Source organism: Paenibacillus sp. lzh-N1, from assembly GCF_002872435.1.
In the GTDB taxonomy this organism is placed as follows: domain Bacteria; phylum Bacillota; class Bacilli; order Paenibacillales; family Paenibacillaceae; genus Paenibacillus; species Paenibacillus polymyxa_C.
Window position 1 is genome coordinate 2923014 of the sequence record NZ_CP025696.1, and the last position, 57671, is coordinate 2980684.

Annotated in this window: 55 protein-coding genes (1 of these 55 only partly in view); 36 read left to right on the forward strand and 19 right to left on the reverse strand. The window is 47.2% G+C overall.

Going from position 1 to position 57671, the window contains the following annotated elements; genetic code table 11:
* The 11 genes from C0638_RS13300 to C0638_RS13350 form a co-directional block, all read left to right on the forward strand.
* Window positions 1-300: the 3' portion of an alpha-helical endospore appendage domain-containing protein gene (locus tag C0638_RS13300; RefSeq protein ID WP_013372833.1), read on the forward strand. Its footprint begins 33 nt before the window's first position; only the last 300 of its 333 coding nucleotides appear in the window; the start codon falls outside the window, past its left edge; the stop codon is at window positions 298-300.
* Window positions 300-650 carry a hypothetical protein gene (locus C0638_RS13305; RefSeq protein WP_013372832.1) on the forward strand — a complete coding sequence of 117 codons (351 nt, stop codon included), beginning with the start codon at window positions 300-302 and terminating at the stop codon, window positions 648-650. The genes C0638_RS13300 and C0638_RS13305 overlap by 1 nt, the downstream gene beginning before the upstream one ends.
* The gene (locus C0638_RS13310) at window positions 598-957 is read left to right on the forward strand and encodes a FliH/SctL family protein (protein ID WP_155617182.1); all 360 of its coding nucleotides are present in this window, start codon (window positions 598-600) and stop codon (window positions 955-957) included. Before C0638_RS13305 ends, C0638_RS13310 begins: the two co-directional genes overlap by 53 nt.
* Before the next feature lie 182 nt (window positions 958-1139).
* Window positions 1140-2231, forward strand: a complete 1092-nt coding sequence (locus C0638_RS13315) for a CgeB family protein (RefSeq protein ID WP_058711995.1) — start codon at window positions 1140-1142, stop codon at window positions 2229-2231.
* 33 nt (window positions 2232-2264) lie between these two features.
* Complete coding sequence (locus C0638_RS13320; protein ID WP_040102962.1) at window positions 2265-3398, forward strand: CgeB family protein; 1134 nt, start codon at window positions 2265-2267, stop codon at window positions 3396-3398.
* A 56-nt stretch (window positions 3399-3454) separates the two neighbouring features.
* A complete protein-coding gene (locus C0638_RS13325) occupies window positions 3455-5104 on the forward strand; it encodes a glycosyltransferase (protein ID WP_040102963.1) in 1650 nt (549 codons plus the stop codon).
* Between the two features lie 121 nt (window positions 5105-5225).
* Entirely contained in the window at window positions 5226-6317 is a 1092-nt protein-coding gene (wecB, locus tag C0638_RS13330) for a non-hydrolyzing UDP-N-acetylglucosamine 2-epimerase (protein ID WP_040102964.1), read from the forward strand.
* Window positions 6310-7296, forward strand: coding sequence for a polysaccharide biosynthesis protein (locus tag C0638_RS13335; protein ID WP_013372825.1), 987 nt, complete (start codon window positions 6310-6312; stop codon window positions 7294-7296). The genes wecB and C0638_RS13335 overlap by 8 nt, the downstream gene beginning before the upstream one ends.
* Window positions 7293-8147 carry a dTDP-4-dehydrorhamnose reductase family protein gene (locus C0638_RS13340; RefSeq protein WP_040102965.1) on the forward strand — a complete coding sequence of 285 codons (855 nt, stop codon included), beginning with the start codon at window positions 7293-7295 and terminating at the stop codon, window positions 8145-8147. Before C0638_RS13335 ends, C0638_RS13340 begins: the two co-directional genes overlap by 4 nt.
* Window positions 8108-9136 (forward strand): NAD-dependent epimerase/dehydratase family protein, encoded by a 1029-nt coding sequence (locus C0638_RS13345; RefSeq protein WP_058711996.1) that lies wholly within the window; start codon window positions 8108-8110, stop codon window positions 9134-9136. Before C0638_RS13340 ends, C0638_RS13345 begins: the two co-directional genes overlap by 40 nt.
* Entirely contained in the window at window positions 9133-9852 is a 720-nt protein-coding gene (locus tag C0638_RS13350; protein ID WP_058711997.1) for a glycosyltransferase, read from the forward strand. Before C0638_RS13345 ends, C0638_RS13350 begins: the two co-directional genes overlap by 4 nt.
* A gap of 148 nt (window positions 9853-10000) precedes the next feature.
* On the opposite strand, the gene C0638_RS13355 is transcribed toward C0638_RS13350, so the two are convergent.
* From C0638_RS13355 to C0638_RS13370, 4 genes are all read right to left on the reverse strand, one after another.
* A complete protein-coding gene (locus C0638_RS13355) occupies window positions 10001-10390 on the reverse strand; it encodes a hypothetical protein (RefSeq protein WP_040102968.1) in 390 nt (129 codons plus the stop codon).
* A gap of 211 nt (window positions 10391-10601) precedes the next feature.
* Window positions 10602-11996: a glycosyltransferase family 2 protein gene (locus C0638_RS13360; RefSeq protein WP_040102969.1), complete on the reverse strand. Its 1395-nt coding sequence runs from the start codon at window positions 11994-11996 to the stop codon at window positions 10602-10604.
* 12 nt (window positions 11997-12008) lie between these two features.
* Window positions 12009-12725 carry a glycosyltransferase family 2 protein gene (locus tag C0638_RS13365; RefSeq protein ID WP_040102970.1) on the reverse strand — a complete coding sequence of 239 codons (717 nt, stop codon included), beginning with the start codon at window positions 12723-12725 and terminating at the stop codon, window positions 12009-12011.
* Window positions 12726-12936: 211 nt separating this feature from the next.
* The gene (locus C0638_RS13370) at window positions 12937-14139 is read right to left on the reverse strand and encodes a glycosyltransferase family 4 protein (RefSeq protein WP_040102971.1); all 1203 of its coding nucleotides are present in this window, start codon (window positions 14137-14139) and stop codon (window positions 12937-12939) included.
* A 362-nt stretch (window positions 14140-14501) separates the two neighbouring features.
* Between C0638_RS13370 and C0638_RS13375 the strand changes: the two genes are divergently transcribed.
* Window positions 14502-15431 (forward strand): NAD-dependent epimerase/dehydratase family protein, encoded by a 930-nt coding sequence (locus tag C0638_RS13375; protein WP_040102972.1) that lies wholly within the window; start codon window positions 14502-14504, stop codon window positions 15429-15431.
* A 69-nt stretch (window positions 15432-15500) separates the two neighbouring features.
* On the opposite strand, the gene C0638_RS13380 is transcribed toward C0638_RS13375, so the two are convergent.
* The 5 genes from C0638_RS13380 to C0638_RS13400 all read right to left on the reverse strand — a co-directional run bounded on the left by C0638_RS13380 (window position 15501) and on the right by C0638_RS13400 (window position 21173).
* Window positions 15501-15827: a PTS sugar transporter subunit IIB gene (locus C0638_RS13380; RefSeq protein WP_040102973.1), complete on the reverse strand. Its 327-nt coding sequence runs from the start codon at window positions 15825-15827 to the stop codon at window positions 15501-15503.
* A gap of 30 nt (window positions 15828-15857) precedes the next feature.
* Window positions 15858-17294: a glycoside hydrolase family 1 protein gene (locus tag C0638_RS13385; RefSeq protein WP_040102974.1), complete on the reverse strand. Its 1437-nt coding sequence runs from the start codon at window positions 17292-17294 to the stop codon at window positions 15858-15860.
* Between the two features lie 72 nt (window positions 17295-17366).
* Complete coding sequence (locus C0638_RS13390; RefSeq protein WP_025675311.1) at window positions 17367-18662, reverse strand: PTS sugar transporter subunit IIC; 1296 nt, start codon at window positions 18660-18662, stop codon at window positions 17367-17369.
* 16 nt (window positions 18663-18678) lie between these two features.
* Entirely contained in the window at window positions 18679-19047 is a 369-nt protein-coding gene (locus C0638_RS13395; RefSeq protein ID WP_013372812.1) for a PTS lactose/cellobiose transporter subunit IIA, read from the reverse strand.
* 200 nt (window positions 19048-19247) lie between these two features.
* Window positions 19248-21173: a BglG family transcription antiterminator gene (locus tag C0638_RS13400; protein WP_082689672.1), complete on the reverse strand. Its 1926-nt coding sequence runs from the start codon at window positions 21171-21173 to the stop codon at window positions 19248-19250.
* A 158-nt stretch (window positions 21174-21331) separates the two neighbouring features.
* Here C0638_RS13400 and C0638_RS13405 point away from each other — a divergent pair, with 158 nt between their 5' ends.
* Together C0638_RS13405 and C0638_RS13410 are read left to right on the forward strand one after the other, a co-directional pair.
* Complete coding sequence (locus tag C0638_RS13405; protein WP_013372810.1) at window positions 21332-21730, forward strand: Rrf2 family transcriptional regulator; 399 nt, start codon at window positions 21332-21334, stop codon at window positions 21728-21730.
* A 110-nt stretch (window positions 21731-21840) separates the two neighbouring features.
* On the forward strand, window positions 21841-22749 hold the full coding sequence (locus C0638_RS13410) for an NAD(P)/FAD-dependent oxidoreductase (protein WP_102163550.1): 909 nt from the start codon (window positions 21841-21843) through the stop codon (window positions 22747-22749).
* Between the two features lie 74 nt (window positions 22750-22823).
* Here the strand turns inward: C0638_RS13410 and C0638_RS13415 are convergent, their stop codons facing one another.
* Window positions 22824-23855, reverse strand: a complete 1032-nt coding sequence (locus C0638_RS13415) for a LacI family DNA-binding transcriptional regulator (RefSeq protein ID WP_058712000.1) — start codon at window positions 23853-23855, stop codon at window positions 22824-22826.
* Window positions 23856-24070: 215 nt separating this feature from the next.
* On the opposite strand from C0638_RS13415, the gene C0638_RS13420 reads away from it, so the two are divergent.
* Complete coding sequence (locus tag C0638_RS13420; RefSeq protein ID WP_058712486.1) at window positions 24071-25351, forward strand: glycoside hydrolase family 140 protein; 1281 nt, start codon at window positions 24071-24073, stop codon at window positions 25349-25351.
* 75 nt (window positions 25352-25426) lie between these two features.
* Window positions 25427-27280 (forward strand): beta-glucoside-specific PTS transporter subunit IIABC, encoded by a 1854-nt coding sequence (locus C0638_RS13425; protein WP_058712485.1) that lies wholly within the window; start codon window positions 25427-25429, stop codon window positions 27278-27280.
* Between the two features lie 123 nt (window positions 27281-27403).
* Here the strand turns inward: C0638_RS13425 and C0638_RS13430 are convergent, their stop codons facing one another.
* A complete protein-coding gene (locus C0638_RS13430; protein ID WP_040102980.1) occupies window positions 27404-28498 on the reverse strand; it encodes a glycosyltransferase family 4 protein in 1095 nt (364 codons plus the stop codon).
* A 726-nt stretch (window positions 28499-29224) separates the two neighbouring features.
* Between C0638_RS13430 and C0638_RS13440 the strand changes: the two genes are divergently transcribed.
* From C0638_RS13440 to C0638_RS13455, 4 genes are read left to right on the forward strand one after another with little or no spacing between them, the layout of a single operon-like run.
* Window positions 29225-30337 (forward strand): ABC transporter ATP-binding protein, encoded by a 1113-nt coding sequence (locus tag C0638_RS13440; protein ID WP_058712483.1) that lies wholly within the window; start codon window positions 29225-29227, stop codon window positions 30335-30337.
* A complete protein-coding gene (locus C0638_RS13445; protein ID WP_013372800.1) occupies window positions 30334-31056 on the forward strand; it encodes an ABC transporter permease in 723 nt (240 codons plus the stop codon). Before C0638_RS13440 ends, C0638_RS13445 begins: the two co-directional genes overlap by 4 nt.
* 5 nt (window positions 31057-31061) lie before the next feature.
* Window positions 31062-32453: a GldG family protein gene (locus C0638_RS13450; protein ID WP_025675296.1), complete on the forward strand. Its 1392-nt coding sequence runs from the start codon at window positions 31062-31064 to the stop codon at window positions 32451-32453.
* The gene (locus tag C0638_RS13455; protein ID WP_040102981.1) at window positions 32450-33388 is read left to right on the forward strand and encodes a DUF4340 domain-containing protein; all 939 of its coding nucleotides are present in this window, start codon (window positions 32450-32452) and stop codon (window positions 33386-33388) included. Before C0638_RS13450 ends, C0638_RS13455 begins: the two co-directional genes overlap by 4 nt.
* 74 nt (window positions 33389-33462) lie before the next feature.
* Here the strand turns inward: C0638_RS13455 and C0638_RS13460 are convergent, their stop codons facing one another.
* A complete protein-coding gene (locus tag C0638_RS13460) occupies window positions 33463-33666 on the reverse strand; it encodes a hypothetical protein (RefSeq protein WP_013372797.1) in 204 nt (67 codons plus the stop codon).
* Window positions 33667-33853: 187 nt separating this feature from the next.
* Here C0638_RS13460 and C0638_RS13465 point away from each other — a divergent pair, with 187 nt between their 5' ends.
* The 3 genes from C0638_RS13465 (at window position 33854) to C0638_RS13475 (ending at window position 35117) form a co-directional block, all read left to right on the forward strand.
* The gene (locus C0638_RS13465) at window positions 33854-34216 is read left to right on the forward strand and encodes a hypothetical protein (protein WP_040102982.1); all 363 of its coding nucleotides are present in this window, start codon (window positions 33854-33856) and stop codon (window positions 34214-34216) included.
* A 23-nt stretch (window positions 34217-34239) separates the two neighbouring features.
* On the forward strand, window positions 34240-34380 hold the full coding sequence (locus C0638_RS25695) for a hypothetical protein (protein ID WP_230493740.1): 141 nt from the start codon (window positions 34240-34242) through the stop codon (window positions 34378-34380).
* Between the two features lie 71 nt (window positions 34381-34451).
* Window positions 34452-35117 (forward strand): hypothetical protein, encoded by a 666-nt coding sequence (locus C0638_RS13475; RefSeq protein ID WP_058712481.1) that lies wholly within the window; start codon window positions 34452-34454, stop codon window positions 35115-35117.
* Window positions 35118-35234: 117 nt separating this feature from the next.
* Here C0638_RS13475 and C0638_RS13480 read toward each other — a convergent pair whose 3' ends face one another.
* The gene (locus tag C0638_RS13480; protein ID WP_058712480.1) at window positions 35235-36815 is read right to left on the reverse strand and encodes an esterase/lipase family protein; all 1581 of its coding nucleotides are present in this window, start codon (window positions 36813-36815) and stop codon (window positions 35235-35237) included.
* Between the two features lie 194 nt (window positions 36816-37009).
* On the opposite strand from C0638_RS13480, the gene C0638_RS13485 reads away from it, so the two are divergent.
* Entirely contained in the window at window positions 37010-37993 is a 984-nt protein-coding gene (locus C0638_RS13485; RefSeq protein WP_013372792.1) for a YhcN/YlaJ family sporulation lipoprotein, read from the forward strand.
* Between the two features lie 95 nt (window positions 37994-38088).
* Here C0638_RS13485 and nagA read toward each other — a convergent pair whose 3' ends face one another.
* From nagA to C0638_RS13500, 3 genes are read right to left on the reverse strand one after another with little or no spacing between them, the layout of a single operon-like run.
* Window positions 38089-39315 (reverse strand): N-acetylglucosamine-6-phosphate deacetylase, encoded by a 1227-nt coding sequence (gene nagA, locus C0638_RS13490; RefSeq protein WP_058712479.1) that lies wholly within the window; start codon window positions 39313-39315, stop codon window positions 38089-38091.
* Window positions 39312-40040 (reverse strand): glucosamine-6-phosphate deaminase, encoded by a 729-nt coding sequence (nagB, locus tag C0638_RS13495; RefSeq protein ID WP_058712478.1) that lies wholly within the window; start codon window positions 40038-40040, stop codon window positions 39312-39314. The genes nagA and nagB overlap by 4 nt, the downstream gene beginning before the upstream one ends.
* Window positions 40041-40042: 2 nt before the next feature.
* Window positions 40043-40909: a MurR/RpiR family transcriptional regulator gene (locus tag C0638_RS13500; RefSeq protein WP_058712477.1), complete on the reverse strand. Its 867-nt coding sequence runs from the start codon at window positions 40907-40909 to the stop codon at window positions 40043-40045.
* Between the two features lie 363 nt (window positions 40910-41272).
* On the opposite strand from C0638_RS13500, the gene C0638_RS13505 reads away from it, so the two are divergent.
* The 12 genes from C0638_RS13505 to C0638_RS13560 all read left to right on the forward strand — a co-directional run bounded on the left by C0638_RS13505 (window position 41273) and on the right by C0638_RS13560 (window position 53437).
* Window positions 41273-41551, forward strand: coding sequence for an acyl carrier protein (locus C0638_RS13505; RefSeq protein ID WP_013372788.1), 279 nt, complete (start codon window positions 41273-41275; stop codon window positions 41549-41551).
* 46 nt (window positions 41552-41597) lie between these two features.
* Window positions 41598-42791 carry a radical SAM/SPASM domain-containing protein gene (locus C0638_RS13510; RefSeq protein WP_013372787.1) on the forward strand — a complete coding sequence of 398 codons (1194 nt, stop codon included), beginning with the start codon at window positions 41598-41600 and terminating at the stop codon, window positions 42789-42791.
* Window positions 42792-42858: 67 nt separating this feature from the next.
* Window positions 42859-44235, forward strand: a complete 1377-nt coding sequence (locus tag C0638_RS13515; RefSeq protein ID WP_058710300.1) for a preATP grasp domain-containing protein — start codon at window positions 42859-42861, stop codon at window positions 44233-44235.
* Between the two features lie 17 nt (window positions 44236-44252).
* Window positions 44253-44498 (forward strand): acyl carrier protein, encoded by a 246-nt coding sequence (locus C0638_RS13520; RefSeq protein WP_016818498.1) that lies wholly within the window; start codon window positions 44253-44255, stop codon window positions 44496-44498.
* Complete coding sequence (locus tag C0638_RS13525; protein WP_199771155.1) at window positions 44491-45567, forward strand: hypothetical protein; 1077 nt, start codon at window positions 44491-44493, stop codon at window positions 45565-45567. The genes C0638_RS13520 and C0638_RS13525 overlap by 8 nt, the downstream gene beginning before the upstream one ends.
* A gap of 70 nt (window positions 45568-45637) precedes the next feature.
* Window positions 45638-46630, forward strand: coding sequence for an ABC transporter ATP-binding protein (locus C0638_RS13530; protein ID WP_058710302.1), 993 nt, complete (start codon window positions 45638-45640; stop codon window positions 46628-46630).
* On the forward strand, window positions 46620-47426 hold the full coding sequence (locus tag C0638_RS13535) for an ABC transporter permease (protein WP_058710303.1): 807 nt from the start codon (window positions 46620-46622) through the stop codon (window positions 47424-47426). Before C0638_RS13530 ends, C0638_RS13535 begins: the two co-directional genes overlap by 11 nt.
* A gap of 1 nt (window position 47427) precedes the next feature.
* A complete protein-coding gene (locus tag C0638_RS13540) occupies window positions 47428-48240 on the forward strand; it encodes an ABC transporter permease (RefSeq protein WP_058710304.1) in 813 nt (270 codons plus the stop codon).
* A gap of 49 nt (window positions 48241-48289) precedes the next feature.
* Window positions 48290-49822, forward strand: a complete 1533-nt coding sequence (locus C0638_RS13545; RefSeq protein WP_058710305.1) for a hypothetical protein — start codon at window positions 48290-48292, stop codon at window positions 49820-49822.
* Between the two features lie 17 nt (window positions 49823-49839).
* Entirely contained in the window at window positions 49840-50991 is a 1152-nt protein-coding gene (locus C0638_RS13550; RefSeq protein WP_102163552.1) for a UDP-glucuronosyltransferase, read from the forward strand.
* Window positions 50988-52076 (forward strand): Gfo/Idh/MocA family protein, encoded by a 1089-nt coding sequence (locus C0638_RS13555; RefSeq protein ID WP_058710307.1) that lies wholly within the window; start codon window positions 50988-50990, stop codon window positions 52074-52076. The genes C0638_RS13550 and C0638_RS13555 overlap by 4 nt, the downstream gene beginning before the upstream one ends.
* Before the next feature lie 83 nt (window positions 52077-52159).
* Window positions 52160-53437, forward strand: coding sequence for a type III PLP-dependent enzyme (locus C0638_RS13560; protein ID WP_058710308.1), 1278 nt, complete (start codon window positions 52160-52162; stop codon window positions 53435-53437).
* An 87-nt stretch (window positions 53438-53524) separates the two neighbouring features.
* Here the strand turns inward: C0638_RS13560 and C0638_RS13565 are convergent, their stop codons facing one another.
* Genes C0638_RS13565 through efeO form a run of 3 tightly spaced genes read right to left on the reverse strand, consistent with a single transcriptional unit; the run spans window position 53525 to window position 57626 of the window.
* Complete coding sequence (locus C0638_RS13565) at window positions 53525-55354, reverse strand: FTR1 family iron permease (RefSeq protein ID WP_058710309.1); 1830 nt, start codon at window positions 55352-55354, stop codon at window positions 53525-53527.
* Window positions 55355-55378: 24 nt separating this feature from the next.
* The gene (efeB, locus tag C0638_RS13570) at window positions 55379-56743 is read right to left on the reverse strand and encodes an iron uptake transporter deferrochelatase/peroxidase subunit (protein WP_058710310.1); all 1365 of its coding nucleotides are present in this window, start codon (window positions 56741-56743) and stop codon (window positions 55379-55381) included.
* Window positions 56744-56747: 4 nt separating this feature from the next.
* Entirely contained in the window at window positions 56748-57626 is an 879-nt protein-coding gene (efeO, locus tag C0638_RS13575) for an iron uptake system protein EfeO (protein WP_044787347.1), read from the reverse strand.
* Window positions 57627-57671: the final 45 nt, after the last annotated feature.

The window sequence follows — 57671 nt, forward strand, 5'->3', positions numbered from 1 at the left end:
GACGCAGCCTCCAAGATGCAGCGGAATGTGTCTATGATTCTGGAGGCCAAGGCGGTCGAAGCAGAAAAAATGCGTAATTGGACGCTGAACCATCTGGCGCCTCACGCATTTGACACCGATGAAGAGCAGTTGGGACGGCCTTTGGAAATTCACGAGCAGATGGTGGAAATGCTGGAGGGATTAACCCGGCTTCAGACTGGACTATGCAGTAATCTCAAAGCATTGCTGGACCAGGATGAGCAGCAGGGTGGCGGAATGGAAGGGATGATGGGAGGCATGGGCTCGGGGGATATGAACTAATGAGCATGAGGCGTGAACGTGAGATTAAGCTGGATATGATGGAGTCTATTGCTGCCAGCCAGCACGCCGTTGCCCGGATGCTGACCAGTCTTGCGGACTTGACGCCCCATGCGGATATGTCGGCTCCTCGTCTGGAAGAGACCATCCGTATACTCAGCAACTACCAGGGAGAAATCACGAAAATGTTGGCGGGTATTCCTTTAAGAAGACAGGTATATGGGAAACCAACGAAGCCATGGCTCCATGTGCCTGTTCAAAAAAATGAAACCAAGACGAGAAAGCAAAGGAGGAATGAAAATGAGTACAAGGTGGGAACGCACAGCTCGAGACAAAGCCCGCAAAAGACGTAAAGATGCCCGGCGTTCTAGCATTCGTAGATTAAAACGGAGAAGAAGACGTCTGCTTGCTCTTAGACGCCGTAAAAGGGGGCTTAATTCAGTACGTAGAAGACGTTCTCTTCTGCGGCGGCGGAAAAAACCTCAAGCTAACCCGGCCGCAGCTCCTTCTGCGGAGAACCCACAGCCCGTTCCTGTTGCATTAGAGCATGACCCGCAGGCATTCCAGCAGGGATATGATGCTGCTTACAATGAGGGTTTCAATTCAGGCTTTGCCAAAGGTTATGAAGATGGCCACCAGGTCGCTTACAAGGCACAGTAAACTATGAAAATCATCTATTACGGTTAACCCCCCGAAGCCTAGCAGCTTCGGGGTTATTTGCGTTTGGGCAGTTGGACGGGCAAACGCCAATTTTGTCCGGGCAGTGGCAGTCGTCCATGATGCGTTTGACCCCTGTGCATATAGTTTAGGAGTGACAGAAGTTTATCCTACAACAGGACAGGGTGAAGGATGTGAATGATCAACGAAGCGGAAATGAACGCGAAGCATACCGATGTGGCTATCGGGAAGGACGCAGAATGGGCGGTTGCACGGCTGCTCTGTCACAGGTCGTGGCAATACAACCTGCTGTTCGCCAGTTGAAAGTGTTGTATATTCCGCAAGGTTTCGCAGCTATAGACACAGGTGTGCAAGAGGCATTAAGTCAAATATGCAGCTCATGCGCCGTCGGTACTCCTGCCACGATGCTGGCTGACGCTAAGGCTCACCGTCCAGATCTCGTACTGGTCATGAATGGGCTGCATGTGTTTCCGGACGATCATCTGGAGCAGGTACAACAAATACGAGCCATGGGCATTCGGACGGCCATATGGTTTGTAGATGATCCCTACTTTACGGAGGATACGGCGTTGATCTGTCAATCCTACGATGTCGTTTTTACGCATGAAAATTCTTGTCTGCCGTTTTATCGTGATCAGGGAGTAACGAGGGTCCACTATATGCCGCTTGCTGTGTCAGCCCGTATCTTTTATCCCCGGCGGGTAGAACGTGAGCATCAGCATGATATTTGCTTCATTGGAAATGCCTTCTGGAACCGTGTGAAGCTGTTTGACTACCTTGCTCCCTTCTTGGCGGATAAAAGAGTGCTGATCGTAGGTGGGCACTGGGAGCGGCTGACCCGGCGGGATGTGCTGGAACGCTTTATCCGTCCGGGTTTTATGGAGCCGGAAGAGACCGCTCGATATTATAACGGTTCCAAAATTGTCATCAATATGCACCGCCCGACAGACCCCGGACTGGATAATCGGAATACACACCAGTTGTCAGCGGAGTCCATCAATCCTCGGACATACGAAATTTCTGCTTGCGGGACGCTTCAAATGACGGATGTGCGGAAGGATCTGAGCCGTTATTACCAACCAGGCTATGACATTGAGACCTTCACGGGAGCAGAGGAACTGAAAGTGAAGCTGGACTATTATCTCAAGCATGACTGGGAACGCGAACGCATAGCTTGGCGCGCACTGCACACCACCATGCAAAAGCATAGGTACTCGAATCGTATGGAAGAATTGCTGGACAAGGCGATGGCCTAAAGTAAACACCATAAACAGTGAGGAGTGAAAGTGATGACGATATCTACGACAGGACCGTATGACCCAGCTGTTCACCAGACGGCGGCGGCCTCCTGGGAGAAGGGGAGAGCTGCGGGGATCCATGACGGATACGACGAGGGATACCTGCGCGGACGCGCTAACGCGATTGTCTCGCGAACAAAAGTAACGTTCCCTTTTCGACAGATCCATGTACTGTATGTCGTCTCGGGCAAAGGCCTTCCGTATTCTCCGCTGGATGAGGCGGTCATTACCACATTGCAGAGTATGACGGCTCAGGTTACCGTAACAGACCCGCGCCAGCCGGTAGGAGATATTGCTGCTCAGCTTCGTCCGAATCTGATGCTGGCACTGGATGGGATGGATCTACCGTTAGAGCAGGTTGCTGCAGTACGCCAGTTGGGCATTCCCACTGCCATCTGGCTGACGGACGATCCCTATTACACCGATACGACGACCAAAATGGTGACGAATTATGATTATGTGTTCACCTTAGAAATGAACTGTATAGAACTGTATCGTCAGTTGGGCTGCACGTCGGTGCACTACTTGCCATTCGGGGCATTTTTGACTCACTATTTTCCACTCAGCTCGCCTGCTTCAGTGCGACGTGAGATTGGATTTACAGGCTCAGCCTACTGGAATCGCATCTATTTCTTCAATCCGATTATGCCGCAGCTTATGGCCCGCAACATTAAAATCAATGGAATCTGGTGGGATCGTCTTCCGGATTATCAGTCGTATGGTGACAAAATTGAGCTGGGCCGCTGGATGTCTCCGGGCGAGACCAATGATACGTATAACGGTAGCAAAATCGTAATTAATCTTCATCGTTCCCATCAGGATGATTCGGTGAACAACAACTCACTGAAAATTCCGGGGATTTCGCCAAATCCCCGCACGTTTGAAATTTCCGCCAGCGGAACGTTGCAACTGACGGATACAAGAGACGATCTGGCTCGTTTTTACAAGCCAGGGGAAGAGATTGAAACTTACAGTTCTCAGCAGGAACTGCTGGAGAAGGTTGAGTTTTATTTGACGCATGAAAAGGAGCGCCGTGAGATTGCTCTGCGTGCTCTGGAACGAACCCTGCGGGAGCACACGTATGGTCACCGGATTGACCAAATGCTATCGATCATCTTCCCATAAGATACACATGACGATGGTTGCTATTTTAAAGGAGGTGAACTCCGATCAAGCCGAAAATGATGCTATTCAGCCATGTCAGCAACGTCCGCAGCATTACAGGGGCGGAAAAGCTGCTACTGCATTTTTGTCTAGACATGCGTACGTATTTCGATTGCATTCTCGTAACGCCTGGTGAAGGACGGCTGACCTCAATGGCCCGCAAGCGCGGGATAGCTGTTCAGACTCAGAATTTGTTCATGCTGCATGGCATGTATACCCCCTATGAGGGATTGGCGCAGGATGCGGAGAATTTGCGGAACCATGTGGCGTATGCACCACTGCACCAGATGCTTCGGCATGCTCGACCTGATGTAGTGCTGGTCAATACCTGTGTGAACGTCATGCCCGCGATGGTTGCCCAAGAGCTTAATATCCCGGTGATCTGGAAAATAACCGAGGTCATTAACCAGAATGAGCATACGCCGATTTCTGTTTCGATTATCGAGCGTTATAGCCAGTGGGTCATTGGCATTTCGCAGGCTGTTATGCGCCCTTTGCATGGCGGGGGATTGACACGTCCGCATACGATGTTGCCTCCTTGCCGGGATATGAATATGCCGTCTCCCAAAGAGTATGTGCTGGAACGGAGAAGGAAACGTGAAAAGCTGGGACTGCGAGATTTTCATATCTGCATTGGTTATATTTCTTCCTTTATCTACGAAGCCAAAGGGCTGTTGCCTTTTGTCCACATGGCTCTAAAGCTGTGTGAAACCAATTCGCGGTGCCGTTTCTGGATCATCGGCAGCTCAGTGGATTCCGAGTATTACGTAAAATGTGTCTCTTTGATTCGCCAGTCTCGTTATAGCCGCCGCTTCCAATTTAGTTCATTCGAGGAATCTGTTTCAACAGCCTATAGCGCAATGGATATTGTGGTGATCCCTAGTATGGTGGAGGAAGGCTTTGGTATGACGGCTCTGGAGGGGCTGGTGTACGGCAAACCCGTAGTAGCCTTTGCGCAGGGCGGACTTGTGGAATTAATGGAGGCGACCGGAAATGCAGATTTTTTGGTAGAGCCAGGCAACAGCGATATGCTGGCGCAAAAAGTAGGCTATCTGCTCGATCATTCCGAGGAAGCGGAACGAATTGGTGTGCGTAACAACAGTGCGGCTACGCGTGTCTACGGACCTGATTCCTACCGAAGCAGTCTGCACGTTATGGTCAGTCAATGGGTATGTCATCATCCGCATTGGTTCCCGTTGATTCAGCAGCCGGGTGGTCCTGTATGGACGAGGGAAGGCGAAGGCCTGCGTCAGGTCACTGCAATACCGGAGGCTTATCTCAACACCGTTCGAGAATTTCCCGAATCGGTCGTTAATCAACTGCCGGTGCTGGGTCTGCCGCCAATCGAATATGCAGCCATTCAGGGTTTGCCACAACCAGTCCCCCCTTTGCCTGAGCCAACATCTGAGTTGCCTCGCCGCAAACGTAGTATTCGGGCAAGATGCCCAAAGGGCCGCAAGCATACCAGACTGCGGAGTCGCAGGTATAAGAGAAGCGCTGGCAGAAGCCGTCTCAAGAAAATTCACGGGTCCCCATTATATCGAAAATCCAAGTCCAGACAGAAGCTCAAGTGGAAATTCAAGCTCCAGTCACGGCGATCCAAAGCGCACAAGCAGAAGCGAGTCACACTCAAGGCCAGACAGCATTCCAAACAACGGTCCGGGTGAAATACGCCGGACCGCTTGAGATGAACGATAAGTCGGAGCGCAGCCAGTCTGCTGGATGGCTATTATTCATTGAACTCCACAATTCAATGAAACAACGACAGCAAAGGTGGGTTCCAAAACCATGAAAATATTGACCGTGCTCGGCACAAGACCGGAGATTATACGGCTCAGCCTGATTATTCCGAAGCTGGACCACTATGCAGATGAACATGTGCTTGTGCATACGGGCCAAAATTATACGGAAAGCCTGAGCGGACAATTCTTCCGCGAGCTGGGTTTGCGCGCCCCGGATTATGTGCTTCAGGAGAAAGCGGGAACGCTGGGCAAACAACTGTCTGCCATGTACTCGCAGATGGAGGACATTTTAAATAAGGAACGCCCAGATCATGTACTATTGCTCGGTGATACGAACAGCGCCTTATGTGCCCTGCTTGCGGAACGTATGGGTTACCCAGTTGTGCATATGGAGGCTGGGAACCGCTGTTATGATCTGGATGTGCCGGAGGAGAAGAACCGGCGCGTCATCGACGCGATTTCTACCATTAATATGCCTTATACAGAGCAAAGCAAGCAGCACCTACTACGTGAAGGCTTTCCAAGCCAACGAATTATACTGACTGGAAATCCGATCTATGAAGTAATGCAGCACTATGAGAAAGAGATATCTGGAAGCGAAATTTTGAAAAAGTTAGGATTGTCGCCGGGGAAATATTTCTTGGTCACTGCCCACAGAGCTGAAAATGTCGACCATCCGCCACATTTGCTGGCTATTTTGGATGGTCTTAACCGGGTAGCCCGGCAGTTCGGGCAGCGGGTCATTTGCAGTATCCATCCCCGCACCGCCGCTCGGATCGCAAGCCACCCGCCGATCCAGCTTGATCCGCTGGTAGAATTTCACGAGCCGTTCGGCTTTTTTGACTTCGTTCTGCTGGAGCGGCATGCCCGCTGCGCTTTGACGGACAGCGGCACCGTACAGGAAGAATGCTGTGTCATGGGGGTGCCGACCGTCACGATGCGTCGTACGACCGAACGGCCGGAAACGGTAGATTGCGGCAGCAATATCGTGTCCGGTCTTGATGGCGAGGTTATAGCAACCGCGGTAGCTATAATGACCGGGATGAACCATAAGTGGCAGTGTCCCGCAGGCTATCTGGCGGAAGATGTATCGGATAAGGTAGTCAAATTTTTGCTTGGAGGGAAACGGCATGTTTGAAAACCAACGTATCTTGGTTACCGGCGGTACCGGCTCTTGGGGGCATGAGCTGGTTACCCAGTTACTGCCGCGTAACCCCAAAGAGGTCATTATCTATTCACGTGGAGAATCGAGTCAGGTTGCCATGAACAGGCAGTTTGAGGATGAACGGCTCAGCTTCTGTATTGGAGATATCCGGGATAAGGACGCGCTGGTTACCGCTTGTCAGGGTGTGGACTATGTGTTTCATTTGGCGGCTCTCAAGCACGTACCTGTCTGTGAGGATCAGCCCTATGAAGCACTCAAAACCAATGTCGTAGGCACCCAAAACGTGATTGAGGCCGCTGTCGCCAATCAGGTAAAGAAAGTTATATATATATCGACTGACAAAGCCGCGAATCCGTCCAATTTTTACGGTATGACCAAGGCGATTGGAGAAAAATTGATTGTCTACGCCAATCTGCTGAATAGTGATACACGGTTCGTGACGGTACGAGGCGGTAATGTATTGGGCACAAACGGAAGCGTAGTGCATCTGTTTCAAAACCAGATTCGCCAAAAGGGGAAGGTTTCTATTACGGATATGAAAATGACCCGTTTTTTCCTGACCCTGCGTGATGCGATCAGTCTCCTGTTCAAAGCTTCGGTGGAAAGTGTCGGCGGGGAAATTTTTATCATGACCATGCCAACCTGTCGTATTTTGGATTTGGCTGAGGTGCTCATTGAAGATTCGGGCGTGGAAAACGTAGAAATTGTAGAGCAAGGTGTCCGTCCCGGCGAAAAAATTCATGAGATTTTGATGAGTAACTTTGAAAGCCTGACAACGGTTGTGTATGACGAGCAATATTTGGTCATTCTCCCAACGCTGAACATCCCCCAATTAAGAGACCGTTATAGTCAGTGTCCTCCGGTATCATTCAGCAGCTTTAGCTCGGAGTTTAATCTGATGTCAAAAGAGGAAATTCGAACTATCCTCCGGAGCGGGGGGTTCATTAAATGAAGCTGCTTATTTTGGGTGGTAACGGCATGGCGGGCCATGTCCTGGTCGATTATTTTCAAAATCAGGGCGGGCATAACGTCTTCTATACCACCCGTGATCCCGAAAATAAAGGCGGTCTGCTGCTGGATGTAAGAGACAGCTTTATGGTAGAGCAGTTGGTTCGCAGTGTGCGGCCAGACGTCATCATCAACGCGGTGGGTGTGCTGAATCAGTATGCCGGGGAGGATCAGATTACAGCATACCAAATCAATGGACTGTTGCCGCATCTTCTCCGGCGGACGGCGGACAGCATCGGTGCCCGACTCATTCATATCAGCACGGATTGTGTATTCGAGGGAAAGCGTGCTCCTGGTTTGTACAAGGAGACGGATCAGCCTGACGGGACAAGCGCCTATGCTGTGACGAAAATACTCGGAGAAGTAAAGGCGGCAGGGCATCTGACTATTCGTACCTCTATTATCGGTCCGGAAATTCGGAGGGAAGGCATTGGTCTGCTGCACTGGTTTTTGCAGCAGAGCGGAGATGTTGACGGATATCGCCGTGTCTTTTGGAACGGAGTCACGACACTGGAATTGGCTAAAGCGATACAGGTGCTTATGAATGAGCCGCTAGACGGACTCATTCATCTGGTTCACCCCGAACCGATCAGTAAACATGATTTACTACTGCTGTTCAAAGACATCTGGAAGAGGGAGGATATTCGGATCGTGCCGAAAGATGAGCCGGTGCAGGATCGGACGCTTCGTTCTACCCGGGCCGATCTGCTCTACGATGTTCCTCACTACAGCATCATGCTGAAGGAGCTGCTGGAATGGACAGAAGCACAGCGGAACAACGTCGGCCTGTCATAGTCATTACCGGAGCGGCAGGCTATACCGGGATGCACGCCTGCCTCTATTTTGCACAGCTCGGCTGGGAGGTGGCGGCGCTGACTCGCACTGCCGCTTCCGCATCAAAGCTGACCTCACTGGCTGGAGATGATGAGTACCCTAGTCCGGATGTCGGCACTCACGTCTGTATCACGCCTTATGTATGTGATTTGCTTGATAAGAAACGTCTTGGCGAAGTAATCCGCCAAATTGCACCGGATTATGTGCTTCATCTGGGCGGTAAAAATTCGGTGCCTGAATCATGGCAAAGTCCACTACTGTACATGGAATCCAATGTACTGTCCACATTGTATCTGCTGGATGTACTGCGCTCTTTCCCCAAAGTCCGAATTGTAGTGGCGGGTTCTCGCCTAAAGACGGCTTTGCAGGCACCGTATTATCCTCCGCACCCGTACAGCCTCAGCAAAAGCCTTCAAGAGGCAGTCGCGCTTTCGTGGGGTGCGCTGTTCGATCAATCCGTCATGCTGGCGGAGCCTTGCAATCTGATCGGCCCGGGTCCCTCCACGGGTTTCTGTGCACTGTTGGCAGGCTATATCGCACGCACCGAGCAGAGCGTGCGAGACGTGCAGAATGAAGAGCCCCCTGCCCTTGCTTCCGTTTCTGCACCGACTCCGTTTCAGGTTTCTTCACGGCATGCGCAGCGAGATTTTCTGGACGTGCGCGATGCTGTCCGAGCGTATAGCGTGCTACTGGAGCGAGGTGTTCCGGGGCGTGTATACCCTGTTTGCTCAGGCAAGATGATGCAGTTGGGGGATATCGTAGAACGTATGATTGCGTTGGCAGACACCCCTGTTGCCATACAATGGGGAGATGTGGCAGAAGAGGCGACCACGGATGTATATCAGGCAAAGGAACTAGAGGAACTGGGCTGGATGCCAACCATTCCGTTAGGGCAATCACTGAAGGATATGATTCGCTACAGCCGAGCCAGAAAGGAAGAAACGAGATGAGACCGAGTGTAACGATCGTAATTCCGTTTTATAACTGCAGGTACGTCGATCAAGCACTGCAAAGCGCACTGGAGCAAACCTACGGCCCGCTTGAAATCATTGTCGTCGATGATGGTTCAACCACGCATACTGAAATGCTTCATCCTTACCGTAAATATATCTATTATTTAGGTAAATTGAACGGTGGAACGGCCAGCGCGCTTAATCACGGCATCCGGCATGCCAGCGGTGAATATATTGCGTGGCTCAGCTCGGATGATACCTTCCACAAGGATAAAATTAACAATCAGGTTTCCTTTATGCTGGAGCAAGGTGCACATATTTCTCACACCAACTTCAACACAATCAATGAATACAGCCAAATCACAAGATACCAGGCGGGACCGGTACTTCCGTCGATACAGGAATTTTATCGTTTTTTTCTGAAGGGTAACCCGGTAAACGGATGCACGGTTATGTTCAAAAAAGAGCTGTTTACGGAGATAGGGTTGTTTAATGAGCTGCTGACGTATACCCACGATTTGGATATGTGGTACAGAGTTATACTGGCAGGATACGAGTTTCCTTTTTTAAACGAAGTGCTGGTAAACTACCGTTGGCATGATGAGATGGGAACGAACAAGCATCGGCACGTCATTGAACAGGAATACTTAATTACCCAGGCACGCTACAGAACCAGCTTAACTGAGCTGCTGAACGGATTTGCAGCTATGTAGTACAAATCAGAATATTGAAAAATTTTCAGCCTGTGACCTGCAGTGCCTGTATAGAGCACGCAGATTCACAGGCCAATTACAAATCACTAGTGATGGTAGGGAGAGTCATCTTAGTTAGGAAAATAATACTTTGTCATGATGCAAACCGTTACACAATAGATACCGATTCCCAGTCACCGGACGGGAATGTATGCTCTGGTACGTTATTGCCAGCAGCATCTTTTCCTTGAGCCTCAATGGAGATGGCACTTATGAATCCGGCTGCGACTGGAGATGAAACTCTAATTTCATATGCTGGCACTACAGTAGGAATCGTAAGTGTAACAACTGAATTTGGCGCACCCAGGGCAAATGTGGTTGTGAAATACAAGATTGACACCGTACCTGTCGGTGGGCTTCCGGGCGCACTGTACGCATTCACAATGATGGGTACAAGTGGAGCTGCTGTTGTATTACTGATACGTATTACAACAGAGCTCGAAATGAAAGTGCCATCTGGATTAAGGTTTTCAACGGCTCCTAACGAAAAAACGGCCATATTTCTCACCTCCTTGTAATACCAATATATGAAGAAAGAGTAGTAATAGAGTGTGTTAATATATAGAGGTGTTTAGTACAAATTAAGGAATCACGGCTTGTCCAATACCCGCAATTAACATTGCCCATCGACTTTTATTACCGCTGTATGTCGCGAAAAGATGATTAAACTACAGGCTGGTTCTATAAAGAACCAGCCTGTAGTTTAATCATCATAAAGCCACGATCATTGGACCTTGTGGGCTTCGGTTAAATACATCCGTCGGAAGGGGAATAGGAGGCTGTGTATGCCACCTGAACACATGAAGCTCTCTGTTACTGGGGATGGGGCGCAAACATCCGCCCTCTGCATAATATAGTTCGTGATCCGGGCCCATATACAACCGGTAATCGATCAGCTCATGCTCCTCGAAAACATTGGTATCAATAGGTGGACCAATAGGGAAAGTCTCCAGCTGCGCGAATGAAAGAGGAATCGATTCGTTGACCTCATAGCCCAGCAAACGGAACGTTTCGAAATCGCTGAAGGGATAGCGCAGACCATGGCTGATCAGGTGCATACCGTTCATGGGATCTCTGGCGATGTAAACCGCTGGGAAATGCTCGGGAAGTTGGCCATTATGCAATAACGGCTTGCCGTCGGGGAAGCTGGTCACCGTGGCATCCGACAGCTGGATTACCCGATCAAGACGAAAATGAAGAGCATGAAAAGTATCAAGCGACTCGACAAGCCGCTTCAGTCCTTTCTCGATTTGATAAATATTTCCTTTGGAGTCTCGAATGAGTATTCCATTAGGTAAGGAAGAATCCTTAGGTCGATGATGCGGATGCCCCGTAGTAAACTGTCCGGGGAAAAAGTATTCATCTAATGTGTAAATGAGGCGTTCAGGGTTAAAATGCCATTTTCTTAGAAATATTCGGCGATTTCTCTGTCCCCATTCAACTATATCGATTGAATTATGTGTAAAACTTGCGTTACCCTCATGATGGACATGACTGTCTCCTGCGATGAGGAGCCTTAATCCCTTTTTTAGTGTCCGATACCCGAAATCAATATCTTCATAGCCACCTCCCGGGAATGCTTCGTCTAAATACCCGATCTGACTTATCAATTGACGACGGAACAACATACAAAATCCGCTTAAAGCCGTTGCATCCCGCCAAAGTGAGGGATTAGTGACATTAAAATTTTTGCTGAATTCATGATATGTCTCTGTGGTTGAATAGGACATGGGAAGGCGTTGCATTGGCATCACCATATTGGACACAGGACCGACAATGCCAATATCCGCTGAGCTAAAAAGTGCATGAATTAAATTTTCCAGCCAATGGTGAGATACCATCGTGTCATTATTGAGCAGGAGAATAGTATCCCCTATAGATGCCTTAATACCTTGATTACAAGCTGCTGCAAATCCACGGTTAGTTTCATTCTCAATTAAACGTACATTCTCCCGACGACGTAGTTGATGTTGAGTACCGTCTGTCGATCCATTGTCAATACAGATCAATTCGTAAGGAATGGTAGTGTAGCGCACGATGCTATCCAGACACCGTTCTGTTAGTTTCCAGTTGTTTAACGTAAGGATAACGATACTGACCAGCATAAAATTCTCTCCTTAAAGAGTATTCAGAACCACTTGTAATTGGTGCTGATATGTCTGTCTGATGGTTTCTAATTCCTGTACAATAGCTTGGTAATGCTGGACCGTACCCATTTGTTCATGACGACGGTAGGCAGTGAGAGGCTCATCTAAATAGTGAAATTCTGTATGGTTCAATACTACACGAATCCAAAAATCATAATCATGAGTGTATAACAGCTTCTCATTGAAGTATCCAATGTTACGAACATAATCCTTTTTCATCATCACCGTACAGCCATTTAACGGGCAGTAGGAAGAAAATGCCTCAATAAAGGAACGTACTGTCGTAAATTTGGCAGTTGCATTGCGGCATATTACCTCGTTTGCTTTGTTAATGACATGATAATCGGTGAAACTGACCTCAGCTTGATGTTGCTCCATAAAATTCACTTGACGTTCAATTTTGGTCGAATAAAACATATCGTCTGAACTAAGCCAAACAGTATACTTTCCGGTGGACATTTGTATACCATAATTGAGCGCGGTTGCCGTGCCGCCGTTCATCTTTCCTAGATAATAAATGCGATCCATATAAGGGATCAAACGTTCCTGGTGCATAGTTGACCCATCATCTACAACAATAATTTCGATATTCGGATAAGTTTGATTTAAGACGCTGGCTACAGCCTGATCTACGTACGGACAGTTGAAAAACGGAATGATGACACTCACTTTCGGCAACGATTCCACGTTTCCTCACCCCGCAATCTTCATGTGCTTTCTCCCCACCATACGGTATGTTAAAACGAATTCATAATTGTGGACGATTGCCCGTGGTACTTCATTTTGGGGAGTTTATTTAAAGGAAAAAGAGGCAATTTACATCTCATTAATGTAACTGCCCCTTTTTTAGATTAGAGTGCTCAGATGTACGTTATGATCTAATTGGTGATTGAACTTTTTATTGCTGGTTCAAACCATAAACGACAGCGTCAATTTCCTGAAGCAAGTTATTAAACCGGTTTTGGAATTTATCTATGCCGAAAGATTCTATGGATGCCTTGCGATTTTTAGTTCCTATTTCCAACATGCGCTCTTTATTTTGAAGGAGGTCAACAACTATTTGCCAAAGTCCGCCCACATCACCTTTAGGCACTAAAAACTTCTCATTCCCCGTATTTTTGAGTAGCTCACCAAGTCCTGCTGAGTCATAAGCAACTACTGGTTTGCCGAATATCATCCCCTCAAGAGCAGTCATTCCAAATCCTTCATCAATCATGCTAGGTACGACTACGACATCAAGCGCAGGGTATAATTGTTCAATGTGGCTTTCGAACGAATGAAATATAATGCGAGATGGATCTAATGTTGAATACGCCAATACTTTGCATTTATTGAAGTATTCTGTTATTTCTGGACTTCCGGCAATAAGAAATTTCACTTGAGGAAAGTGTGACATTAGCATATCGGCCATATAGATAAATTGATCAATTCCTTTATGGACGGAGATCATTCCGCTTATGAGTCCTATTAGCGTTTCGTGGTCGCCGATATTATGGGCTCCCCTCAGACAACGACGATTTTCCTCCCATCTTTCAGGGTGCAATTCAGCATCATTCCAGGAAGGATATATAAGCCTATTTTTATTATTAACTATTGAACCCTTAAAAGGTGCAAGTACTGCTTCTGATATACCGATAATCCAATCTGCATAATGATTTACCATCCGTACTGCATCAATCTGATGTGCACCTGGATACAAGATTTCGTCTATTATCCAAACAACGGGAATGCCTGCTTTTTTTGCCGCAGCCGCAGGCAATGCATTAACCGATGTGTTAACCATCACCCAATCCGGCCTGTGAATGTGCAGAAGTGTTAATAGGGATTGGTAGTAATTAGAAGATTCTTGTTTTGCAAATTCCTGATGCATAGCTTGCGAAGATTCATACAAAGACCATAGCAGTGGAGAATCTTGAATGGCTATACGTATCCCCTTAGTTTCTGCTTCTACTGACAGCATGCCGCAACAGGGAACAACCAGCACAACCTCATACTGCTCGCTAAGGGTTTTAGCTAAAAAAAGTAGCCATTTCTCGGCACCCGACATTCGAGCCGGATGGCAAATATGTGAGAATAACATAACCTTAGACTTTACGCTCACGGGCTACATACCCTATGCACTTCTCGGGTATGATTGTCACCTCCTTTGGATAGGTAATTTACTATATGTGCAATGTCTATCTGTCGACACGACCATTCACCCATGTATTATTCATTGCAAGGTAGTCATATATAATAGTTTTAATTTTTATGTGGGCACTCATGTGTGTGAAATGATCGTTTTCGGTGCCTGTGTGTGCTTGTGCCTGCGCCAAGCTATGGAGCAACGCATAAAATAATGTGAAGAGGGGAGCACATATGGGCCTGTCATGCTGTCATAACAACGTGAGGGATGCATCTGTCTCCGTAGTTGCTGGTAAGGCCCAAGCGCCGACCCGTTCAGGTTTGAAAGGAGGGGCACTAGTGAAGGCTTTGGTCACCGGGGGAGCAGGGTTTATTGGTTCCCAGCTGGTACGTGCGCTTGCTGACTCGGGCATCAGAGTACATGTGCTGGATAATCTGACGACCGGGAATGCTGCAAATGTAGATCCGCGCGCGGTCATGCATATTGCAGATATTCGCAGCTCTGAAGCCAGGACGCTGCTAATTCGGGAAAGCCCGGACATTGTGTTTCATTTGGCTGCACAGGCTGATGTGCAGCATTCCATCCATCACCCTGATGAGGATGCGGATGTGAATGTGCTGGGGACGATCCATTTGTTGCAGGCTTGTCGTAAAGCGGGTGTGTTGAAAATCATATTTGCCTCCACATCCGGCGTATACGGAGAACTGCAAAAGCAATGTATTCAGGAAGACGATCCTGTGGAGCCCATTTCAGGCTACGGACTGTCCAAGCTGACCGCAGAATCGTATATTCGGCTTTTTCATCGCTTGTACGGCTTGAACTACACGATTTTGCGTTACGGAAATGTGTATGGCCCCGGCCAGGCCGTGAAGGGAGAGGGCGGTGTAGTCGCTATTTTTATGGACCGGCTGAAAAAAGGCAGCCCCTTGCTCATTCACGGCGACGGGACGCAAACCCGTGACTTTGTGTACGTCAAGGATGTAGTTCGAGCCAATATGGCGGCTATACATGCAGCGGATCAACGCACAGTGCATGTAAGTACGGGACGAACGACGTCCATCAATCGGCTGGCCTATGATTTACTAAAGCTGCACGGTTCGTCTGTGCGGCCTGTGTATTCACCGGCGCGGGCGGGAGACATTCACCATAGCTGTCTGAGCAACGCAGTCGCCAGACATTGGCTTCATTGGGAACCGCTATACGGGATCTCTGCCGGTCTAAAGGAAACGTACGTGAGCAGTATGGACACGGACAAAGAAGGCATCTAGGGCTAACGAGCGCGAGGATCAAAAAAGAGACTGAGGGAACTCTCAGCCTCTTTTCAGTTTGAACAGAAATTATAGGTTCTCGCCAGCCAGCATGAAGGCTTGATCGAGGACAGCCGCACCGTTTCCTCTACCGTAAGCCAACGTGTCAATAACATCTACAGGGATGCCATAGGGAGCTGCAATTTCAGTTACTGGCTTTTTACGCATCCGCACCTGAGGTCCGAGTAAAATAGCAATCACTGGCTCTGTCATGCCTTCCAGCTCTTCCTTAATAGTGCTTTCGGGGATCGCTTCGATGTTCAATTCTATGGATCTCGCTGCGGCTTCTTTTTTCATCTTGGAAACCAGAATGGATGTCGACATCCCCGCAGAGCATGCCAGAATGATTTTTTTCATATCAAGAGCGCCTCCAGAAATTTATTTTAACTACTTATACTCTTCATCCAGATTAGCAACAAACAAGCGTTCCTTGATAACAGCTTGATACCAGTAGCCGGATTTCTTCAAATGTCGACTTCGATCATTTTCCAGGTTAATTTCCACCAGTCCATAGCGATTTTTAAAAGCATTCATAGGAGAAACGTTGTCTGTGAAGGCCCACAGCATATAACCTGTACAGTTGGAGCCTGCTGCTACGGCTTGTAACGTGTAGTATAAATGCTCAGTTATAAAGTCAATGCGATAGTCGTCCTGAATGATGTGTTCCTCATTTTTAAAAGCAGCTTCATTTTCAATCCCCATGCCATTTTCCGCAACAAACCACTCGATATTGTTATATTCGTTCTTGATACGCATTCCCATATCGTAAACAATTTTAGGATAAATTTCCCAACCTCGTGACTTGTTCATTCTTTTACCCGGAAGGTCGAAATGCTCGTAGTAGTAAGAGGGGTGAAAAGGAATGTTTTCGTTCCACGCTTTACTCTGCGCTTTGACCCGGTGGGGATAATAGAGATTGATTCCAACGTAGTCAACGGTATTTTCCTTAATCAAGGCCAGTTCCTCCGCCGTAGCTTCAAAGGCAATATCATGCTTGCTCATGAGCTCGAACAATTCTTGCGGGTATTCGCCTTTAATAAGCGGGTCCAGAAATACTCGATTGTAAAATAGATCATACACATGTGCTGCATACTGGTCATGAGGGGCACTGGATCGGGCATAGGTCACTTCGGGATTCAGAATAACCCCTATTTTAGCCCCGTTCTCACTATAATTTTTGGCTTTGAAAAGCTGTACACACTTCGCGGTAGCCAGCGTTTTGTTATAGTTCCATTGCATCCACTTCCGCGTATTTTGTTCATAGGGATAGCGAAGGGCATCCAGATAGACGCGAGTCTGTACAACAATGGGCTCATTAAACGTAAACCAGTGCTTGACCCGATCCCCGTACCGTTCAAACACCTTTTCCGCATATTTCACAAACAGCTCTACCACATGCTTGGAAGACCAGCCCTCATATTTGTCGAGCAAATAAGCAGGTAATTCATAGTGTTCCAGACAAATCATCGGCTCGACTCCGCTTGCAATCAACTCGTCAATGACCCTGCCCATATAATCCGCATAGGTTTCATCCACCACAATATTCTCATAATCCGTTAAGAAGCGGGACCAGTTAATAGAAGTGCGATAATGAGTTAGCCCAATCTGCTTCATCAGGGCAATATCCTCGGCATAACGATTATAAAAATCGGTTGCACCTGCGGGTCCATATCCATTGTGCCAGACATAGCGGTCATTTTTGTACCATAAGTCCAGATACGAGTCTTGACCTTCCTGTTTACCGCTCCAACCCTCTGTCTGCCAGGCGGAAGCCGCTGCTCCCATAATAAAATTCGGCGGAATTTGTATTGTGTGTTTAGCCATGACATGCTTCTCCTTTTCATTCTATAGATTCCCCAAGGCGATCCTCTACGGGTGTATCTCTACAGTAGCGCATTATTCAGTCGTTCGCTTGTTGGCAATTTTGACGAACGGAAAATAAATGATAATGGCTACCATAATACAAATAATCTGCGTTACGACGGCGCCAATGCTTCCACCTGTAGACAGGTAGGCATTAATAATAGGCGGAGTAGTCCACGGAACCATAACGACAGCTTTACCTGCGAATCCAAGCAACGTCGAGAAGTAACCAATTGTTCCTGTGATGAGTGGAGTTATAATGAAAGGAATCGCCATCAATGGATTCAGCATAATTGGAAGTCCGAAAATGACAGGCTCATTAATATTAAACAGACCTGGCCCAAGTGAAAGCTTGGTAATTTCCTTCATATCCTCACGCTTGGAAGCGATCATAATACTGATCAAAAGGGCCAGCGTAACTCCTGAACCTCCAATACTCATGTATACATCCCAGAAAGGCATCGTAATAATGTTCGGAATGGGGAGCCCTTGATCATATGCAGTCATGTTGACCGTAATCGCTCCAAGCAGCAGAGGTTCACGGATGGGCTTTACCATTTGGTTTCCGTGGATACCGATCACCCAGAAGGTTTGCGCAACCAGCATGAGTACCAGTATACCTGGCAGCCCTTGGACTATGGTCTCCAGAGGTTGTTGCACCACATTATAGACAGCATCGTATAGGTAGAGCCCCGTAAATTTATGAAAAAAGAATCCAAGCATCGAGAAAACAGTTACCGTAATAATGGAAGGGATGAGTGCGGAGAAAGAAACGGCTACATTGCTGGGAACACTTTCAGGCATTTTAATCTTTAGCTTATCGGACTTGCCCAGTTTGTTGTATAGCTCAACGGATAGGATACTTATGAAAATACCCAAAAACAAGCTTTTGGTGTCTGTGAATTGACGGGCGATGACGTCCGTTACTTTTTGCATTTCTCCGTTAACCATCAGTTCGATTGTGGTTGGTGTCACAGAGATAAAACAGATGAGGGCAAGTAAACCAGGAAAAAGATTTTTCTCTCCATTAATTTTTCCTAGCTCCAGGCCAATCATAAAAATAGCTAGAATGGTGAGGATATTCAAGCTGGCATAGTTAATGCTTGAGAAAATCGGTTTGTACTCTGCTAGGAATGAGAATGGCTTAAAATGGGCCAGACCATTGACTGGGTCCATGACCATATTGGAGATCAGTACAGCAAAGGCACCCACAATAATAACAGGCATTAAGGTGATAAAAGCCGATTTGATTGCTATTATATATTTAAAATTGTTAATTGCATTTGCCACCGAGGTGAGACCATCGATCAGTTTGTCTTTGAAAGCCATGGCTAGCGCCCTCCCTCTACGATTTTAATCCGAGCTGATCAATGCGTTCATACAGGTCTATAAATTCTGAGGCCATATCGTGAATGGTGATGGCATTCATCAAATGATCTTGGGCATGCACCATCATGACGGACATCTCTGTTTTTTCACCGGCTGCTTCCTTACGAATGATTCTGGTTTGAATTTTGTGGGAAGACACTAGTTCTTTTTTAGCTGAGGCCAGTTCTTCTTTGGATTCCCGAAATTTGCCCGCCTTTGCAAGCTCAATCGCTTCCATCGCCGAGCTGCGCGCATTCCCAGCGTATAATATAATTTGGAATACGATCTCTGTATCATCCATGTCCTCCATGTTCACAGCGTGTTCTACTGATTCATCATTATTCATATGTTCTTGACTCCTTTCATTCATTTGCTCGTATCGCCATTATAATTTGGAATCGCTTTCAACATAACGCATATTATTTCCTCTTCTTAACGGAAATCAATCGGTCTTTCTAGTTGATATCTCTATTACTAAACATAAAAAGAGAGAAATCCCTGCCATATAGGCTTCTGATTTCTCCTTTACTTGCATCCTGCTAATTTTCAACTATTTTTATGCAGCACCTCTACGAATTCCGTGTATGTTTTGCAGCGAATAAGCTGCTGGACTAGCTTTTCATGATTTAAAATGTTAAGCAAAATATGATACATACTTTGTAAATCTTCTGATTTGGTGCGCTGTATGCAGAGCATGCAAATAAACTGTACGGGCTTGCCATCCCAGTCGATAGCTTTTTGTAATGTACAAATGGCCCAAAACGTGGAATCAGCAAAAGGTTCCAGCGGATGCGGAATCGCGACAAAGTTGCCAAATGAAGTGGGGGAAACAGCTTCACGCTCTATCACAGATTGCAACAAAGGACCTTTTACAAGACCTGCTTCTTGTATCTTTTCGGCTATGAATTCAAGTGCTTGCAGTTTGTTATCCAACTTCTGCTGAAGAAAGACCAATTTTTTTCGTATATATTGTACAGCAGGAAGTTTTGACTCTGAGATGGCTTGTTCAATTTTAGTAATATCCGAACTGCCCAAAAATGTATTCACATGGATCATGGGGATAGAAAGCGGTTCTGATATGGGGATCGTGCTAATAATAAAGTCCAATGCATCCAACGGCATTTGCCTCAGCTTATAAAATTCAGTGGTTCCTACGATCTCCAGCCTGGAACCGAAAACGGATTGAAGCTTGTAGTACAGCAGCTTTGCGCTACCGAGTCCAGATGCACATACGATCATACATCTTTTGGGTGTGCCCTCCATTTTCTTTCTCTCCATTGCGACTCCGATATGAATGGCTAAATACCCAATTTCATTGTCCTCGATGTGTATATGAAGTCGCTGTTTGATAACTTCCGCAGCAATGATGCCTGCTTCAAAAGCAAGCGGGTAGTGGGCTTTGATTTCATCCAGCATGGGGTTGCGCAAATTCATTCCGTATTGATAACGATTCAGGACTGGTTTGAGATGAAGGCAAAATGCAATCAGCAATTCTTGATCGTTTTGAATGTTCATGTTCAACTGCTGATCGATTCGGTCTAATATTTCGATCGTCAGTTCGTAAATATTTTTATCAATAATTTTTTTAATCTCTACTTCATCCATATGGACCCTGACAACGGTCCTTACACCCAGCAAGTGCACAGCAATGTACGCAATTTCAACAAGTGGAAAGGAGTGTTTCATGTTCTGTTCCAGAGCAGATACGATCTCAGTCGCGACCCTAAACTCTTTTTGCGCTTCGATTTTTTTCATCTCTTGAGGATAATACGATACATACCTCTCTTCACGAATACGCTTACATGCTATAGCGATATGAATGACCAGATTATTCAGGGCAATGTCTGACAACTGAATATCATGATACTCAATCCGATCCAGAATCACTTCTCTTATGAGTTCCAGCTCTTCGTTAGAGATCAAAGAAGGGTGGGGCATCTGTTGCCCGCCTATTTCATCTGTCCTGTTAAATATATAGTCGGAAATGCAATAACGCAGCTTGGCCTCATTCCCCTTAATTCGAATACCATGATACGGTCTGTTCTCCAGAGATAGTCCATAAGTTGACAGTAATTTGCGCACTTCTTTGAGGTCATTCTGTAAAGTAGATCGGCTAACATACAGCATCTCAGCTAAATCATCAAGTTTGACGTATGCATGAGTAAGCAGCAGTTTTTTTATTAAAAAACGATGTCTGGCTTCAGAAGAACTCGCTAATAGATGGGGCACATTGTTTTCATAGTCCTTTAATTGCTTCAGCAGATGATGAAATGCTTGTTCGTCCTGAATCTCTAGCTTGTAGCCTGTTCCTTTAAGGGGTTTGACAGCCGCTCCATGCCGTGACAACAGTGCATTCAATTCCTTTACATCTGTTCGTATGGTTCGAGAAGATACCTTCAATGCATTCGCCAAATGTTCACCCTTGATCATCTGTTCAGCAACCAATATACGTAGAATATCAAAAATACGCAAAACGAACCCCCTTTCTGAGCTGTTCTGATGAACAGTATACAATGCTTAGAGCGTAACCAAAAGAAGAACTAACCACAGCACAAATCACCTATGATCTTGACACCCCAGTATATTCAAAGATATTATAGATACAATAAGTCTGTGATTGAGGTGTAGTTATGAAATTTACCAAAGCAACCAATTATGCTCTGCATACCATGCTTATGCTTGTTACGGATTCGTCGGTGAAGCCTATAGGTGTTCAGCAATTGGCCGAAGCGCAACAAGTCTCACCTACGTATCTTTCAAAAATTTTGACGAGGCTTGTGAAGGCGGGGATGATCGAATCGGTCTCTGGAGCCAATGGAGGCTATCGCTTATCCCGCAATAAAGACGATATTACCTTTTTGGATATCATTCATGCGATTGAAGGGACGAATTCTTTGTTTGAATGTGATTTTGTCCATGGATCAGAATGTCTGATTCAAGCTGTAATGAGGGAAGCGGAGGAGAAAATGGAGAGCCATCTTAAAAATACAAAATTGGTCGATTTGGCGCAAAAGCAAGCGCAAATATAAAGGTAACGGCTAGATATAGAAAGAGGGTGGTTGTCAGTGATATGAAGTGTTTTTTTGTTTTTATTATAGATATAAAGAGTCTTTAATATCTTTGAAAAGGAGCTGAATGTATGTTGTACGATTGCGCTATTATTGGCGGAGGGCCCGCCGGATTGAATGCAGCCCTTGTGCTTGGCAGGGCAAGGAGAAGTGTGGCTTTGATCGATAATAACCGACCCAGAAATGCGGTTACGCATGCGTCGCACGGTTTCATTACGAGAGACGGCGTAACGCCGGCCGAGTTCCGCCGTGTAGCTTATGAGGAAGTACTACGTTATCCGTCTGTCCATCATCTGCCAACCGAGGTTATTTCGGTTACGAAAAAAGAATCCATATTCGAGGTGTTTGATTCTTCAGGCCTTCGTGTTCAAGCGCGAAAATTGATACTGGCGACGGGCGTAAAGGAGGTATTCCCTGAGATCGAAGGTTTTTATACGTTCTACGGGAAAAGTTTGTTTAATTGCCCTTATTGCGATGGCTGGGAGCTACGGGATCAACCGCTTGTCCTCGTCTCTGAGTCGCCAGCTATATATCATACAGCCAAACTGCTCCTGAACTGGAGTAAGGATTTGCTTGTCTGCACGAACGGTCAGGCATTCTTGTCGGACGAGCAAAAAGAACGACTTCAATCTAAAGGAGTCGTGGTCATGGAGCAGCCTGTTGCAGCGTTCATCGGTCACCACGGGCAGCTGGAGTATGCGTCCTTTACGGACGGCACTCAAGTCCCGAGAGTCGGCGGCTTTGTGACCCCCCAATTTGTACAAAGTACACCGTTTGGAGAACGTTTGGGCTGTGAAAGGACAGAGTCGGGCGGGATCCAAACGGATGGAGCGGGGAGAACCTCCATACCTGGTGTATATGCTGCCGGGGATTCTTCGTACTTCATGCCTTCTCAGTTGATTTTTGCTGCGGCCGACGGCAGTCGAACTGCTGCGAGCGTAAATCTGGATTTGACAGAGGAAGATTTCAACGAGTGTTGAGCATTTGAAATGTTCGATGTGAATCGGATGCTGGAAAAGGCCGCCATATAGGCGGCCTTTTTCTATTCACTTGATTATAATTCTGCGTCTATACAAGACCTTCTTTCAATAACCTCTGTATTCACGAGAACCTGAGTATGATGCTCCTGATTGTGATTAAGTCTTTCCATCAGCAAATTAACAGCCGTTCGGGCCAAAATATCCTTTTTCACATGAATGGTTGTGAGTTCCGGGCTAATGACCTTGGCTTCATGAATATTATCAAACCCCATGACAGAAATTTGTTCAGGCACTCGAATGTTCATTTCCTGAAACGTTTTAATAGCACTGATTGCCATATAATCATTCTCACAAAATAGGGCTGAAGGCAGCTCATTCAGTTCATGAATAGCTGTTTTAAATGATTCCTGTGACATTACAAGCATCGGATGCATATCGAATGTAAGCCCGTGATCTATGGCAAGATTGTGCTCCTCTAAAGCAGCCATGAACCCCTCTTTTCGTTTTGTAAAGTTAAGAATTCTGGTACTGGATTGTACGTATCCTATATTTCTGTGACCGGACTGGATTAAATATTGGCCTGCCTGGTACCCTCCAAGATAGTTATTAATAGATACAAAACTGGCATCAACGTGTTCAAAGCAGGTATCCAAAACTACGATATTGGAATGAATAGATTGTAAGGAATGAATAATCTCGGCAGTTAGATTGGTGCCCAGCAGAAGTATACCTGAAGAAGGCTGGTCCTTTTCCAGAGCAGACAGCTCTGCCTCCAGGCTATGGCTATCAAATGATGAAAAAATCAAAGTATTGCCATGTTCTCTCACTTGATTGGTAACATGATGGATCAATTCATTGAAAAATGGAAGTGATTCGTATTGCTCGGTCACGATGCCTGTATTTTTGCATGCAACAAAACGAATGACATGGTGACTCTTCGTAAATTCCTTATTTGACTTCATGGTACGTGGTCTATATCCATGCTCGTGGGCAATTCTTAAAATATGCTCTTTGGTTTCTTCGCTAACACCGGGTTTGTTATTAAATGCTAAAGAGACGGCTGATTTTGAAACACCGGCAAGCTTTGCAATATCATCTATTTTCAACATGGAACCTCCCATTGGACTAAACTATATAAATTATATCATGATTATATAATAAAGTTTAGTTTATAAATTAAACTAAACAAATGCCGCATAAAATGAGTTGACCTTTTCAGATACATAATGTTAATATTCAATTGTGAACGCTTTATTTAGTTTATTTTATTCGATATCGTATAAAATTATACATTAGTTTAGTTTTGTTTATGAGCGAAAGGGTGATTTATTTGAGTTTAAGTATTGCTAAAAATCAAAGAAGTTTTGTGGAAAAGGACAAGCCTTTCTTTTACTTGGCAGATACCGTCTGGAGCGTATTTACCAACGCCACGATTGAAGAGTGGAGCGATTACCTGGACTATCGAAAGATGCAGGGATTCAACGTTTTGCAAATCAACATGCTCCGGCAATGGGATGCCAGCGAATCAGACCTGAATCTACAACCGTTTGCATTACTGGAAAATGGAGATTTCGACTATCACACATTAAGCGTAGCCTATTTTGACCGGGCAGAAGTCATGATCCAGATGGCTGTAGAGCGCGGCTTTATTCCAGCCTTGGTACTTCTGTGGTGTAATTATGTACCGGATACATGGGCTGAAATGTTCCAGAAGGGCAATAAAATGCCGCTGGATTGCGTTGAAAGCTATGTAACTTATGTTGTAAACCGCTATTCCCGCTTCGAGCCTGTTTATTTGATCAGCGGGGATACTGATTTTCCTACAGAACGTGCTAATGCATACTATTTGAAGGCGCTGGAAACGGTACAGCAATTAAGCCCGGCAAGCCTAACTGCACTGCATATCCAAGGAAGATTGAGGGAAATTCCTGAAGCTTTTGAGCAACACAAGGGTCTTGGATTTTATATGTATCAATCAGGACATAATTCTCAGTTTCAGCATGTCGCCCACGAGATTGCCCAGCATTTTTACCACAAGCCGGAGATCCGTCCCGTCATCAATGGAGAACCTTGCTATGAACAGATCAGTTACAGCCGCAATGTGTATGGTAGATACACCGCACTGGATGCTAGAAAAGCAGCATGGCAAAGTCTACTCGCAGGCGGGGGAGCGGGAATTACCTATGGAGCGCATGGCATTTGGAGCTGGCATAAAAAAGGCAAGAAGTTCGGAATTGTAGAAGGAGAGGGCTTTGATAGTCCCTATGATTGGAGAACGGCACTGCGTTTTGAGGGCGCATGGGATTATTCCTTTATTAAATATTTATTTGAAATGTACAATCTGATCGGCATAAAGCCGCTGGATATTGTTTTAAACAAGACAGAGGAGATCAGAGCTGCGGGGAACGAGAATACCATCGTCTTGTATATCCCGGTTAACACGAAGGTGCGGCTAAGTATGAATGTGCAGGACTACAAGTTTACAACCATTGATTTAGCGGAGAGACGATTTGCCCAAACGGAGGTAGATGTCCAGGCTAATCAATCTGTCATTGATATGCATGGTTTTGAAAGTGATGTTGTGATCATCGGAACGAAATAAAACAGGAAAAGAATAGGAGTAAGGCAACAGGTGGAGTAGAAAAGTAGATAACGCATCCAAGTAGGAGTGATCATGATGGATTACCAAAAGACAGCCAAAGAAGTGCTTAGATCGGTGGGGGGAAACGACAATGTGAACAGTGTCATTCACTGTGTCACTCGTTTGAGATTCAAACTGAAGGATAATCAATTGCCAGATAAAGAAAAAATCAAACAGATTGACGGTGTTATTACCGTCGTGGAAAGTGGCGGACAATTCCAGGTGGTGATCGGGAATGAGGTTCCCAAAGTATACGAGGCTCTTTTGGATACGATGGGAGTAAAGCCTGGAGACCAGGCGGCTGAAGACGATCAAAAGAATGAAAAAGTGAGCCTGTTCAGTCGATTTGTCGATGTAATCTCAGGTGTGTTTATGCCCGTTGTTGGCGTGCTCGCCGCTGTCGGGATTTTAAAAGGACTGTTGGCCTTATGCACATCTCTGGGCTGGATGACTGATCAGATGGGTACGTATAAAATTTTATATGCAACAGCAGATGCTATGTTTTATTTCTTTCCGGTTATTCTAGGGTTTTCAGCAGGTAAAAAATTCGGAGGAAACCCGTATCTGTCTGCTGTTTTAGGGGCCGCCTTGGTGTACCCAACCATGACTTCCGCCTTTACGGATAAAACGGCACTGTCGTTTTTGACCATACCTGTCGTTCTGATTAATTATACTTCTTCTGTTATACCTATCATTATTGGGGCGTTCTTGGCAGCTAAGGTTGAAAAATTTATAAGTAAGTATGCACCTGCTTCCATTAAAATGTTCATTGTGCCTTTTCTGACCTTGGTCATTATATCACCGATTGTTTTTCTGGTTGTCGGGCCGATAGCAACTATAATCAGCGATGGGTTAGCCAAAGGCTCCATGTGGATTTACCAGTTAAGTCCGGCTATAGCTGGTCTCATTCTGGCCGGGTTCTGGCAGGGCATTATTATCTTCGGCTTGCATTGGGCGTTCATTCCGATTCTCCTGAATAATGTAGTTACGAACGGGTTTGATCCGATTAACGGTATGCTGTTCTGTACTACGTTTGCGCAAACAGGTGCGGCTTTTGCCATTGCTTTGAAATCACGGGACCCTAAATTAAAACCCATTGCCACTTCTGCCACAATCGCGGGTTTGATGGGGGTTACGGAACCAGCTATTTACGGAGTTACGCTACCTACCAAAAAACCGTTTATTTTAGCCTCGATCGCTGGGGGTATAGGAGGAGCTGTAGCGGGCTTACTCGGCTCAACAGCATATGGATTTGCTTCAGGCGGGATTTTTGGTATACCTTTATTCATTAATCCAAAGGGGATAGATACAGGCTTCATAGGCTTTATCATATCTTTGGTTGTAGCTTTTGTAGTCGGATTTATACTGACCTATCTTTTCGGCTATAAAAATGCAAAACCTTCGCCTGATATTAAAATTGCAAATGAAAGCAAAGAGGAAGAAAAAACGGTATTCAGTCCTTTAAACGGTGAATTGATTCGTTTGACCGCAGTGAAAGATGAGGCTTTCTCCAGTGGTTCGATGGGTCAGGGAGCCGCGATTATCCCCCTAGAAGGAGTAGCTTACGCACCTTTTAACGGAACTGTTGTTACCGTTTTCAAAACAAAACATGCGATTGGACTGATCTCTGAGGATGGAGTTGAACTGCTCATTCACATTGGAATTAATACGGTCAGCTTGAAAGGAAAACATTTCACTTCTTTTGTGTCTGAAGGAGATACGATTCGAAAAGGGGACAAGCTGGTTGAATTTGATCCAAAAGCTATAGTGGATGAAGGTTATGATCTCACCACCTCTGTTATTGTAACCAATACTGCGGTGTACACAGATATCTTAGCTGAAGAATCTAAGGATATTCATGTAGGAGATCGCTTATTGAGGATCAGATAGAATCCCAATACAATAATAGAGAGATAACTCATCAAGCTGACGATAACCCTGTGTAAAAATAGGGTTGTCGTCAGCTTTTTTGAATATGGAAACAGATTTTGCAGCATGTACTACAATAACAGGTTACCATACCCCCAACGAGTTCATCATCTGTCTGAAGGAGCGCACATATTTATCCGGCGCCAACAGGTTAACGATCCGTGTTCGCCCCTTCTGGCGGATAGATTCGCGATGAGGTACGTTGTTCATCAGTTCCAGTCCTTGCAGTACCGCCTGTAAAATGTCTCCCTGCTGATAAAATTTACCGGTTTCATTGTGATCAATGAATGCTCGTACCCCGTCTGAATCAGAGCTTAACACCGGACAACGACAGGCCATCGCCTCAGCTACCGCATAGCCGAATCCTTCCACCAGCGAAGTCGAGAGCAGATACCCGCCTGAGTCGCCAATCATGGAATAATACAAAGGCATTTTAGCATGAGGTACGCTTTTAAGACGCTCGATAATCGAGGACATACCAAGCTGAGCAAGCATGTCCTCGAATTGTATTTTATCCTCTGGCTGAGACAAAGTGTCATCATAGAACATCCAAATCCGAAGATCGGCACGATTTTTTAGCATCCAGTAAGAGATGTCGACAAAATGCCTCCAATTTTTATTGGGCTCCAATCGCCCAACCCATGCAATGACCGGATTAGCCGGGGGAGTGTTAGGTACATAATTAAATACGTTAGTATCCAGAACATTTGGGAATACAAAACGATTAAGCCATGGACATATGCTGGAAAATAGCTGTACGAGGTGAGTTGTTTCCGGTAGAAGTACCGCATTGGCATGATTATGAAGATACGGAACGGCATCTGCGACAATCCTTGCTGCTTCTTCGTGAGTGCCAAAGCCCTGTGATTCATAGATTAGTATCCCTTGGTAGCCCAACATTCGCAGTCTGGGGAGCATAGGATAGTCCGAAGAGACAATAATTGCATCGTACCGATGAGATTCCACCAGATTTCGAATTTCTTCTTCAGAGGAAGTCATGAAAACCGGAATATCGCCGTGCAGGTTTTGCATCCCTGTACCCTGCCGATAATAGAGAAGATGACATTCAATCCCGTCCTGAATGAGCGCTCTACAGCGTTGACGGTTCAAGGTTTCCACGCCACCGCTCGGTATATAAAAAGTAAATAGAACTTTGATATCAAAAACCTCCTTTGCCAACCACAAGCTCTTATACCAAGTTATTCAACCTACAGGACGGGGTGTGGGTTTCTACGGAAGCCTGGCTCGAATCAGCGCATAATTATGGCTGAGGCGAGAATCTTCCGGGGAGCGCTCTGTTGCTTCTTTCGCAAACTCACATGCTTTGTGCATTAGACCCAACTCGTAGCAAGCGAGGGCTTCAAGATCATATAGTGCACTGCGTTTATCGGCCCAGCGCGCCTGCGGCATGGCAAGATGCTGTTGCATCGTAGCGATGCACTCGTCCCAACGGGCATGATACAAGCGGAGCTGGTCTAATCGGATGCTGTGTTCTTCACCTTCCACAATATATTCAATACCTTATGAACCGGGCGTACCCAACGGTAGACGTAATGATATTAGATGTAGCATTTTATGTTCACATTTTAGACACATTATTTTAAGCTTCTATTTAAGTGATGTTAAGCTGAAGCTATATGTGGGGGATTATCATTAGAAATTAAAAGTGTAGCATGAAGTGCGAGGAGACCGCTTCGCGAAGGGTTTGAGCTTCCGATCGCTGTTGCTGTAGGATTCTTTTTGGATTAGATGAGATATTTATAGGTAAGAATCCTACAGCAAAGGCGAACGCTATCGCTTCTCTAGCTTCAAATCCTCCGCTTCGCTACTGCCTGCTTCCCATGCAACATTTTGGGGGAGAGGAACAGCAGGGAGAAGATTACGAACAAAGAAAGGGTGAAACATGTGCTCAAAGTGCAGCAGGTGAGCAAGTGGTATGAGGGCAACCGGGGCGTACATAAGTTGGATTTTGAAATGCAGCGCGGTGAAATTGTTGGTTTCTTGGGGCCAAATGGTGCGGGTAAAACGACCACGATGCGCATGATTACAGGATATCTTCAGCCAAACGAGGGAGTAATTACGATTGATGGTATCCCGATTCAGGATAAAGGGAGACAGGCTCGTTCCAAAATCGGTTATCTGCCGGAGACGCCCCCTTTGTATGGGGATATGTCTGTAAGATCCTACTTAAAGTTTGTAGCTAGTATTCGGGACGTGCCTGTGAGAGAGCAGAAGCTGCGTATTTCGGAGATGATTTCCCGGCTGGGCCTGAATGGACGTGAAAAACAATTGGTCCGTAGCTTGTCCAAAGGGTACAAACAGCGTCTGGGGCTGGCAGGTGCAATTATTCATAATCCGGATTTATTAGTGTTGGATGAACCGACCTCGGGTTTAGACCCCAATCAGATTTTAGAGATTCGTCAGCTCATTCAGGAGATTGGTGAAAATCATACAGTATTGCTCAGCACGCATATTTTGCCCGAGGTGGATGCTTTGTGCAATCGGGTGCTGATCATTCACGAAGGGAAACTGGTCATGGACGGGCGTCCTGACGCGCTCGGCGGTTCGATGGAAGACGGATTCAAGGTGAAACTGGAGGTCAAAGGCAAGCGTGAGCAGGTAATGGATGTTATACGAGCTTGGGGAAAAGTACAAGTTGAATCTTTGGCGCCTACTCTGCCATCAGTGAATACGAAGCTGACTGCCACAGAGCAGAATTTGACCGAATTGTTGCTTACAGGAGCTTCCGATGAGGATTTTCGCGAAGAGCTGTTTTTTGTGCTGTCGGATGCGAAGCTTCCGATTTTGGAAATGAAAAAAGAAAACCTAAGCTTGGAAAATATCTTCCAGCAGTTAACGACTCGCGAGACGGAAGAAGGTCAGGGCGGCGATCCAGCGGTTCATGATCTACATACCTCTAAGAATGAAGCAAAGGTCATCACGGCGGATCATGGAGAAGCCTCGGCCAGCGATAACAAGGTTGAAGAAGACAAGGATACAGGAGGTAATCGGTCATGAGGCGTTTGTTCGCAGTCTGTCAAAAGGAGCTGCAAGCCTATCTATGGACCCCAACGACGTATTTTGCGCTTGCGGTGTACATGCTGCTGACGGGGTTACTATTTTACACGAACTTTGTGATGTATCAGCCTAGTATTTTGGACTATCGGCTGGTACTCGGTGATACATTGTCCATGCTGGTGTTTGTTGTCCCATTACTCACGATGCGGCTGGTTGCAGAGGAATTCAGGCAGGGTACGGATGAGCTGCTGCTTACCTCACCTGTGAGTGTAACGGAAATCATGATGGGTAAATTTTTGGCATCGCTAGGCATGTTGCTCATACTGGTACTGTGCAGCCTGGCGTATCCGGTCGTGATGTCCTTTTATGGGACGCTGGATTGGACGCTGGTATTTACATCCGTGATCGGCCTGTTTATGCTTGGCGCAGCCATGATGGCAATCGGCTTGTTCGCATCAACGCTTTCACAGCATCAGATGATGTCAGCGGTCGTCAGTTTTATTCTTCTACTCGTGTTCTGGATGCTGGATTCGTTTGGTGGACAAACGGGCGCATCTGCGGCGCTGCAGCAGTGGTTGGAACCTTTTTCACTAACTGCACGGTTTGATAGTTTCACCAAAGGATTGCTGAATGGAGCCGATGTATTGTACTACGTGACGGTGGCTGCGCTCTTTTTGCTTTTTAGCATCCAAGTGGTTGAACGGAAACGGTGGAGGTAATGAATATGAAAAAATGGCTGGGTCATACCAATAGTATGGTACTATCAATTGCTGCTGTAGGTATTTTTATTCTATTGACGTTATTTCTGCGCTCGCTGGGAGGCTTTCAACTGGATCTGACGGCAGGCAAGCAGTATACGCTGTCTGATCAGACGTTGACGACCATTCAGGGTGTAAAGGAAGACGTACGATTAATTGCCTTTACCGTATCTACTTCGCAGAATCAGAAGCTGAACCGGGATGTTACGGATATGCTGAATGAATATGCCAAGCGTAACAAGAAGCTCAAAGTCGAGCAATACGATTTGAATCAGGAACCGATACTGGCTAAGCAGTATAGTGTTACTGCAGCCTCCATTGTGCTGGTGCAGGGAGAGAAAAAGCGGGTTATAGATATTGGAAGCCTATTTACGCAAGCCCAGGGGAGTGGTGAAGGGGCATACCAATTTACAGGGGAAGAAAAGCTGACTAGTGGACTGCTGGCATTGTCATCTACCCGTCAAGGAAAAGTGGTTTTTCTGACAGGGCATGAGGAAATTCCTTTGTCCCAAATGACCGAATTAAGCAGCTCATTGGCGCAAGATAATGTGAAAACAGAGGAAGTTCAGCTTAATCAAGCGGGTAGTGTGCCCAAAGATGCGTCTGTACTGGCTATTGTTGGACCAGAGCGGGATATTAGCGCGACGGAATTGAAAAGTATTCGTACGTATCTGAATGATGGTGGAAAGCTTTTTATGGCGTTAGGATTTCACCCGAACATGGGGTCCAACTGGAAAAATCTTGACGCATTAGCGGCTGATTATGGAGTGAAAGATACTCATGCTATCGTGGTGGATCAGGAACAGACGAATACGCTGGGCCCTCTATGGACGGTTCCTACCTTTGGCAGTCATGCGATTACTGATAAACTGGCGGCCTCTAATCTATATCCTGTTCTTTCGCTGTCTATTGCTTTGCAGGCAGGAGAGCAGAAGGATTGGAAGACGACGCTATTGATGAAATCTTCTGCAGCAAGCTATGGCGAAACGAATATCCAGGGACTGCTGAACAATGAAACGCAGAAGGATGACAAGGACCCACAGGGTCCGCTTGATCTCGGTTACGCGGTAGAAGGGAAAGACGGCAAGCCCAAAGCGGTTATTCTCGGAACGTCAGCCCTTCTAAGCGACACGGAGATCAGCACAGGAGGGAATCGAGACTTTGTGCTGAATAGCTTGAATTATGTGCAGGAACACTCTGATGGACTCACTATTCGTCCTCGTCAGGAGCAGGATTTTAAGGTAGCTTATTTAACTGCTGCACAAGCGAAAACGGTATTGGCCATATCTGTCGTCGGATTGCCGCTGCTGTTCGCGGTGATCGGAATCTTATTATGGTGGAGGCGAAAAAGTGCATGAGAAAATGGATACCCACAGTGCTGCTGCTAGTTGTATTGGGAGCGGGTATAATCTATGCCAAGAGCCAAAACTTCTTTCGTGAACAAGCCCCGGCGGCTCGCCAGCTCGTTCAGCTTACGCAAGGAGATATTACGTCTTTTGCGATCACTGGAAAGGACGGCAAGTCAGTGGAACTTAATCAACGTGATGGCAAATGGAGCATGAGTAAGCCACGATCTTACCCGTTAAATCAATATACAATAGACAATTGGCTAGCTGCGATTCAAAATGTAAAGATGGGTGGTGTCGTGGAATCATCCCCCACAGACGTAGCCAAATATGGAATTAGCGCTACCAATGACCAGATTGAGATTAAGACCAAGAAGGGTGACGTTCGTACCTTTGCCTTCGGTGAAACGCTGCCTTCCGGAGATGCTGTCTATGTACTATCAGACCAAAAAGAGATAGCTTCCGTACCTATAGATACACTTTCGGGTTTGCTGCTGGGTGCTGATGATTTTACAGATACAACGCCGTTTGATTGGGATGATACCAAGCTGAGCGGAATAGAGTGGGAAGGCCAGAATGCCTCATGGATGCTCCGATCCTCCGGTAACAGTGGAACTGGAGATAGTGCTTCCGCATCTTGGACGCTAAACGGCAAGTCAGTAGCCGGTGATACGGCAACTTCCCTCTCACAGCAAATCAAGAACCTGGCTAGCAGTCAGGCCTTGCGCAAAGCCTCCGAGCTGAACAAGCCTGTTCACCGCTTTACGCTGAGCATATCGCTGGGCAAGGAAGATTCCCAGCTGGTCTATCAGGGCTGGACACTTAACGATGATCCAGATACCGTGTGGGTTGTACCGCCACAAAGCAACTGGGCTTATGGCCTGTCCGCATCTGATGTGAACCGTGCTGAACAGAGTGGTCATGACCAGGCTAAGGCTAGCCAATAATCATTACATTTATAATAGCTGAACAAAGAGGCTCCAACGGCGAATAATCGTCGTGTGGAGCTTCTTTGTGTTCGTTATTCATCAGGCTTGCTGCTTTTGGAAGAAGGGCTGTTATTGTCGTTTAAATCTTGGATGACCTGAATCAGCTCATGAAGTGAGAGATCCAGCTTATCCAACTTTTCCTCCATCGTGTGCAGGATGTGCCGCAATAAAATAAAACAAAGTCCAGCCGGAAAGCCTACGTTGGTAACCAGAGAAAGAGCATCATCCATCTGCAATGTATTTCCCTCCTTTTTAGCCATATATAAAGGAAGGTAAATTAAAAGAACCATATACAACTGATTGTAAAAATAGTATAATAAATAAGAACAAGTGTTCTGTTTTGGTTGTAAAATAGGATTGCAAATTACCCTATAATATGAGGATTTAGAAAAAGTCAAATCCAAAGAGAAAGGGTGATTTATATTGGAAAAATCTCAGCTAACATTGGTCGAACAATACCGAAAGAAGTTGTACCGCATTGCTTGGAGAATCCAGTATCGTGCTCGGGTACAAACCAATCATGAATTTGTAATGGAAAAGAACGAAACTGTCATCGCTCCATCTTTTACAGAATCTGCAAACTCCAATATGTACACACTACAGCTTATCAACTCTCTATCTTCTGAGATCGGAAAAATGATCATCTTTGACCTTTACATACTAGACAAAACCGAAGCACAGATTGCAAAAGAGTTAAAGCTATCCCAACAGGCGGTGAATAAATGGAAAAAGAAAATGCTCAAAGAGTTATTTCGGATGCTGAGTTCGTCCAATGGCTCAAATTAGCACAAAGTGGGGATCAGGAGGCCATGAGCAGGATACTTTATTTGTTCGAGGAAGACATTCAGAGGACGAGTCGGTATATACGTATGTCCCGTGAAGATGCTGTTCAAAGTATCGTGGTTGATTTTATTGAAGAACTACGTCAAGAGCTGAAGACAGAGATATAGAAAAAGTGGACAATGGATGTAGCCTTGTCTATCCTTATCGGTAGGTTTAACTTATGTGACGGAGGGCTTATATGTTTATGAGTGATAGCAGGGCTTTATTCGAAAAAAATATGAAGTTGTATCCAGTTAACCGTATTCGCTCCAATGTTATCATTCTTGTTTTATTGCTGTTAGATCTGTTTTTGACTATTCCCTTAATGGGAAATCCCTACATTGCAGTTTATGTTTATGTGCTGATGCCACCGATTGTTCTGATTAATATTTGGGCGCTTGTACTGGTCATAATGCCACGCAAATTGCAGTTGAATTATGTTTTATTCCGTGGTGTATTTGGTTTGGTATGCTCTATTGGCTTCATGATTATGACACAAAAGTTTGCTTATGGTATGTTGGGTCTGGATACTCCATGGTATTTTATAAGTTCTTTTGCCGCTTATGGAATCGCTTTATACTGCTATATCAAATATCATCTGGCGAAATTCAAAAATCCTTCAACTTATAAGAAAGAACCAAAAGTGAAGAAAAAACACAAGCGAGAAGCTGTAGTAACGATGACCACATTTACCGGGGCTGGTTATTTGATAGCCAATCTTTCCCTCGGATTTGCTACACAACAATTCGTTGCTACAGTATTGATGTGTGTATACTCCATGCTTGCATTTGTTCTTTTTCATTTTATTATGGAGCTGCACCGCTATTATTGGCTTCATAAACTGAGGAATCAGACAACGGATTGAACACAATACATGGATTACACTATAATTTCTCTATAAAAGATGTTTGGAATAATAAATAAGCCTGCGAACGCCTACACTATGATGGGTGTTTGCAGGCTTTTTAGGTTGTAGATTTATTTAGTCAACATACTTGTTGCCGTCAGCGTCAATATAAATGGATTGAACTGCTGTACGGCGGTAAGGATATCCTGCTGCTGTGGTGCCGTTAATTTCATAGGTTACGGAATAGATGCCTGGCTTGTCCGCTTTGGAAAGCTCAATTTGCCCAGTAGGAGTAACGGTTTTTTTCTGCAATGTCAGACCTTTGGACGCTGTAGTCATTCCTTGTTGCGGATCACCATAGTATTGAACTTGGTAAGTGACTTGTGTAACGCTGGTTGGGGAATCCTGGGACTTCAGATTTAGTCTCGGGCCCACTGCATTTAGATTGTATTTGAGCTCAGGGACCTGAGCGGCATGATAGCGTGCAATCAGGAGATATGCACCATGATCAGGAATTACGGCGTTCAACTTATAAATGCCTGGTTGGGGATTGGTAACTACTGCACTATGATGCCAGGCACCAGCAAAGATTTCTTCATCACGACCTGCTTTCACATTAAGCAATTCGCTAGTACCGTCAGGTTTGGTCAGCTCAAGCTGACTTACACGTTTATCGCTGATCCAGTCCAGATCAATGGATTGGACACCATTTTCAACCGTGAGGGTTTCGGAGGCTTTTCCATTATAATCGCCGCCTCGAATAAAATATGAATTATCGATCTCGTTATAGGTGGATTGTACAGCAGAAGCAGTCAGGGAAGACGCTGCTGAAAATGCCTCAGTTTCCTGATTCAATGCTGGAGTGTTCGCTTGGAGGTAAGGTAGGATCAGGGAGAAGACGTAAGAACCGGTACGAACCTTGGCATGATCCCAGGAACCGATTTTAACTACACGTCCGCCGGGAAGCTTAGCATTGTCGACTGTGACCACTCCATCATTTTTGCCGAAGGATGAGAGATACATTCCACCCAGTATGTAGGAAGCAGTGCCGCCAGACCAGTTATCACCAGCAAACGTGAAGAATGGAATTGTAGTCGCGTTACTGAGTGCATCCGTTTTGGTTCGGAAATACTTCATATAAGATGTTTGTAACGTAGAGGTGCCGGGATTTTGTGAGCCGACGATATCTGCCAGCCATCCGGCCCAGCTGCTGTAGGCGAGATCTGCAAGTTGTGAGCCATGATGGGGACTGCTGAGGGTGATGACACGTTGTACATAAGGAGCTGCTCCGTTATACACGAGAGCGGTTTGAGTATCCACTCCACCTTTGCTGTGGGCGATGATGATGAGTTTTTTTCCGAAATGATTACTAATGACTTTGATTTTGTCGGCTAGAAGCTTGCCATTGTCCCACATATCCTGGGATGTGCCATTCGCATCGTACAAATTAATGGTGGCCGTCTGGTATCCAGCGTCACGTGCTTGCTGAAGCATATCATTATTATTCTTGGTCCACACTTCGGCGCTACTGTTCAAACCATGTACAAACAATAATGCGGGTTTGGCAGGATCAACGCGATTAGGTGGTGGGCCTTCTGTCCAGCTTCCGGCGGGAGCTTTCGGTGCTTCAGGTGTAGTGGAGCCTGCAAAAGCACCGGCGGGGATAAGAGTGACGGATAACAAAAAAATGAGCATCAAAACGGTGAACTTCTTCAAACTGTAAATCCTCCTTTTTGTAAAATTAAGTATTTCAAACTTATTATACATGCCATCTTGTGGTAAATCATCAATTGTATTTCATATTTACATTAAAATTTTATTTTTTCAGTCATTTTTTAGTCAGGATATCCCTAAGATTGATGGCGCATGCTAATCTCGTCACACATTTTATATGTATGGAGGATGAGTTCATGCCAGGAACTAAGAAAGTCATCAGTTTTACGATTTCAGCTGCTTTACTCGCCAGCATGGCTGCTTTAACCGGGTGTGGAAATGCTGATCATAACGTTCGTACGAACAGTACACGCTATAACGCGCAAAGCACACAGCATATGGATGGTGTGAATCGCTATGGTTTAGATGGTGTAAACCGTATGGATGGTGTGAATCGTTATGGGGTTAAATCCAACGGTATGGACGGGATGTCATTGAATGAAAATGGCAACAGAACCGGACATCCAATCCGTAATCTGCAAGTCGATCGCAACTTGTCCAAACGTATATCCGAGATGCCGGATGTAAAGTCTGCGACAGTATTGGTTGGTGAACGACATGCCTATGTAGCCGTTTCCTTGAAAGACCAAGCTAACGGAACGGGTGTCGGTGCTCCAAGCATTGACGGTACTCCGAGTGCTAATAATATTGGGCGTAACGGGAATGTACCGAGTGTGAATGGCGTTAATGGCACCAGAGGAAACCGAACTACAGGTACTACAACGCCTGGAATGACAGACAATGGAGTTACCGGGAATGGAACACCTGCACGTCGTGATGACGGTTTGTTCGGTACGATGGGTACAGGATCGTACGGTATGTTGCGTGGCTTGACGGACAACAACAATCGCACAGATAACGGCAACAACACCATCGAGGGAGCAAGAACTGCATATGAACCAACTGATGCAGTCAAGAGCCGTATTGCTAACAAGATTAAGCAATTTGCACCTTCCATTGAACAGGTGCATGTATCGGCTAACCCGGACTTTGTTAGACAAACCTCTGACTTTACACGCAGTGTACAAAATGGTCATCCGATCAGAGGCTTGAGCAATGAAATGGTGGATGTGATTGAACGTGTATTCCCGACTTCGGCGGCTGATACAAACCGTCCAATGGAAAATACAACACCAACACGTCCACAAAATAATACGCCCGCACCGATGAATCATCGCTAATTCAAACCCTTAATTGTGAATATCCCAAAAAGAGCTATCCCATCTCGGCGAGTTACGCTGATGGAATAGCTCTTTCTTTTGCGGGGATTATATAACTATGACGATTTGCGCACTCCTTTAATCCATACACCTTGCAGATTTAAGTCGGCATCCAGCAACAAGACGTCTGCTTGTTTACCTACTTCAAGTGAGCCTGTTCGATCAGCTATGTTCAGGGATCGAGCCGGATTCAGGCTAGCCATTTGTGATGCCTCGGGGATACTCAAGCCTACATGTTGAACTAGATAACGGAAGCCCTCAATCATCGTTAGTGTGCTTCCTGCCAAAGTGACGCCATCCTCCAGTCGTGCGACACCATCCTGTACAATCACTGGCAAATCACCGAGTTTATAATGACCATCTTCCAGCCCGGTGGCTGACATGGCATCGGTGATGAGGATGAGATTATGGTCCTGCTTTAACTTGGCAAGCAGGGAAATAGCAGCAGGATGCACATGAATGCCATCTGCGATGATTTCTGCTTCAATGCGCGGATCAGCGAGTACGGCTCCCGCAGCTCCTGGCTTGCGGTGATGCAGTGGAGTCATGGCATTAAAGGTGTGCACGGCATGGTTCAGGCCCGACGATGCTGCCTGTTCAACCTCTTCATACGTAGCATCCGTATGACCGAGTGCCGCAGTAATGCCGTGGCTACGCAGCCATGCGATGAGTTCAAGGGCACCATTTTGTTCAGGCGCAAGTGTGACCTGGCGAACAAGGCCCGGATAGCGCTGCTCCCATTCTGCCATCCAAGCGAGGTTCGGAGGCACGATATGTTCCGGGTTTTGTGCTCCTGCCCAGTTCGGACTAATGAAAGGTCCTTCCAGATGCACCCCCTCCAACTGCGCATGGGGCATGGGATATGCCATGTATGTGTGAACTTCTTTTAATACCCGTTCAATTCGTTCCTTGGGCGCGGTCATAGTAGTAGCCAGCATAGCCGTCGTTCCTTGCGAACTGTGAAAAGAGGTGATTGCATCCAGCACCCTCGGATCAGAGTCCATAAAGTCCTCACCGTTACCGCCGTGAATATGAATATCAATAAAGCCTGGCAGCAGGTACCCCCCCTCCTGACGAACAACATTCGCCGCTTGTGTGGCAACTTCTTCAGGATTGCCTAAGACCAATGAGGTCCAGTCCACGGGCATATCCTCCTCTGAACCAGCGTATACAATGGATTGCCCCTCAATGATGACAACTCCGTTGGGAATGATGTCATTCCCAACGACGACTTGACCATACAATAGCTGCGGTATGTTACCGTTCATTTCATCTGACTTCATTTGAGCCATCCTCCTGCTTCCTGATCCAGTAAAATAAGCACGTTGGGGTGACATTGCAGCAGGGAAGCCGGACACTCTGTTGTGACGGGTCCAGTTAAAGCCTGCCTTATAATGTCGGCCTTCTCTGCGCCAAAGGCCACCAGCATAATTTGCTTCGCCTTAAGAATGGTGCCAACCCCCATCGTCACTGCTTGTCTGGGCACTGCATTGATATCGCCAAAAAATCGGGCGTTCGCTGAGCGCGTTCTTTCTTTCAAATCTACAACATGTGTGGCTCCGGTCAAGCTGTGACCGGGTTCGTTAAAGCCGATATGGCCGTTATGACCAATGCCAAGCAATTGGAGATCCACAGGTCCATGATCCAGAATGGCCTGCTCGTGCGCTGCACATTCTGCTGTGAGATTTAGGGCATTCCCGTTAGGGACGCGTGTATGAGATATGGGAATGTCGATATGCTGAAACAAGTGCTCATTCATAAAGCTTCGGTAGCTCTGCGGATGTTCTGGGGAGAGACCAACATATTCATCAAGATTCACGGAGTAGGCGCGAGCAAAGCTCACCTGTCCCTTGCGGTACATATCTGCAAGATGTCGGTAAATGCCAATCGGCGTACTACCGGTGGCCAAGCCCAGCATAGCTTGTGGTTTGGACAGCAGCAAGCTGGCGATCACAGTGGCAGCAGTAGCGTTCAGGTTTTCACGGCTGTTCAAAATGCGAATGTTCATCTTTAGTGCCCCCCTGGTTGTTTTTTAAGCTTACTCACTTGTTGATATGAACCTTCCAATCTCGGAATATATTTGTCAAAATTCGCGCTCACCATACCTGTAAACAGGATATCTATAATATGAAGCTGGGCGATGCGGGAGGCCATGTCTCCACGTCGCATTCCTTCCTCCAATGAGGAGGAAAATAGCGCAATATCCGCAAGGCTTGCCAGCGTATTGTTTCCGAAGGAGGTCAGGGATAATGTTTTGGCACCCTGTTCCTTTGCACAGCGTAGAGCCGCAATGGTCTCCTGGGTTTCTCCTGAATAAGAGACGGCAAAGGCCACATCCTCCGCTCCGAGCGAGGAGGCAGAGGTAATCTGCATGTGAGAATCTGCGAAAGCAGTGCTATTCTTGCCAATACGGATCAGCTTCTGGTAAAAATCCTGTGCCACAATCGAGGATGTTGCCATCCCATAGAGATCAATACGGCTTGTGGCTGACAGCCATGCAATGGCCTGCTCTAGCTTGCCCAAATCCAGCAACCGGGTGGTGTCTGCAATGGAGGCCGTATGGTTTGCCTGAATAGCCTGCACGATACGGGAAAGTGAATTTCCAGCCACAATGTCCTGATAGGATTCTTCACCTGTAAGGTTGGAATGGGACAACTCGGCGGCCAGCTTCATTTTGAAATCGGGATACCCTTTAAAATGTAGTGATTTGCAAAACCGTGTAACGGTTGCAGCACTCACACCGCAACGCTCTGACAGTTCCCGAATACCCAGATGCAGCACATCCTCCGGGGCTTGCAGGATAGATTCCGCCAGCTTACGCTCTTGTACAGGCAACTGCTCCAGTCGATGGGATAATGTATGAAGAATGGGGGACATGAGCTGTGCTCCTTTAGCTATATAATGCTTTTGTGAAAAAAAGTATCATTTAATTAAATGAAATTAAGAAAAATATTTTCGTGTATATTGTAAAATAATTACGCACTTCATACAAGAGGGAAGAGGCTGATCACTTTCAAGTGCAGCTTCTATAAATGAATAATAAATGCAGAAAAATTTGTAGAAGTTATCATACATTAATTTACATTTTGCGACTTTTACTTACAAAACAACCTATTGACTTGTCTCTTCAATGGAGGAGTATAATTGAATATAGTTCCAATCAAGGAATTTTACTAGGAGCTTTTCAAAGGGCATCGTTGGACGGAAGAGTAGGATCTCATTCACAAGGAGGAGTTTGCTATGCAAAGCCAAGTGATTGAAATGATCAGCGCGGTCAAGGAGGATCCTGAATTGGTCGCTAAGCTGAATGGACATTCGGACATTATTCATGATGCGGGACTGGATTCATTGCAGTTGGTTCATTTCATGCTGCAAGTGGAGGATGCATTTGATGTGGAGATTGATTTTGATTCCTTTGAGTTGGAACATCTCCGTTCAGTAGATGCGTTTTGCAGTTACATTCAAGGAATTAGCGATGCGGAGCAAGTGTCGCACCCGGAAGGTATGGAGACAGTCTGAACGCAGGGTAGACTTTGCCTGAAAATCCATTAAACGAGGTGTTAGCATGCAGCCCAAAAGCAATGTGCTGATTGATGAGAAGGCTTTCAAGCTCATCAAGCGTAACCTGAAAAACGCTTCCGTGTCTTATCGTAACGCAACACAGGATCCGGCTTTCAAAACGGACATGCCCCAGACGATCGGTATTAAGCTGACTAACCGTTGCAACTTAAGATGTACGCACTGCTTTGAATGGAACGAGGAAGGCTATCATCACCAAATGGATAAAGAAGAACAGAATATGGATCTTGCCCCGGATATGCTTCGGCAGATTTTGAGCGAAACGAAGGAAGTGAAGTCCAGACTGTACATGTGGGGTGGTGAACCGATGTTTCACCGGCGCTTTGATGAAATTTTGGACGTGCTGGCGGAAGATCGGCGTGAAATGACCTTTTGTACAAATGGACTACTCATTGATAAATATTTGGACCGGATTTTGGATTTGTCCGAAAATCTGGAGTTGTTAATAGCGATTGAGGGTTTTGAAAAAGAACACGATTTAATACGCGGTAAAGGCACCTTTCAGAAAACAATGCGGCAGATGGATAAGCTGATTGAACTTCGCGATCAGGGATTGTACAAGGGACGGGTAACTGTCCATGCGGTCATTAACGATAACATGATCGGACGGATGTACGAATTTCTGCAAATGCTGGAGGATAAGAGGCTGGATCTGGTGCTGCTAACGTTCCCCTGGTACATTTCCAAAGAAACCTCCTTTAAAATGGATGAATATTTTACACGTAATTTCTCCTGGCTCCGACAACTTGAAGAAAAAAATATTAGTAGCTGGCATGCTTTTAAATATAAAATCAACCCGGCTAACATCGACCCTCTGATGCAGGAATTACAGCGGATCAATGAGCGGGTATGGAACATTCGCGTGCGTTATCAGCCCGGCTTGGATTATGAGGAAATTGATAAATTTATACATGGCGAGGAAATGGTCAGCCGTTGTTCCAATCATTGTTTGGCGCTCACCTCCAGAACAGATATTTTACCAGACGGAAAGGTTATGCCTTGCAAATTTTTCAGTGAGTTCACGATTGGAAGTTTGCGTGAGCACAGTCTGAAGGAAATATGGAATTCGGATGCGTATGAAAAAACCCGTCAAAAGATTAATCATGAAGGATTGACGCCGGTGTGCTCCAAATGCAGTGTGCTGTATCTGCATGGGGCAGGCTCTCTGAAATACATTTAGTTTCCTATGAATCTCCTATGGAATATTGTTTGCTACTAGATGGAAGAGAGAGGGATGATGACAAGACGTGACGACTAAAACGATTAACCTTGTGGAAGCACTTGCTCATGAACGGGATCATGGGGTCCTGATTTGGCTGTTTAATATCGGCGCAGAGCAAGTGTGGCATCCATCCCCCCGGAAGGGGGGCATGGTAGACCGGGATGAACAGCAGGTCGTAAACCGGATGGAGGAAATGAATCTCCTGCTATGCCGAAGTCAGGATGTCATTGTACTCCGTGAACAGCCGGATGAGGCATTTCTGGACATGCTTCAGCGGTTAGGTTTCAGCCTGCCGCGTATTGAGGTGCCAGAGCCTTCTGATCCGCTAACGCCGATTTCAGAGTTAGTACTGGCGGATGACGCACTTTTGGCACGACTACGTGCGGTTGCGGATGCAGGCCATAGCAGCGGCGGAGCCAAAGCGTGGCTCGTACCCTATGCGGTCACACCGCAGGAGGAAGCGATTGCGGAGCGTTGTGGGCTGGAGTTGATCGGTGCTCCATCTGCGGTATGCGCCCAGGTGAATGATAAAATATTTAGCCGTCTGACCGCACAAAAGCTTGGTTTTGCTGTCAGCGAGGGCGCTGTATGTGCAGACGAAGCGGCAATTCGCAGAGAATGTGAGAGACTGGCTGGCTTATCGGACGAGCCTGTGAAGCTGATTATCAAGCAGCCACACGGGGCCTCGGGACAAGGTATGTATATGCTGGACGAGCTGTCCAAGCTGGACACGCTGCTGAGTGTGATGAGACGCTTTGGCGGTTCGTCATCGTCTTCTGGCGGCTGGCTGGTGGAGCGCTGGCACAATAAGCAAATGGATCTGAACTACCAGCTCTGCATTGACGAGGGCGGCGGTGTGACGATGTTTTCGCTAAAAAGGCAAAACGTAGACGGTACAGTCTATATCGGCTCCCAGGTTCCCGCTGATATTGGCGAGACGCTGGAGGAAGAAGTGAGACGATGTGCTTATCAGTTGGGAACGTATCTCTATTCCATCGGGTATACGGGAATGGCTTCCATTGACGGTTTTGTTGACGAAGATGGTTTGCTGATTCCGGTGATCGAGATTAATGGCAGATTTACCCTGTCTACTTACATCTCGTTCCTGTCCTCTGTCTTGGGAGAACGGCATAAGACCTTGTCCCGTTATTACCGCAACGTGACCGCTACATCTCTCACCTACAGCCGTTTGTGCGGGTTGCTGGCGGAGGAAGGCTTGCTCTATACACCCGAACGGCCTGAAGGGGTATTTGTTTATACGGCGGGTACCTTGTCTGGCATTCCTGTAAAGCGGGGCTATGTGAACCGGATTTTCACACTTATTTTGGCAGACAGTTGGCAGGAAGCGGATGCTTATGCACACAAATTGGAAGGTATCATTGCTGGATTAGGATGCTCATAAATAGGAGGAAATTGAGAATGAAAACAGACGTATACCATGTAGTACCTTTGCTGGAAAAGGTTTTGAAGCTGGCTCCCGGCGAGTTGGAACAGTTGACTCCGGATCAGGACCTGCGAACCTTGGGCCTGAATTCCTTATCCGCTGTTGAATTAATTGTAGAATTGGAAAATGAGCTTGATATTACGATGGAGGACGACGATTTGGTGCTGGAGCATCTATCTACACTGCAAGGCATTGAGCGTCTGCTGGGCAAATATGCATAAGGGCGCTGAACAGACAAGACCTATGCTGCAGTCCGATATGGGGGCACGTCATAATTCCATGGTTGATCATAGTGCAGAAGAAATCGCAAATGCTCTCCCAGGGAAGCATTGTGTATATTCTTCCCTGCGTACTTCATTGCAGAGGTATGGGGTGAACATGGCCGAAGCCGAGCTGTTCATGCTGTGTGGGAGTATGTGCGCGGAGTATGGTGGAGATTTGAAGCGCTTCGGACCGGAAAAATATCCGGAGCAGCTTCAAGAAATGGCCGCCAGTGGCGGACCGGTTATTCGAGTAGAACCGTGGGTCGAAGGAGTCAGCAATGAAACCGATCTGTTGCGGGTGCTCACATATGGTTATGGTACGATGCTGCACACATCGAGCACCGCTTTAACCTATCACGATGTATATGTGAAAAATTACCCAAGGGGTCATGTAATTGAGTTGTACGGACTAGACTTGCAAGAACGGATGGCACAGGTGAATGATAGCTTCCTGCTCGATTCCTCGGGACATGCGATGACTTATGTGGGCTCAGCCCGGCTTAACGACCTCATGCAGGGCATTATTGAGTATGCATGGCTGGTGGAGCAGCCTGTCCCGCTTTCGCCAAGGGAAATGCATGCTGCGTGTGCTTATCATATTCGTCAGTATGTGACGGGTGAAAAAGTTACAACAGACCAGCATGTCAAGCGGGGAGATGCGGGTTACCGGGCATTTGTCGGTGACTTCCATCTGTTAGAAGACATGGAGGATCAGGAGTTTCGGACGTACTGCCATGAAATTTATTACAATCTGCGCTTGGGCAGCGCTCTTCATTTGGCGGATTATACAGCTGATTATTGTCTGCTGCATCAAGCTACGCTGGGGCCGCAAGCACAGCATATCATTGAATTGGCACAGGCGTTGTACGCGGATTGGCACAAGCTTAATCTGCATATTTACAAAACAGGACTCCAATTGCGCAAGCATCGGATGCCAGAGATTACAGAACGGGCTCTGCATTTGATTGAAAGACAGCGGGAGATGCTGGAGGAACTGATGATTTTGGCAGAGCAAGCTTCCGAGTAGTCCAAGCATTTGGCTAGATCAGGCACGTTCATCCAGGTATCATGCACAGAGGAAAGAGGAGGGGAATTCATTGCCGTCCATTACATTAAACCAATTGTCGAAAACGTTTACGTACTACAAAAAAGAGCCGGGCGTGCGCAAATCGTTGCAAAATTTGTTTAAGCGTGAACAGCTGACCAAGAAGGCTGTGCAAAACGTTAGCTTTAGCATTGAGGAAGGAGAAATTGTCGGATTTCTTGGTCCCAACGGGGCGGGCAAAACAACAACGCTCAAAATGCTGTCCGGCATTCTCCATCCCACGGACGGGGAGGCATCGGTACTCGGCTTTACTCCCTGGAAGCGACAAAAGGAGTTTAAACGTCAGTTTTCCATCGTGATGGGACAGAAAAATCAGCTCTGGTGGGATTTGCCTGCAAGCGAGTCGTTCGAGCTGAACAAGCTGATTTACGAAATCGATAATACCCGTTATAAAGAGGCGCTGGATGAACTGGTCACTTTGCTTGGGGTGGAGGAGCAGCTTCATGTGCAGGTTCGGCGGCTATCGCTCGGCGAGCGTATGAAAATGGAACTGATCGCCGCGCTGCTGCATCGTCCACGGGTCATTTTACTGGATGAGCCGACTATCGGACTGGACCTTGTTTCTCAGCGGCGAATTCGGGAGTTTTTCAAAGCCTATAACCGCACACACCGGACGACCATTTTGCTGACAAGTCACTACATGAAGGACATTGAGGATTTGTGCACCAGATCCATCATTATCAGTGGGGGCAGATTGGTGTATGACGGAGACTTGCACAAGGTGAACGAGGTCATCGGTGCTCGTAAATTGCTCAAGGTTCGATTGGAGACACCCGTATCCAGCCTGGCGTTGGCGGGGCTCGGCAAGCTTCGCTCCAACTCGGAGCTGGAGGCGGTATTTGAGCTGGATGCAGACGATACGTTAACTTGGTCCAAAAAGATTTTAGATGCACTGCCTGTCGTTGATTTTACGATTGAGGACGTCCCGCTGGAAGAGGGGATAGCCAATTTGTACGATGGGGGCAGGCTGGCCGATGCGAAATAACAAATATGTGAAGGTACTCCAGCTTGGCATGCAAAATGAAATGGAGTATCGGGCCAATTATTGGCTTCAAATGGCTGGATTTATGCTGCCGATCATGACACAAATATTTCTCTGGCTTGCGGTATTCGGTTCTTCGGGACAAGCAAGTGTGCTGGGTTACTCTCTGCCGGAAATGCTGGTGTATGTAGTTATGGCAGGGGTAACTGGAAAACTGATTGCCACGGGCTTTGAATACGAAATTGCTACAGATATCAAAGAAGGCGGACTGGCAAAATTCATGGTACAGCCTGTGCATTATTTTGCTTACCGTTTTTGCCGGTTTATCGGGGGCAAAGTCATACAGTCCGCAGTCGTGCTGCTGGCGGCTGCTATTTTGCTGTTATGTCTTAGCCTGGAAGGACAAATCAGCTTCGGGCTGTCGTATATCCTGCTTTACATATTGGCGTTGCCAGGAGCGCTTGTGCTTAATTTTGTGGTCTATTATGCGCTCAGCAGCATAGCCTTTTGGGTGACGGAATCGGCGGGACTTTTTTATACGCTGTCGCTTGTTATTTATGTAGCTAGCGGTACCGTGTTTCCGCTGACGATTTTTGGAGATGCTTTGGCCCGTCTGTTCAGTTTGCTGCCGTTCAGCTACACCGTATTTTTTCCGGTGAATGCGTTGACGGGCAAGCTGACTGTACTGGAAGCCGCCGAAGGCATTGGCGTGCAATGGATCTGGATTGCAGTGCTGGCGGCCGTATCACGCTGGGTGTGGCAAGCCGGAGTCAAACGCTTTGTCTCGGTGGGGGGTTAACATGAAACATGTTTTTCGAAACGTTGGACGTTACCTCAGATTGTACTGGAAGTTCATCCAGTTTTCCGTCATGTCGCAGATGGAATATCGCATTAATTTTATAACAGCCTTTCTAGTTGAAACGGCTTATTTGCTGATCAAGCTGCTGTACGCCTCGGTTCCATACCGGGCAGGGACGGACATTAACGGCTGGTCTCCTGACGCCATACTTTTATATATTGGCGTGTTTACGATGATGAGCGGATTTTACAGTGGATTATTTTACAGTAATTTTACAAGCCTGCCTGAAAAAATCCGGACTGGCTCACTGGACGTGCTTATGACGAAGCCGGTATCGCTGCAATTTATGGTGACACTGCGTCAATTTGAGCTGGGTTATACTGTACCGAATGTCGTGGGCGGTGGAATCATGACAGGCATTGGCTGGTATCGTCTTGGACTGCCATTTGATGTGGAAACCGTAGGAGGTTTCGCTGTGCTGCTCGGATGCGGAGTGCTCACGGCATACTCTGTGTTTTTGCTGCCCCAATTGCTGGCCTTTTGGATTATCCGCACGAACGGTGTTACAGAGCTATCCAACAGCATTTTCGAGACAAACTATGTACCGATGGCTGTGTACAGTAACCTGATTCAGCGTATTGGCTTGTTTGTGCTTCCGGTGTTTGTCATCTGTAATTTTCCGCCAATGTTCATTCTCGGCAAAATGCAGTCCGGTTTGATGCTCTGGGCATTTCTTGCACCTCTCTGGCTGCTGGCGATTATCCGCCTGATATGGCAGTTTGCACTACGTGATTATACGAGTGCGAGCCAGTAGCACTACCGTGTAGTAGTTTCATAATGAAGCAGGAAAGGAAGCGAGTCATATGAATGGGATACCGAACCAGCGTCATTTATATATGGGAACGTTCGAAGCGGAGGCTTACTGGCGAGATAGCGAGCTAGCTTCCCTGCCCGCCCTGCCTGACCGGGCTTCTTCTGCCATTGTAGCGGCTATGGATGAATTGCTATTTAGCTTTTGCCAACCGGGAGACGCTCTATTGACACGTTACGCCATTTCGCCCGTGCATCGTCAGTATATTGCGCAACTGGGCTTTCATCCGGCTGTAAACGAACGGGATTTGACCGACGGAATGGAACAGGCGGGCAATGTGTCGGCCGCTTCCGTTTTCGAGCTGCTGAGTAGTCGCAAGAGTGATGCTGGAGAAGGTTTTCCTCAACTGGAAGGCTGTGTGCTTAGCCCGTTTGCGGGGTTGCCGCATGTGGAAGAGGCCGCGCGTGCTTGGGGAATTACATTGCATCAGCCGTCGCTGGAAACGATTCGCAAGGTAAATGCCAAAACCTATTCCTCTGAGCTGAAACGCAGTCTTGGTCTGCGCAACCCTGGTCATATTGTGACTTCGTTTGCGGATGTCGCTGAAGCAGGGCGTAAACTGCTGCGGGATGGAAGCTTTTTAATCAAGGATGATTTTGGCGTATCGGGCAAAGGCAATCTGCACATCACTTCGACACAAATGCTGGACCGGGTCGTATCGTATTTGCGTGGACAGGAGCGCAAAGGCAAACGGGTACTGTTCTTGCTGGAGCCTTTTCTGGAGAAAGAGCAGGATTTTTCATGCCAATTTACGATTGGCGATGATGGGCGTGTCGACATCGTATCTGTGCAATGGCTGGCTAATACTCAATTCGCCTATCGGGAATCCCTATCGCCGGACAGGGCTTTTATGGAGCGTCTGGAGCGTGACGGCTATTTTAGCTTAATGCAGGATGTGGGACAGCAATTGTATCGGGATGGATATTACGGCGATGTATGCATAGACTCCATGACACTTCGTGGTGGAAAGCTGGAGCCCATTATCGAAATTAATGCCAGAAAGTCGATGAGTTTGATTAAGCATCAGCTTGATACCTATCTGGCCGGGAAAAATATGCGTGGCACGTTGACGAATTATTCGCTTTCCCATGATGGCAGTCTATCTTATGAAGAACTGCTGTTAGGGCTAGAAGGCGAGGGATTACTGTTTACAGGTGAATGTGAAGAAGGTGTCATGCCTTTGGGAGCCAATACGTTATATGTAAACACAGGTGGACGTGACGGTGAGAACAGGATTATAGGCCATACCCCTGTGCCAAGCAGAAATGCAACCGGGCGTGGGGGCAGATCATCTGCCAAGCAGGTTCGTATAAGTGGGATTGGAGCCGGCGATGGCGGACCAGAAGGGAACGACATGGGTCAGCCTGACTTGAGTGGTACAAAAGAAGCTGATGGAAATGAACGGGCACGAGGCAAAGGCCGGCTTTATTTGGAACTGGTTGCTGCGAATGATGAGGAAAAAATGCGATTGACTACAAAGCTGGAGCGTTTTTTGGCAGAGCGACATTTTACAGTGCTGAATTAAACGGGAGGCGTATAAGCATGCGTAAGAGTACGGAGAAGCTTATGAAGGTAACGATTTTGTGTTCCGGTTTCGGATTGGGCTTTTATACCCCTGGCTTGCTGCTGCAAGCGGGTCTTCGCAGGCTGGGCATGGATACGGCGATCCATGTATTTGAAAATGTACTGCCGGAATCGGCCCGACTCAAGGTCGACAAAAGCCGGAAAGCTTACCATGACAATTTTGCAGTGGCCTTAATGTCGCAGAAGGTTCCGCAGGATATGCGTAATTCACTGGACCCTGCAGCGATGGAAGTACTGCTGAACCAATGGATAGAAGAGGATCGTCGGTATTTTATATGCTTATCCGGTCATTGGATGTATGTACTGGAGGAGTATCGCAAGCGCAGAGAGTCGGAGTCAGTGCATGTGGACATTGTGTATATGGATTCGACACCTTCTCCTTCCTGGAAAAATCTAGCCAAGCATAACCCGCATTTTGCTGATGGTTGTGGAGAAACGACCCTGTTTGAAAATGATAAAAATAGAGTCAACCACTATATTGACATCCCGGCCGTAGAGCATATCCCTTTTGAAGCACGGCAAGCCCGTTTATTCGTACATGGCGGCGGTTGGGGGATGGGCACCTACCGTGAGAAGGTTGGACGGTTAGAAGAAGCGGGCTGGGAACTGGATTTGCTGCTGTATGATCAGGATCAACCAGATGAAGAGCGGGACAGTATACGCTATTTTCGGATGGACCCGCAGTGGAGAACATGGCAGCGAAATGAAGCCGGGGAGCATACATTTCCACCTTTCGGAGAGGTGAAAATAGGTGAGGAAACGGTGTATCAGGTCGGACCGGATTACCATTGCATGCTGGACCGAGCATGTCATGCCCAGGCCATTGTCAGCAAGCCCGGTGGCGGCAGCCTGACTGATTCGTTTGCTACAGCTACTCCGCTGATTATGCTGGAGCCGTTTGGTGTGCATGAGAAGCATAATGCGGATCTATGGGAACGTCTGGGGTTAGGCATGCGCTACGAGACATGGATAGAAACCTATGGCGGCAGTGCCCAAATCCTGGAGGAAATGCATCGGAGAATCGTAGAGCTGCGCAGTCGGACGCCACGTTATATAGAATCCTATGTGAAGAGCATTCAAGTGCCATCAGGAATGGAGCAGGGATCATGAACGCTGCCGCGGCTGCGCAAGAACCTGCGATGCAAGATATTCGCTTCGGGATCATTGGTTGTTCTGCCATTGCCCCTCGTGCGTTGCTGGAACCGATCCGACATGTTGCAGGAGCACGCGTGACCGCGCTTGCGAATCGTACGGTTGCCAAGGCCCAAGAAATGGCAGAGCGTTATGAAGTCAATGTCGTTTATGGTCATGCTGAGGATATGCTTAAAGACCCGGACATCGACGCTGTATATATTGCGCTCAGCAACGATTTACATGCTGAGTGGATCGGCAGAGCCTTACAAGCTCACAAGCACGTGCTGGTGGAAAAACCGTTATGCCTGAATACAGCTGATCTGGCTCCCTTGGCGGCTATCGTCGAACAGAGCAACGCTTATCTGCTGGAGGGAGTCATGGTGCAGCATCACCCTTGGCAGCGTGAACTGCGAAGAATCATAGAATCAGGTCGTTATGGTCGCTTATGCTCCATAGAAACGAGTCTATGCATTCCGGCAAAAGAAGGGCATGCGGACAATTACCGATCCCGTCCGGAGCAGGGTGGGGGATGCTTTTGGGATTTGGGTGTGTACTGGCTCCAGTTTCTTCAGGCCGTTGTTGGATTGGAGCAGGCGGAATTCCACAGTCAATCGGATTTCGCTGGCCCTCATGGCTGTGACTGGACATTTCATGCGCAAGCCCGTTACCCGAGCGGACTAGAGGCATCTGCCCTCTTCTCATTTGAGCGTCCTTATCGCTGTGCTCATGTACTGACCTTTGATTCGGCAGTAGTCACCTTAAAGGATTGCTTTCGAGCGAATTTGGGTTTCTATAAAATGACACTCAAGACGGAAATAAAGAAGGATATCGTGGTGAATATATCGGATGTGGAAGCACGGTCCGCGTTATCACAGTCATCCTTGCCTACTAAAACAGTTTTTGAGCCTATGAACTATTATGTCAATCAGTTGGATGCCTTCTGCAGCATCATCCGGGGTGAAACGGAGCCTATTCCATTTCATGAGGCTGCTGAACGCGTCAGACTGCTGGCAGCTATTCATAAAGCAGCGCGCTCAGGCGAGGCGATCTATGCAGTATAAGTATGGTCGTGGTTTTCAATCGGTGAGATTCGAATAATGCAAAATACGGAATATCCAAGCAAAGAGAGGAGGGGATTCAGCAGATGGATCAAAAGGACGAAGTTTTACTGGAGCGATTCGGCGAGCATCCGACACCCTTTTATTATTATGATGGAGACGCGCTGCATGCTCACGTCAGCTCGTTGCTGGCCCGGCTACACCCGGCCGTGCGTGTACATTACGCGCTCAAGGCTAATGGTAACGTGGCCTTGGCTGGATTGCTGCGCTCGTTAGGTTGCGGTGTCGAGATTGCTTCGGCTGGAGAAATGTTCGTCGCCATGGAGGCCGGGTATGCTGCGGAGGACGCACTGTACGCTGGACCGGGGAAAACAATACCTGAGCTGCGTGAGGCGATAACCTGTGGGATCGGCTGCATTCATGTCGAATCGGTGAGAGAGCTGCGTCTACTGGAGGACATTGCCGCCCAAACGGGCGTGTTTGTCAGGGCTGCGGTTCGAATCAATCCCGATAATGACCTGTCGGGAGCAACGATTAAAATGGGCGGTGTTCCGCGCCCTTTTGGAGTCGATGAAGGGCAGCTGGATCACTTTTTTAAGGTGCTGGAAGATTGCCCGCACGTATATTTTCAAGGCATTCAAGTATATACAGGTACGCAAATGCTGAAAGCGGATCAGATTTTAGCTTCATTTGCGAATACCTTGCAGTTGGCAGAACGGGTACAGGCTCAGTATGGCGTGGCGATGCATACGGTCAATTTGGGCGGCGGGTTTGGTGTACCTTATTTTGCCCATGAGCAACCGCTCGATATGGATCACGTCATTGATGGACTTAATGCACTCGCGGAACAGACCCGATCCCGCATGCCGGGGGTTAGGCTGATCATCGAAAGCGGTAGGTATCTGGTCGCTCAATCAGGCATGTATGTCTGCCGGGCGTTGTATACCAAGGAATCCAAGGGAGAGAAGTTTGTCGTAGCTGATGGCGGCATGAACCACTACGTCGCAGCTACCTTTCGGGGACGCCGTTTAAGGGACAATTACCCTGTGCGAATTATGCGCAGACAATCAGCAGAGGTTTCTACGGAGCTGGAGACGGTAAGCATTGTTGGTCCGCTGTGTACACCCGAGGATTGTATAGTGAAAAAAGCGGAGCTGCCCCCGATTCACGAAGGCGATTATATTGCTTTTCCGAACGCAGGAGCTTATGGATTGAGCTACAGCCCATTATATTTTTTGGGACATGCTACTCCGGCGGAACTGCTCGATTATCGCGGGAAAGTGCATATCATTCGTGAACACGGTGATCGCGCGGACCTTCTGCATCATCAACGTATGATTGCGTTGCCTGAGGATGTGATGTAAGTATGAAAAAACGCCAAAGTCATGGGATCCGGTATCAAACGGACCTGTGATTTGGCGTTTTTTCATTTTCAGTATTGTAGTATCGATTTAACGTGATTTGGAACTGCGTATCTCCTGACGAACAAGCTGCCATACCATAAAGATCAGCACAAGGGCTTGTGGGGTAAATGTTTCCCAGGTTGGATACATTCCCAACCAGCTAATGGATGGAAGCGAGGACGTGGTGTGTCCCGGAAGCTTGCCAGCCACCTGAAGCGAATGAATACTTTCACCCAGAAAACGAAATACGAGATAGTAAATCAGTACAGTGGCGGTCAGGAAAAAGGCGCGAATTGGTAACCGTACACTGAACTTGATGATTGCAAATGCAAGAACGACCAGTATAACCGTTGCCGAGCCAATGCCGATCAGCAATTGCGAGGTTTCGATGGCTGGAGCCATACCGATATAAAAGATAGCTGTCTCGGCCCCTTCACGTAGAATCGCGAGCGCAGAAACCGCAAAGAGCGACCATAGGCTACCCCGTGCCAGTGCATTGCCTACGCTGTTTTCCACAAAGCGGTTCCACGCAGCAGCATTGGATTTGCTATGCAGCCAGTTACCGACAGTTAGCATCAGCACAACAGCTACCAGCCCGGTGACACCTTCCAGCAGCTCACGCATGCTGCCCGATGCAGCAGCTGCCACCAGCGAGGTGAACAGCACCGCCAGTATTCCGCTTAGCACCAGTCCTGTACCAGCTCCTGCCCATATCCAGCGTCCAGCCACGGCTTCGCCGCTTTTTTTGGCATACGCCAGCAGAGCTGCGAGCACGAGAATGGCCTCCAGGCCCTCACGCAGCAAAATCAGTGCGGCATCCCATGCAGTATAAGAACGTTCTTCTGTCAACGGACGGAGCCTGTCCAGCATCTGATCAAGAGTCTGCAGGGCTTTATCCGTATTCGGTGGAGAAGACAGCAGATATCCGGAAGTCTCTGTCATTTGATTTTCAATTGCAGTGTAAGACGCCGGATCGGAAATTTGTACATGTCCTTCGACGGAAGGCCATAGAGCGATAAACTGCCCTACCTTGTCTGCGGCCTGCTCTGGCTGATTAGCTACAACATCTTGGCGTGCGGATTCAAGCAGGGTGACTGCATCGCCCAGGGAAGCTGTTGAACCATTCGCCGCTCCGGCAGCGGCATTGCCTGCATCTGCTCCTTGATCTGTGTTCTTAAGTTTGCCCTGACTATAATCAGACAGCAGTGTCGTTAACTCCTGCATTTCCTTGAGAGCCTGTGCTTGACGTATGGGCTCTGCTTGCATAGAGATGCGGATGAGGCTGATTTTCGTTTCAAGCGAACTGTATACTGAAAAATGATCCAGACGAATCGGTGTCTCCACCTGATACCATGCTTTAACGATTCGGTCGTAATCCACCCGCGCAGCAGCCCAATCGCCTTTTTGCATGGCAGTCAGACTGCCCTTCGCCATAGGAAGCAGTTTTTCTGCTGCTTTGGCTCCGGCTGGAGCCGGTTTATCTCCTTCGGCAGCAGTCACGTACTCATTGACCGAGCGCGCCAGCACAGATAACGCAGCTTTCGCTGAATCTCCGCCGCCATGGGAAAGAGCCTTTTCCGCATCGGTCAGAGCTTGATCTACGGCCGCGATATGGGCTGAATCCCCGCCGTTTGCTTTGGCGGCTTCCCACAAACCACGGAATTCCTTTAGGTCCTTGGAGGCTTCCGTCCATTGGTCTTGTCCCGCCTCTACCAGTGCTCCGCCGACCACAGGCATTAGCTGATCATTAGAGACAGCTTTAGCATTTGATTGTGCGAAAGCGGCCGACCCGGAGCCGGATATGAAGGGAGTTACTGTCAGCAGCAGAGCTGCTACCAGTACAAACATCCACCCCAAGCTTTTATTGCGCCGATTCATATAAATCCCCTTCCTTGCCTGCTGCTAAAATAACGTATCCCCGATATATCCGCCTTGCGATACACCTGGGAAGCAGGCGAACACCGCACTGCCTTTGTGAACAATATATTCGTTCAGCTTGTCATTGCGTGCAAGCTTCTCCTGAATGTGGACGAACTGCTTGAACAGATCACGCTGGTAGCTGATGAACAGCAGTCCGGCATCGAGCTGTCCTGTTTGCTTGTCTAATCCGCTTGAATAGGAATAAGACCTCCGCAAAATATTAATACTCCCGTTCCCATGAGCCAATGCCACATGAGAGGTAGGGGGCGTAAGCGGCTTGCCTTCCGGACTTGTAGCCGCCAGATCCAGCTTGTCAAACTCTTTGCTTTTGCCCAGTGGGGCACCGCTGCTGCGATGGCGTCCAAAGGTATCCTCCTGGTCACCTAATGTTGAACGATCCCATACCTCTACCCGCATACGAATACGGCGTACAGCCATATAGCTACCGTTGCCCATCCATGCCGGTCCGTCATTGGTCTGTGTCCACACCAACCGGTTCATTTCGTCTGCCTTGGACGTGTCCGGGTTTCCCGTGCCGTCCTTGAAGCCAAGCAAATTGCGCGGGGTGCTTCCCGCAGGATCAGCTTGTGCCGTCCGCTGGAAGCCTTCCTGCGTCCAACGAAGTACCGCTGTTCCTCTGGCGATACGCGCCAAATTACGCAGGGCATGGAAAGCTACCTGCAAGTCATTGGCACATACCTGTACTCCGATATCACCGCCGCACCATTGCTCATCCAGGGCGTCACCTTGAAAACGAGGCAGCTCACTGAACCCGGCAGGCTTGAGACTTGCCAGGCCGTACCGTCCATCAAAAAAGGATGGACCCACACCAAAGGTGATCGTCGTCCGGGACGGAGACAATCCTGCTGCTTCGCCCGTATCGGAAGGAGGGAGGTTGAGATTTTCATTATCAGTGCCAAGCAGCACACCAGAAGTCATTGTAGCGCTTGCTTCCGTCCAGGCCTTGAAGAGATTTCGCACCTGTTCCTTGTCGCGAGTCGTTAGATCGAAAGCAGCGAAACAGATAAAATCTTGTGCTGGAGTTACAATACCCGCCTGATGTTTGCCGTAAAAAGGAACCACATCCTTGGTATCTGCCTCCGTCATCATGCTTTCGAGGCGTTGACTGGCTGACAGCACAGCGCCCACGCCACCGCCGCCAAGCAGTAGACCTAATCCACCTACCCCAGCCAGCTTCAATAGATCACGACGTGATACGGATTTACTTTTTCCTGATCGCTCATCATCCGCGGACTGAGTATCCTTTTCTGTCAGATCAGACACTTCATTACGGGATTTCGCATACTGCGGCTTTTCTTGTCCTTTTTGCCGCTTAAAGCCTTTCATATCATTACACTCCTAACAATTTCCCCATTTGGGACAACGGTTCTGCCAAAGCATCGAGGTTCTGGCTCAGTTTTTTAATTTCTTCCGGTTTCAGTTTGGTATACGATACATAGCCTTCGCCGTCTTTGAAAGGAGCCAGCTCCTGCTGTAAGGCTGTAAAGCGCTCACCAATTTGTTTTTCCAACGCCGCGTCTTTTTGGTTCAGATCTGTTTTCAAAATGTCATAAATCTTTTGAGCACCTTCTACATTGGCCGCAAAGTCGTACAAGTCTGTATGAGAATAACGCTCCTCTTCACCCGTTACCTTTGAGGTAGATACTTCATTCAGCAACTCGACTGCACCTGTTACCATCAAGCTGGCATCAATATTAACTGTTTCTACTTTGGCACGCAGCAGCTTGGCATCACTCAGCAGGCGGTCGGAAAACTCGTCCAACCCTTTGGTGGTGTTTTCTTCCCATAATGTTTTCTCAATACGGTGAAAGCCGCGCCAATCCGCTGCCTCCACATCACCGTCACGAGCGTCAATATTCGGGTCCAGATCGCCTAGTGCTTCCGCAATCGGTTCAATTCGTTCATAGTACATACGTGCTGGAGCATACAAAGCCTTGGCTTTGTCCAGCTCGCCAGCTTTGACTGCGTTCGTGAATTCTTCTGTCTTTTTCACAAACGTATCGCACTGCTCAGTTGCATAGGTACGATAAGCCGCAACCGCTTGATCAAAATTGGGAGCAGTCGCCGCAGGAGTCGTGGTCTGTGTTGTTGCTCCTGTATCTTTGGGTGTTGCAGCGGGTTGCTGATCCGCAGTTCCGGCTTGTCCGCAACCTGCAAACAGAATAGAAGAGACCAGCACTCCGGCCGGCACGGCATAACGTAGTTTCATAATCAATGAACACCCTTTCTGGCCAAACTGGCCCTGAACCATAGT

What these genes read in the sequence shown, in the direction of transcription:
- C0638_RS13545 (WP_058710305.1), top strand. Translation starts at nt 48,290, where the DNA reads ATGAATGGGATACCGAACCAGCGTCATTTATATATGGGAACGTTCGAA.
- C0638_RS13355 (WP_040102968.1), bottom strand. Translation starts at nt 10,390, where the DNA reads ATGGCCGTTTTTTCGTTAGGAGCCGTTGAAAACCTTAATCCAGATGGC.
- C0638_RS13390 (WP_025675311.1), bottom strand. Translation starts at nt 18,662, where the DNA reads ATGGCTTTCAAAGACAAACTGATCGATGGTCTCACCTCGGTGGCAAAT.
- efeB (WP_058710310.1), bottom strand. Translation starts at nt 56,743, where the DNA reads ATGAAAGGCTTTAAGCGGCAAAAAGGACAAGAAAAGCCGCAGTATGCG.
- nagA (WP_058712479.1), bottom strand. Translation starts at nt 39,315, where the DNA reads ATGAAGTCAGATGAAATGAACGGTAACATACCGCAGCTATTGTATGGT.
- C0638_RS13450 (WP_025675296.1), top strand. Translation starts at nt 31,062, where the DNA reads ATGAAAAAATGGCTGGGTCATACCAATAGTATGGTACTATCAATTGCT.
- nagB (WP_058712478.1), bottom strand. Translation starts at nt 40,040, where the DNA reads ATGAACATTCGCATTTTGAACAGCCGTGAAAACCTGAACGCTACTGCT.
- efeO (WP_044787347.1), bottom strand. Translation starts at nt 57,626, where the DNA reads ATGAAACTACGTTATGCCGTGCCGGCCGGAGTGCTGGTCTCTTCTATT.
- C0638_RS13540 (WP_058710304.1), top strand. Translation starts at nt 47,428, where the DNA reads ATGAAACATGTTTTTCGAAACGTTGGACGTTACCTCAGATTGTACTGG.
- C0638_RS13340 (WP_040102965.1), top strand. Translation starts at nt 7,293, where the DNA reads ATGAAGCTGCTTATTTTGGGTGGTAACGGCATGGCGGGCCATGTCCTG.
- C0638_RS13485 (WP_013372792.1), top strand. Translation starts at nt 37,010, where the DNA reads ATGCCAGGAACTAAGAAAGTCATCAGTTTTACGATTTCAGCTGCTTTA.
- C0638_RS13565 (WP_058710309.1), bottom strand. Translation starts at nt 55,354, where the DNA reads ATGAATCGGCGCAATAAAAGCTTGGGGTGGATGTTTGTACTGGTAGCA.
- C0638_RS25695 (WP_230493740.1), top strand. Translation starts at nt 34,240, where the DNA reads ATGAGCAGGATACTTTATTTGTTCGAGGAAGACATTCAGAGGACGAGT.
- C0638_RS13385 (WP_040102974.1), bottom strand. Translation starts at nt 17,294, where the DNA reads ATGGCTAAACACACAATACAAATTCCGCCGAATTTTATTATGGGAGCA.
- C0638_RS13410 (WP_102163550.1), top strand. Translation starts at nt 21,841, where the DNA reads ATGTTGTACGATTGCGCTATTATTGGCGGAGGGCCCGCCGGATTGAAT.
- C0638_RS13320 (WP_040102962.1), top strand. Translation starts at nt 2,265, where the DNA reads ATGACGATATCTACGACAGGACCGTATGACCCAGCTGTTCACCAGACG.
- C0638_RS13475 (WP_058712481.1), top strand. Translation starts at nt 34,452, where the DNA reads ATGTTTATGAGTGATAGCAGGGCTTTATTCGAAAAAAATATGAAGTTG.
- C0638_RS13405 (WP_013372810.1), top strand. Translation starts at nt 21,332, where the DNA reads ATGAAATTTACCAAAGCAACCAATTATGCTCTGCATACCATGCTTATG.
- C0638_RS13335 (WP_013372825.1), top strand. Translation starts at nt 6,310, where the DNA reads ATGTTTGAAAACCAACGTATCTTGGTTACCGGCGGTACCGGCTCTTGG.
- C0638_RS13445 (WP_013372800.1), top strand. Translation starts at nt 30,334, where the DNA reads ATGAGGCGTTTGTTCGCAGTCTGTCAAAAGGAGCTGCAAGCCTATCTA.
- C0638_RS13305 (WP_013372832.1), top strand. Translation starts at nt 300, where the DNA reads ATGAGCATGAGGCGTGAACGTGAGATTAAGCTGGATATGATGGAGTCT.
- C0638_RS13345 (WP_058711996.1), top strand. Translation starts at nt 8,108, where the DNA reads ATGGACAGAAGCACAGCGGAACAACGTCGGCCTGTCATAGTCATTACC.
- C0638_RS13560 (WP_058710308.1), top strand. Translation starts at nt 52,160, where the DNA reads ATGGATCAAAAGGACGAAGTTTTACTGGAGCGATTCGGCGAGCATCCG.
- C0638_RS13505 (WP_013372788.1), top strand. Translation starts at nt 41,273, where the DNA reads ATGCAAAGCCAAGTGATTGAAATGATCAGCGCGGTCAAGGAGGATCCT.
- C0638_RS13525 (WP_199771155.1), top strand. Translation starts at nt 44,491, where the DNA reads ATGCATAAGGGCGCTGAACAGACAAGACCTATGCTGCAGTCCGATATG.
- C0638_RS13350 (WP_058711997.1), top strand. Translation starts at nt 9,133, where the DNA reads ATGAGACCGAGTGTAACGATCGTAATTCCGTTTTATAACTGCAGGTAC.
- C0638_RS13395 (WP_013372812.1), bottom strand. Translation starts at nt 19,047, where the DNA reads ATGAATAATGATGAATCAGTAGAACACGCTGTGAACATGGAGGACATG.
- C0638_RS13520 (WP_016818498.1), top strand. Translation starts at nt 44,253, where the DNA reads ATGAAAACAGACGTATACCATGTAGTACCTTTGCTGGAAAAGGTTTTG.
- C0638_RS13455 (WP_040102981.1), top strand. Translation starts at nt 32,450, where the DNA reads ATGAGAAAATGGATACCCACAGTGCTGCTGCTAGTTGTATTGGGAGCG.
- C0638_RS13535 (WP_058710303.1), top strand. Translation starts at nt 46,620, where the DNA reads ATGCGAAATAACAAATATGTGAAGGTACTCCAGCTTGGCATGCAAAAT.
- C0638_RS13555 (WP_058710307.1), top strand. Translation starts at nt 50,988, where the DNA reads ATGAACGCTGCCGCGGCTGCGCAAGAACCTGCGATGCAAGATATTCGC.
- C0638_RS13325 (WP_040102963.1), top strand. Translation starts at nt 3,455, where the DNA reads ATGATGCTATTCAGCCATGTCAGCAACGTCCGCAGCATTACAGGGGCG.
- C0638_RS13425 (WP_058712485.1), top strand. Translation starts at nt 25,427, where the DNA reads ATGGATTACCAAAAGACAGCCAAAGAAGTGCTTAGATCGGTGGGGGGA.
- C0638_RS13360 (WP_040102969.1), bottom strand. Translation starts at nt 11,996, where the DNA reads ATGCTGGTCAGTATCGTTATCCTTACGTTAAACAACTGGAAACTAACA.
- C0638_RS13550 (WP_102163552.1), top strand. Translation starts at nt 49,840, where the DNA reads ATGCGTAAGAGTACGGAGAAGCTTATGAAGGTAACGATTTTGTGTTCC.
- wecB (WP_040102964.1), top strand. Translation starts at nt 5,226, where the DNA reads ATGAAAATATTGACCGTGCTCGGCACAAGACCGGAGATTATACGGCTC.
- C0638_RS13380 (WP_040102973.1), bottom strand. Translation starts at nt 15,827, where the DNA reads ATGAAAAAAATCATTCTGGCATGCTCTGCGGGGATGTCGACATCCATT.
- C0638_RS13310 (WP_155617182.1), top strand. Translation starts at nt 598, where the DNA reads ATGAGTACAAGGTGGGAACGCACAGCTCGAGACAAAGCCCGCAAAAGA.
- C0638_RS13510 (WP_013372787.1), top strand. Translation starts at nt 41,598, where the DNA reads ATGCAGCCCAAAAGCAATGTGCTGATTGATGAGAAGGCTTTCAAGCTC.
- C0638_RS13500 (WP_058712477.1), bottom strand. Translation starts at nt 40,909, where the DNA reads ATGTCCCCCATTCTTCATACATTATCCCATCGACTGGAGCAGTTGCCT.